Origin of the sequence: Arundinibacter roseus, assembly GCF_004348825.1 — a bacterium.
Lineage (GTDB): Bacteria > Bacteroidota > Bacteroidia > Cytophagales > Spirosomataceae > Arundinibacter > Arundinibacter roseus.
This window is the reverse complement of the sequence record NZ_SMJU01000015.1, coordinates 87,046-129,769: the sequence shown is the minus strand read 5'-3', so window position 1 is coordinate 129,769 and position 42,724 is coordinate 87,046. Positions and strand designations below refer to the sequence as shown.

Here is a 42,724-nt window from a genome sequence, read left to right as displayed (position 1 = left end):
ACCCGCTACCAACGCCTTCGGTCAACAGTCCCGAAATTTGCGTAGGTGAAAGCGCCACACTGACCGTGACCAACTGCGCCGGAACCGTAACCTGGAACGACGCTACGACGGGCCTGATCAAAACCGTCAGCCCAGCCGTAACCACTACCTACACTGCCACCTGTTTGGTGAATGGATGCGAAGGGGAAGCAATTGCAACCGTGACCGTTAAACCGCAACCAGAAATTACCAGCAGCGGAAATCCGGTTTGTGCCAGCGATTTAACCACCTACACCGTCAACTTCACGGCCACTGCCGGAGCTACCGTTACTGCCGACAAAGGAACCGTCAGCGGCAGCAGCGTTACGGGTGTGCCTTCCGGCGAAACCGTCCGAATCATTGCCGAGCTCGACGGATGCTCCGACACACTCACCGTAACTTTCAACTGTGAATGCCCCGTAGTAACGCCCCCCGTACCATCCGCTACACCTGCAACCATTTGCGTGGGTGAAAGCAGCGTGCTTTCGGCAACAGGATGCGCCGCCGGTACGGTTACCTGGTTTACGGATGCAGGTCTGACAACACCCCTGAGCAACCTTACCGTTAGCCCAACTGCGACCACCACTTACTACGCTGTATGTACGATCACGGCCAGCGGCTGTGCCAGTCAGGCGGCACCGGTTACCGTAACGGTCAACCCATTGCCCACACCAACGGTGAACAGTCCCGAAATTTGCGTAGGTGAAAGCGCCACACTGACCGTGACCAACTGCGCCGGAACCGTAACCTGGAACGACGCTACGACGGGCCTGATCAAAACCGTTAGTCCAGCCGTAACCACCACTTACACGGCCACCTGTTTGGTGAATGGATGCGAAGGGGAAACCACCGCAACCGTGACCGTTAAGCCGCAACCAGAAATTACCAGCAGCGGAAATCCGGTTTGCGCCAGCGATTTAACCACCTACACCGTCAACTTCACGGCCACTGCCGGAGCTACCGTTACTTCCGACAAAGGTACCGTCAGCGGCAACAGCGTCACGGGTGTGCCTTCCGGCGAAACCGTCCGAATCATCGCTGAACTCGACGGATGCTCCGACACACTCACGGTTACCTTTAACTGTGAATGCCCCGTGGTAACGCCCCCCGTACCATCCGCTACACCTGCAACCATTTGCGTGGGTGAAAGCAGCGTGCTTTCGGCCACCGGGTGTGCATCAGGTACCGTCAGCTGGTTTACGAATGCAGGTCTGACAACCCCCCTGAGCAACCTCACCGTTAGCCCAACTGCGACCACCACTTACTACGCTGTATGTACAATCACGGCCAGCGGCTGTGCCAGTCAGGCGGCACCGGTTACCGTAACAGTCAACCCGCTACCAACGCCTTCGGTAAACAGTCCCGAAATTTGTGTAGGTGAAAGCGCCACACTGACCGTGACCAACTGCGCCGGAACCGTAACCTGGAACGACGCCACGACGGGCCTGATCAAAACCGTCAGCCCAGCCGTAACGACCACCTACACTGCCACCTGTTTGGTGAATGGATGTGAAGGGGAAGCAATTGCAACCGTGACCGTTAAGCCGCAGCCGAGTATTACGGTAACAGGGACAACCTGTAATGTAGCAGGAACTACGTTTGACGTTACATTTACCGCAACCGCCGGTACGCTGGTGACAGCCGATAAAGGGACGGTCAGTGGAAATAGCGTAACGGGTGTACCATCGGGAGAAACAGTAAAAATCATTGTAACACTTGATGGCTGCAAAGACTCAACCACCACTACGCAAAACTGCCTTGTTCCAACGGGCTCCCTCGGCGACTTCGTCTGGAAAGACCTGAATGACAACGGGCAGCAGGACGCAGGCGAGCCGGGTGTGAATGGTGTGAAGGTAATTCTTTGGTCAGCCGTAGGAGGTGCACCGGGAGCAAAACTCGATTCCACAATTACCGCTGGAAACGGAGCGTATAGCTTTACAAATCTTCTGGCGGGTGATTACATCGTACAAATTGACGTAACAACTTTGCCTGACTCTTGCCTGATTTCACCGAAGCAAAATATCGGTGATGACGCAAGCGATAATGATTTCTCAACCGCAGGTTTGAGTGAAGTGGTCACGCTTGATCCAACGCTGACGGGCTTGAATAAAGACAACCCAACAATTGACGCTGGTTTGATTTCACCCAAAGGCTCCCTCGGCGACTTTGTTTGGAAGGACCTGAACGACAACGGGCAGCAGGACGACGGCGAGCCGGGTGTGAATGGTGTGAAGGTGATTTTGTGGTCAGCCGTAGGCGGCGCACCGGGTGCGAAACTCGACTCTACCACCACCGCTGGAAACGGAGCGTATAGCTTTACTAATCTGGACAAAGGCGACTACATCGTACAGATTGACCTAACCACTTTGCCCGATTCGTGTTTGATTTCATCAAAACAAAATGTTGGTAACGACGCAAGCGATAACGATTTCTCAACCGCTGGACTTTCGCCGGTTATAACACTTGATCCAACGCTGACGGGCTTAAATAAAGACAATCCAACAATCGACGCGGGCTTGATTTCACCCAAAGGCAGCCTGGGCGACTTTGTCTGGAAGGACCTGAATGACAACGGTCAGCAGGATGACGGCGAGCCGGGTGTGAATGGTGTGAAAGTCATTCTGTGGTCAGCCGTGGGAGGTGCACCGGGTGCGAAGCTTGACTCCACCACCACCGCCGGAAACGGAGCGTATAGCTTTACGAATTTGGGTAAAGGCGATTACATCGTGCAGATTGACGTAACCACGCTTCCCGATTCGTGTTTGATTTCATCAAAACAAAATGTTGGTAACGACGCAAGCGATAACGATTTCTCAACCGCTGGACTTTCGCCGGTTGTAACACTTGATCCAACGCTGACGGGCCTGAACAAAAACAACCCAACAATCGACGCTGGTTTGATTTCACCGAAAGGCTCATTAGGCGACTTTGTCTGGAAGGATCTGAACGACAACGGTCAGCAGGACGCTGGTGAGCCGGGTGTGAATGGTGTGAAGGTGATTCTGTGGTCAGCCGTAGGTGGCGCACCGGGTGCAAAACTCGACTCCACCACCACTGCCGGAAATGGTGCGTATAGCTTTACGAATTTGGGTAAAGGCGATTACATCGTGCAAATTGACCTAACAACTTTACCTGATTCGTGCCTGATTTCACCGAAGCAAAATGTTGGTGATGACGCAAGCGACAACGACTTTACCACCGCTGGACTTTCGCCGGTTGTAACGCTTGATCCAACGCTGACGGGCTTGAATAAAGACAATCCAACAATTGACGCTGGTTTGATTTCACCGAAAGGCTCATTAGGCGATTTTGTTTGGAAGGACCTGAACGATAACGGTCAGCAGGACGCTGGTGAGCCGGGTGTGAATGGTGTGAAGGTGATTCTGTGGTCAGCCGTAGGTGGCGCACCGGGTGCAAAGCTTGATTCAACCACAACCGCTGGAAACGGAGCGTATAGCTTTACGAATTTGGGTAAAGGCGATTACATCGTGCAGATTGACGTAACCACGCTTCCTGATTCGTGCCTGATTTCTTCAAAGCAAAATGTTGGTGATGACGCAAGCGACAACGACTTTACCACCGCTGGACTTTCGCCGGTTGTAACGCTTGATCCAACGCTGACGGGCTTGAATAAAGACAATCCGACAATCGACGCAGGCTTGATTTCACCCAAAGGCAGCCTCGGCGATTTTGTCTGGAAGGACCTGAATGATAACGGTCAGCAGGATGCAGGCGAGCCGGGTGTGAATGGTGTGAAGGTGATTTTGTGGAGCGCCAACGCAAGCGGTCAGCCGCTGGCCAAGCTGGATTCCACCACCACTGCCGGAAATGGTGCGTATAGCTTTACTAATTTGGGTAAAGGTGACTACATCGTGCAAATTGACCTAACAACTTTACCTGATTCGTGCCTGATTTCACCGAAGCAAAATATCGGAAACGACGCAAGTGACAACGACTTTACCACCGCTGGACTTTCGCCGGTTGTAACACTTGATCCAACGCTGACCGGATTAAACAAAGACAACCCAACGATTGACGCTGGTTTGATTTCACCGAAAGGCAGCCTCGGCGACTTTGTCTGGAAGGATCTGAACGACAACGGGCAGCAAGATGCTGGCGAGCCGGGTGTGAATGGTGTGAAGGTGATTTTGTGGAGCGCCAACGCAAGCGGTCAGCCGCTGGCCAAGCTGGATTCCACCACCACTGCCGGAAATGGTGCGTATAGCTTTACTAATTTGGGTAAAGGCAATTATATCGTGCAGATTGACGTAACCACACTTCCTGATTCGTGCCTGATTTCACCGAAGCAAAATGTTGGTGATGACGCAAGCGACAACGACTTTACCACCGCTGGACTTTCGCCGGTTGTTACACTTGATCCAACATTGACTGGATTAAACAAAGACAACCCAACAATCGACGCGGGCTTGATTTCACCGAAAGGCAGCCTCGGCGACTTTGTCTGGAAAGACCTGAACGACAACGGGCAGCAGGATGCTGGTGAGCCGGGTGTGAATGGCGTGAAGGTTATTTTGTGGTCAGCCGTGGGCGGTGCACCGGGTGCGAAACTCGACTCCACCATCACCGCTGGAAACGGAGCGTATAGTTTTACGAATTTGGGTAAAGGTGATTACATCGTGCAGATTGACGTAACCACGCTACCCGATTCCTGCCTGATTTCATCTAAACAAAATATTGGTAACGACGCAAGCGACAACGACTTTACTACTGCTGGACTTTCGCCGGTTGTAACACTTGATCCAACCCAGACGGGCTTGAACAAAGACAATCCAACAATTGACGCGGGCTTGATTTCACCCTGCGTAGCGCCAACGTTTGCTGCAACCGATGCCTCTGCGGCTACCTGCGATGGCAAAACGGCTCAAAATGATGCGTCGTTTGTGGTCACCGGAATTAGTGGTGGAAACAAATTCAGCTTTGCGACTTCGGTAGCCGGACTGGCAAACTATGCATCCGCAACGGCGTTAACCGGATCGACTATCACCGTAGCCAACCTGCCAAACCCGGTGCAGACAACCGGTCAAACCTACATCGTCCGCATCTACAACGGCAAGGATGACTGCTTTACGGACGTGAGCATTCTTGTTCCGTATAGCGACTGTTCAAACGTATGTGTCAAGCCCAATGCAGGTTCTGATATTTTCGTCTGCAAACCAACTACTACCGCTGATCTGCCAAATGCAGCAGCAGGTGAACAGTGGATCAGCGCGGCGATGAACCCGGTTGGTGTGAGTATCTCGGCCCAAACGGGAGTCGCTAGCGGCATGAATGAAAATGGCGTGTACATGTTCATTCTACGCGATGCAACGCTTGGAAGTACCTGTTCGGATACCGTATTCGTCTTCCGGGGTGTGCTCGAATTGCCCAACCAAACGACCTGTTTTGACACGTTAACCCTGCCAACCGTGGCGGGTGCTACCTGGACAGCGATGGCTGGAAACCCGGCGACGATTACGTCAAGCGGCAAAATCAGTGGCATGAATAGCGTAGCAACCAACTACTCGTTCATCATCAGCAATGGTCAATGCAGCGATACAATTGTAGTTACTCGTCTGAATTGCAACAAGACCTATGACCTGGCGCTGGACAAAGCAATTGACAAAAAACTGGCGATGCTGGGTGAAACGCTGACTTACACGATCCGGGTTTGGAACGAAGGTGAAGCCACGGCGCATGGCATTGAAGTTACCGACGAATTAAATGCCGGAGTTCAATACCTGAGCAGTACGGCTGACATCGGCAGCTACTCGCAGCTGACCAAAAAGTGGAGCTTCGATAGTCTCGCTGTGGGAGACACAGTAAGTCTGAAAATCAGCGTAAAAATCATCGCTGCCGGCGTATGGTTCAACACGGCTGAGATCACGAAGATGACCGAAGACGACGTAGACAGTACACCCGGCAACGGCGATGAAACGGAAGACGACATTGATCGTGAGTGCTTTACAGTACCCGTTTTACTGTGCCGTGGACAGGGAAGCGCTCTGACGCTGAATGTACCACAGGAATACACGGGTGTGGTTTGGTTCCGCAAGGCACAAAACGGACAGCCGGTACAAGTGGCTATTGGCAACTCCTACACGGCAAGTGAAACCGAACTCGGAACTTACGAGTACACCTTCACATCCACGTCGGGAACATGTCCTGCCGAAGGCTGCTGCCCGGTTATTATCGTGGTGGAAGACTGCTGCCCGGTAGATGTTTGCGTACCGTTTGTGATTACGAAGAAGGTAAAATAGTAATTGATTGATTTCTTGAAAAATGACTGGCAGGATTTTCTGTCAGTCATTTTTTTATATAGGTCAATTACTCCTAAAATCTTTACAGGAGCCATGCCTGTGCAACAGAAAGTTGTTTCGTGCAAACTGCCGAAAAGCAGCATTATTCGTCAGAACCTTATTTTTCCCATTGGTAAATATTCACTTTCATCATTAGTTAAAAGCGTATTGAATATTCCTGTTTCTAAATAAAATTCCGGCTACAATTTTCCAAAAAAAGCTTAAATCTCTACATTTGGCCATTTCTCAAACCAATCTTTCGTCAGGAAGCATCCTATCCCGTATTTTTTCGGACAGCCCCCATACCCGCTTTTGATTTGGAAACCAACACCCTTGTGTATTACTTCGATAAAGACCAAATTCCTACTTCCGACCCTGAGCACTATCAGTATCGCAAGCGGATTCCTCTTGATGAGCACGGGATGGTCCGGGGTGATGTCGTGTATGAGCGCAAACGGAAAGATTCCTGGAAAAACGTGACCTCTACTCCTTACACGAAAAAGGAGATTTGGGCGCATCTTTCCACCGATGCAGGCCCCAACTCGGTGCGGGCTTTTCGGTTGTTAGCCAAAGAGTCGGACTGGGATAGTAATTCTGAAACTGTGACCGCTCAGCCTGACGGCAAGTTTTTGTCGATTCTTACGATCAGCAACCCCGGGAAGAAGCTGTATAGTAGTAAGAATTATTACAAAAGCGGCATGCTAAGGGAAGAAATGAAATTGGTTGATAGCACACAGTTTTTCACCCGATGGCACGACAACGGGCAACTTCATAGCGTTACGGAAGTCAATAAAACCGTTGGTTTACGGATACGGGAGGTGTACGACCGCAGCGGCAAAAAAGCGCTTGAAGAAGGCAATGGATGGGCGGTTCTGATAGCAACGCCCATCAATCATAGAAACGTATACGAGCAGGGGAAGGTAGTAAATACCCAGAAAACGGGCCGTTGGACAGGAAAATTTGCTGATAGCACACTGGTGTATGAAGAGTTTTATGAAGAAGGTATTTTAACCAAAGGAATTACCCATGTGGGTGATCAACGCGTGGAGTATGCGAACGAGTTTATGATTCCGGCAAAATTTCCCGGACCTGATAGCCGGGAAATGCAGCGATTTATGGGTCAGAATATCCGCTACCCCATTGAAGCCCACCGGAACAATATCACGGGTCGAGTGTTGATCACTTTCCTGATTAATCCGGATGGTAGCAGCAGCGATTTTCAAGTAGAATTTAGTGCCGACAAACGTTTGGAGGCCGAAGCGCTGCGCGTAGCAAAACTAATGAATGGCAAGTGGCAGCCGGCAATGTTCAAAGGGCGAGCCATTCAGTCGAGGTATAGCATGCCGGTAGGTTTTAACGTAGAGAGCTCCGGACTGAATGTCATGGGGTTTGGGGTCAAAAATTAGGAAATTGTTTCAAAAACACCCGACCCTACAAGTAACAAGCAACGTGCTGTGTGAAAAAGAATTCAATACATTTTCCTTCACACAGCACTATATTTCAAAATCCTTTCCTGAAAATTTACTTCTTAACTGCTTCCAGGACAGGTTCCCCCACGCTGCCGTTTGGCGGCAGAATGCGGAGAATCCCGGCGAGTGTTGGCGCAATATCGGCAATTGCCGTCCGGCGCAGGGTTTCGCCTTTGTTTACACCCCACCCGTAAAAAAGCAACGGAACGTGCGTATCGTAGTTGTAGGGAGAGCCATGCGTAGTGCCGACCCCACGGCCCGAAATCCAGCCGGGTTGAGTTACGATTTGGAGGTCGCCGCTGCGGGTGGCATGCGTTCCGTTTTTATACAATTCGAGCTGATAACTATTCAGGTGGGTTTCTCCTAAATCTTTCAGATTGACCACATCGGCGATGCCGGGAATTGGCAACAGCACTTCACGAACTACGTCATACAGATCTTCAACTTCTATACCTTTGCTTTTCAAGGTTTTATGATCAAAATAAATTTGATAATTTTCGTTTGCTTTCACAAACTCTCCCTCACCAAATTCCTCCTTGATCGCTGTGGCCATCGCATTTTTGATTTTTGAATTATCCAGCAATCCTGCCGGAAGCCGGTGCTCCGTCCAGAAAGCCGGAATGTCCATGACGCCGTGGTCAGCGGTCAGAAAAACGGTATAATTTCCTTTGCCTGTCCAGCTATCCAGAAAAGCAAAAAACTCGGCAAATTCCTGATCCAGACGAAGGTAAACATCTTCAATTTCAATGGAATTAGGGCCAAAAGCATGTCCTACATAGTCGGGTGAGGAGAAACTTACAGCCAGAAAATCTGTCTGCGATCCTTTGCCCATATTTTCACCTTTGATAGCCGCCATCGCCATTTCCTTCGTCATCGTATTTCCCCAGGGCGTAGAGGCAATAATCCCAAAAGCATCCCCGGAGCGTCCCGCCAGATCGTAGGGAAACGTAGAGGTAGCAGCGCCCGACAATCGGGTTTCGTAGGGCTGATCGTCGCCCGTACTTTCTTCATATTGGTTAATAGGAAGCAGGGTGTTCCAGCCTTTTTTCATGTACTCCGAAGGCAGCTTCCGGGCGTTTACATCCTGCACCCATTGCGGTAATTCTTTGGTATAAAAAGTGCTCGTAATCCAGTTTCCCGTTTTGGAATCAAACCAGTAGGCGCCCGAAGCAGTATGACCGGCAGGTAAAATTGCACCCCGATCTTTAATGGCCACACCCACTGTTTTGGAACGAAAATTAGTTGCGATTTGGAGTTGATCGGTAATGGTTGTACTTAACAAGTTACGAGGTGACATTTTGCCGGCGGTAGCGTTGGTGCTGCCTACGGTTTCGACCGATGGATCTTCGGCGCAGTACATATCTTTTCCCGCCAGATTATCGTACCAGTTGTTTCCAACAATCCCGTTAATGGCCGGAATGGAACCCGTATAGACCGAAGCATGCCCGGCGGCAGTTACCGTCAGGGCGTAGCTGTAATGATTGTTGCGGCAGTTGTAGCCTTCATTCATCAGCCTTTTGAACCCGCCTTCGCCGTACTTATCATAGTAGCGGTACAGATAGTCGTAGCGCATTTGGTCTACCACAATTCCGACCACGAGTTTCGGACGGGCAAGCGGCGACGCCGTACTTTTTTTTGCAGTGGTCTGAGCAAACCCCTCCGTACCAATCAGGGTTGCCATCAGCATTAAACCTGCGATTCTTTTTCGTGTAATGAACATAACAAGAATTATATAAAACAAAACGGTTTAAACTCTTTTAGTATCATAAAGGTAAGGCCTATTTTCTGTTCACTATATTAATTTAATATACCTTACTTTCAGACAAGAAGGGGATTCACTGAATAGGTTTACCTCTAAACTTCCTGTAAATCTACTGCAACCAACGCAGAAAAGACTAACGAAACGGAGTAATACATGAGCAAATTGATGGTCGTACAAACCATTCGCCTGCGGGATGCGTTTGGAATTAGAGAATTAACGTCACTCTTTCATGCATACATTACCCCGCATTGCTCCTGCCCCGATTGGCAACAAAGGTCTTTGGGCCGCTGCTGCAGTTCTTGGGCTGTGGGCCGCATCTTTGATTTACCTGCTCTCCTACCCTTTTTCCCTGACCGACCCGCTGCTCTATGTGTTCGTACTCGTACAAACCCACTTATACACGGGCGTTTTCATTACCGCACACGATGCCATTCACGGCGTCGTGGCCCCCGACCGGCCCCGGCTCAACACGGCGATTGGGTGGGTGGCAACGGCCTTGTTTGCGTTTAACGACTACAAGGTTCTTTCCCGCAAACATCATCTGCATCATCAGCATTCGGGCACGTTTGATGACCCCGATTACCATGAGGGCAACCCCGCGTTTCTGTTTTGGTATTATAGTTTTCTGAAAGAATATATTTCGGTGAAACAGGTGCTGCTGATGGCGGTTACTTACAACCTGCTCAAAATAGTTTTTCCGTGGGAAAATTTGGTAGTATTCTGGATGATTCCGGCGATTTTGAGCACCTTTCAGCTCTTTTTCTTTGGCACTTTTCTGCCCCATCGCGGCGAGCACCACAACCCACCCCTAAACGCCCGCAGCCAAACGCTCAACCACATACGTGCCTTTTTCTCCTGTTATTTTTTTGGATATCACCTCGAACATCACGCCTACCCGTACCTACCGTGGTGGCGGTTGCCCAGGGCACGCGAGCAAACCGCAAAAGTAGTAGCTGACTAGCTCTAAACCACTTATACATGCGTTTGCTTCATGTACATGAAAGAGCACTTATTTGGTGCGCTCGATGGTGAACTGAATGAGCTGTTCGAGAGAATTTCGGTAGATGGTTTCGGGAAATTCGAGGAGAATCTGCCGGGCTTCTTCCACAAATTGCAGCATTGCCTGTTGGGCATATTCAATTCCGCCTGATGCCTTTACAAAAGAAATTACCTCCTGTACTTTGCGGGGTTTGTGGCTTTCGTTGCGGATGATGTTAATGATCTTTCGCTTTTCCAGCCACTGCGCTTTTCCCAGGGCATAAATCAGCGGAAGCGTCATTTTTTTCTCTTTAATATCAATTCCCAAAGGCTTTCCAACTTCGGCATCGCCGTAGTCAAACAGGTCGTCTTTGATCTGAAAGGCAATTCCGACCTTTTCTCCAAAGGCGTGCATACGGCTCACAATGCCCGCTTCGGCCCGTACAGAACTCGCCCCAACGGCACAGCAGGACGCAATGAGCGAGGCCGTTTTTTGCCGGATAATGTCGTAGTACACCTCTTCGGTGATATCTAACCGACGGGCTTTTTCAATTTGAAGGAGCTCGCCTTCACTCAGTTCACGAACGGCCCGGGACACGATTTTGAGCAAATCAAACTCTTCGTGATCCACCGAAAGCAGCAGCCCGCGCGAAAGCAGGTAGTCGCCGACCAACACCGCAATTTTATTTTTCCAAAGCGCATTGACCGAAAAAAAGCTGCGCCGGTAGTTGGAATCATCCACTACATCATCATGTACAAGAGTAGCTGTATGCAGAAGTTCAATCAGCGCCGCACCCCGGTACGTAGACTCGGAAAGTTGCCCACACACACCGGCTGATAAAAAGACAAACATCGGGCGCAGCTGCTTGCCTTTTCGACGTACGATGTAGTTCATAATCTGATCGAGCAGTCGAACGTCACTTTTCATAAAGTCACGAAATTTCTGCTCAAAAGCTTTCATTTCATCCTGAATTGGCGCTTGAATTTCTTGTATTGAAAGGGTCATATTCTTATTGGGAAAGCCTTTTTTAGAAAGAACAGGCCACCGGCACTGTCGATATTTTCACAAAAGGCACGCATGCAGCAGATTGGTAGGTTCCTGAACCCAAAATTGCCATAAAATCTTCTGTTTATACCTATTTATCAGACAAAATGTTTACTATTAAGCTCGAAATCTCGCAGGATTGGGAAATAAGTTCTCGTTATTTCTTTGAAAACAGGTGTAATTATAGATACAGGAAACAGTATTTATATCCAAAAACCACCTAAAAACAGCCCCGAAAGGGCAAAATAAACAAGCACAGGGTAACGCCCTGTGACCCTGTGGCACCGTGACCCAATCAATGGCGCCGTGGCCCTGTGGGATAAATTCAATATCCCGTGGGTTGAATTCAATAATTAATAAAAAGTAACTCAATGAAAGCGTTAGTACTCGGAGGAGGTTCCATGAAAGGTGCATTTCAGGTAGGTGCAGTAAAAGCTGCACTGGAAGAGGGTTTTGAGCCGGAAATGATCTACGGCATTTCCGTAGGCGCCCTCAACGCCACCTACCTGGTAAATGCTGCCGGCAAAAATGCCCACGAAAAAGTCCCCCTCGACTGGCCCGCAATCGGGCATCAGCTCATGTCATTCTGGATTCGGAACATTACACATCCGCATGACGTGGCGCATTTACGCTCGCGAGTTTCGATGGGTTTTAACACGCTGATGAGCCGCTTCGAAGGACTTTTGGATCCTTCGCCGCTGCATAATCTGATTCGGGCCAACGTGGACCCTTTCCTGATTCGCAGCAGTCCGGTAAAAATTAAAGTCGGGGCGGTGAACGTTACCCACGGCAACATCGTGTTTGCCTCGCCGGAAGAAGAGTTTTTTATGGATTATGTCCGGGCAAGCAGTTCGCTGCCGATGCTGATGCCGGCGGTGCCGATTGGCACAAAAAACGATATGTTTCTCGATGGTGGCCTGCGGATTGTGGCGCCCATTCACCGGGCGATTATGGATGGCGCCAAAGAAATAATTCTGGTGGCCTGTCATTCCAAAGATCTGTACACCCGGGAGAATTTCAGCCCGCAAAATCTCATTAGTCTCATTGAGCGGGTAAAAGACGTGACGGTCAATCAGATTGTAAACAACGACATCGAATGGGCCGAAAACTACGCAGAACACTCGGCCCTTCGCGGCAATCCTATCAAACTTACGGTTATTCGCCCGGCTACGCCCCTCTTGCTGGACTTGCAGCGGTTTACTTCCGAAGACATTACCCGGCTCATCCTGGAAGGCTATCAGGTAGGGCTTGAAACCCTTCGGCGGGCAAAGGTAGCTACGGAAAAGTGAGAATTTTGTTCCTGATAATACGACGAAAGACCGCCCTGAGAGCGGTCTTTCGTCGTATTAAGGTTATTCGTTAAGCGAGGCTTAGTTGAAAATGTAACGCAGACCGATTTGGGCTTGCCATACGTCACCGATACCAGCACTTTTTACAAACGTATCCTGAATCAGGACAGTCTGACCATTTTTGTTTTGAGTAGCCATCCGGAACTGAGGCGTTCCATCAGCAGCTGTACCAGCCGAAACAACCGGACGGTTGTTCACGAGGTTATCACCAATTCCCCAATTTGGGTTGATTACATTTCCAACGCGTAGTACGTCCGCACGAATCTGGAAGGTATTGCGCTTACCACCGATCATCAAATAAATTTCCTGCACAACGCTGAAATCAAATGTATGACGGAATGGAGCTACACCACCATTACGCTCAGCATATTGACCACGAATACCGCTCAGGTACGAATCCTGCTCAATGAATGCATCAAAAGCGGCTGCCTGCTGCTCAGGCGAGAAGGTTTGTCCACCCGCTGTCAAAGGCAGGAAGCGCATTTCGCTGGCGTTGTTTGGAACATAAATCAAGTCGTTGTTAAAGATGCCGTCACCGTTCATGTCGTTGGCATATACGAAGTTATAACGTCCCTGATTCCGTCCTTCATAGAACAGGCCAAACTGAGTTGAAGCACCAAACTTACCACCATAGTTGATACGATACGAAAGTGACGCAATGGCGCGGTGCCGCTGATCACTTGCAGAATACGACAGATCAGCAAAGTTGTTACCATTAACAGTAGGATTTCCTTCAAATGAACCGGAAGCAATAGAACCGGCGCTCGTAATATCTTTGGTATTACCAAATGTGTAGGCTCCCATCACATACAAACCTTTGGTCGAAGGTCTTTCCAGCTTCACAGTATACATCGATGTACCACCTTTGTTCGTATTGGTCAAATAGATGTTACGTGTTACGTTGTTGTTCAGACGGTTGGCTGCTGCCGTACCTGCGTAGCGGGGACGGTTGTCCGGTCCGGCGAAGGTTGTACCGGAAACGTCCTTTTGGTTGACGTTGTAGTACATGGTAGCGTTCACATTTTTGTCCAAAATCATTTCCAGTGTACCAATCCAGCCACCAGGTAGTTTTTGGTCAATGGCAAAGTTGGTCCGCCAAATCTGTGGAAACTTATAGTCACGATCGGTAGTGGCAAGGTCAAACGTTGCTCTTGAAATATCGGTCGTAGTTGGGGCGTATGCAGAAGGATTTACAGTAAAAGGATATGCAGTAGTATTTTGAACATCAAGGAAGCCGCTCAATACACCATTGTTACCAATTTGGTTAGAAATCCAGACAAAAGGAGGACGGCCGGAGAATACACCCGTTCCACCACGAATCTGCGTCGTTTTTTCACCTGTTACATCCCAGTTAAAGCCAAATCGTGGCGACCACAACGGACGTGCTTTTGGCAAATCAGCAGTATTCGTCTGAATCAAAGTACCGTCTGGCAAACGGAAATTACTGTTAGCCGTAATAGGGTTTTCAAGAGCAGTGTTTCCAAAAAGAGGAACGTCCACACGCAGGCCTGCGGTTAGTTTTAGATTTGGAGTAGCCTGGAATTCATCCTGAATATAGGCACCGGGATACAGAACTTTCAACGTCTGCAAAGGAGGCTGATCGCCGCCTTGCAACGAGTAGCGATACTGGAAGCGGCGTAATTCTACGTCGGTAGCACCATTAACAGAAGCTTTGAAATCATCAAAAGAATTAAAAATATAAACACCGTTAGCTGCCGAGTAAAAAGAGTTATTGGAAGAAAAACGTTCAATGCTGATACCAGCCGTAATCGTATGCTTTCCGGCATAGTACGAAAGGTTGTCAATAAACTGGAACGTCTTGTAATTCAATAAGTTAAATGGCGTAAATGGATCCATTCCTGCGGTCATGTAGTTGCTTCCATTTTCCAAGATATCAATCGTTGGGAACAGACCGGGAGTCAGGTACGTACGATCTTCGTTGTTGGAAGTAAATCCAACGATGAGGTTATTGGACAACTTGCCGCCAAAATTGGAGCTCAATTCAGCCGTTAACGAAGTAATATCTTCGTTCAGGACATAGCCTGAATTTTTGAAGGACATTGAGTTCGCATTGGTACGACGGTTACCGGCACCGGCCGATGAACTATTTGAGATCAGGTTTTCCGCTCCGCCATCCAGGTACGAGAAACGTACATTGAACTTGTGGTTGCGGTTGATGTTCCAGTCTACACGGGCCAGAAATTTATTTCCGGTAGTGTTTAGGTTCAGGTTTTCATAACCACCAGTTTCGTAGTTAAATTTATCACGCATGATTGAGCTTAGCTCATCCAGGTCACTTGCTTTTACACGAGTCACGTTATCTCCACCTTGACCACGGTCGGCTACCCAGTTATTGTTATCGGCTGGATCCACACGTTTTTCCAATTCTCCGTTAAGGAAAATGAAAAGTTTGTTTTTGATGATTGGTGCTCCTACACGAAAACCGGTTACCTGCTTGGTAAATTCAGGTGAAGAGTAGTTAGCTTCACCAGCTTTTTTACCAACAAATTTTTCATTAGCGAACAAATGGAAAACCGATCCTGAAACTTCGTTATTTCCTGAGCGCGTTACAGCATTAATACCTGCTCCTGTAAAACCAGACTGACGAACGTCAAAAGGCGCTACGTTTACCTGAATTTCTTCAATCGCATCCAGTGAAATAGGTGCTACGCCAGTCCGCGCGCCGGGCTGATCGCCCAAGCCGAAACCGTTGTTAAATACAGAACCGTCAATCGTAATATTATTCAAACGGCTATCCTGTCCACCAAACGAACGACCGTTTCCTTGGGGTGTCAGACGGGTAAAATCAGAAATTGTACGTCCTACGGTTGGCAGAGAGTTCAATTGCTCCGAGGTAATTGTCGTAGCAGCCCCTGTTCTTTCCGAGCTAAACACGTCGCTTCTTGACGAAGAAATCGTTACTTCGCTCAGTTCAGTGCCTTCGTCGAGCATCGCAAAGCTTACGTTTGCAGCAGTACCGAGGTTAGCAAAAATATTTTCTTTAGATTGTTCGGAATACCCAACGTAGGTTACCGATACTTTGTAGGGACCACCCACCCGAACCGAAGGAAGGGTATAACGGCCTGATTCATTGGTTACTGTACCATATTGCGATCCTGAGGGTACGTGGGTAGCTACTACGGTAGCGCCAGGCAGGCCTCCGCCCTTGTTGTCAGTTACCTGACCACTGATAGACGAAGACGTTACCTGAGCCTGCACCTGCACACTCAGAAAAGTCAATACGAACGCGAACAACGCCATAGACGCTGCTTTGAAAAGTAAACCTTTCCTGTTCATAGGATTTGTTGATTTGGTTAGAAATGTTTGTTGTTTCACTGAAAAAGTAATGACACTGAATTTTGTCGCAAAATAAGGCTAATTTTTGTTCACAAACAATGACTGTGTTCCTAGTAAAATACTATATTTTGGAACCTAACCCCTTGATATATTGAAATAATGCAGATTTCTATCTTAATACTTCAATATTTCATATGTTATCATTTTGTTACCTTTTTTTACCTCATTTTGCTCCTCTGTATGAACTTTTGGGAGGAAAAAAGGTTTCATCGCACACAACAAATCCTGATTCTATTGCCCTGAGCTCGAATAGACTTAAAATCTCAAAACTTCATTCCTCTAACTTTTATATACCTTTATGTGTAGTTCATACAGGATAAACCGTGGACTCATCATCAGACAACTATTTTAAGTATCGCTTTACCAGTATTTTACATGACTGACCTTAAAGACCCAATTCTCCTGACCCAATATAGCCACGGGGCGGGCTGTGGGTGTAAAATTTCTCCTCAGATCCTGGATCGGATTTTACACGGCAACGATTCCAGTGTACAGCTTTCGGCCACACCGGCTTTTGATATTTCTACCTTATTGGTCGGCAACAACTCCCGCGACGACGCCGCCGTAATGGACCTCGGCAACGGCGAAGCCATCATCAGCACCACCGATTTCTTTATGCCCATCGTCGACGACGCCTTCGATTTTGGACGCATTGCCTCGGCCAATGCCATTTCGGATGTGTACGCTATGGGCGGCCAGCCGCTGATGGCGATTGCGATTTTGGGATGGCCCATCGACAAGCTTTCGCCGGAAGTAGCCGGGCGGGTCATTGAAGGCAGCCGGGCGATTTGTGCCGAGGCGGGCATTCCGCTTGCCGGAGGCCACAGCATCGATAGCCCCGAGCCCATCTTTGGATTAGCCGTAACCGGCCGCGTGTCCCTCGAACATCTCAAACGCAACGATACCGCCACGGAAGGTTGCTTGTTATATTTGACCAAAAAAATTGGCGTAGGTATTTTGACAACGGCCCAAAAGAAGGGAATTCTTGCGCCCGAACATGCACACCTGGCCCCCGACCAAATGCGGCAGCTCAACAAAGTCGGCGGTGCGCTTGGAGCGCTGACGCATGTGAAGGCACTTACTGACGTAACTGGTTTTGGCTTGTTGGGGCATCTCATCGAAATGGCCGAAGGCAGCGGACTGAGTGCTGTGGTTGAGTTCGATAAAGTCCCGACCCTGCCACATATTGAGAGCTACCTGGTGCAGAAGTCATTTCCGGGCGGAACGGTGCGCAATTGGGCAAGCTATGGCCACAAAGTAAGCGAACTGACCGAGACGCAACGGTACATTCTGGCCGATCCACAAACGAGCGGCGGCCTGCTGATTGCGGTAGAACCTGCCGGACAACCCGAACTTGAAGCCGTGCTGCACAGCTATGGCATCGACGCAAAACCAATTGGCAGGCTCACCAAAGCGGGCGAAAAAGTAATTTCGGTGGAATAGTTTTTTTGGAATCATTCCCTTTGAAATATACCTGCAAGCAGAGATTTTTTCTGCCTGAAACTTAATAACCCATGAAACTAAACTATAAGCATTTTCCAGGCAATGGGCCATCCGTTCTGATTATACACGGTGTTTTTGGTTCGCTCGACAACCTCGCTACGGCAAGTAAGGGCATTGCCGATGCAGGATTTGATGTCTATACGCTCGATCAGCGGAATCACGGACGGTCTCCGCACGACGACCGCTTCGACTACGAGTCCATGGCCGCCGATCTTTACGAATTTATTCAGGATCATCAGTTGCAAAAGCCCGCACTCGTGGGCCATTCGATGGGCGGAAAAACCGTGATGCAGTACGCCATGGAATATCCCGGCACGTTTTCTAAAATCGTCGTGGTAGATATTGGCGTGAAATGGTATCCGCCGCACCACGAATCCATCCTGAACGGCCTGAATGCATTGCCCGTTCACGAAATCGAAAGCCGGCAACAGGCCGACGAGCTTTTCAGCGCCTATGAGCCCATTCCGGCCGTACGGCTATTTTTACTGAAAAACCTGTACCGTACCGAAACAGATGGTTTTGCGTGGCGCCTCAATTTACCCGTCATTACGGCCCAAATCGAAAACGTGGGTGCGGCTATCGAACCCCGGCGAACCGTGGAAGAACCTGCGCTTTTTGTAAAAGGCGCTACGTCGGGCTATATAAAAGATCAGGATTGGGACGAAATTCAGCAGTCATTTCCAGCCGCTCAGCTCGTCACGATTCCCAAAGCCGGGCATTGGGTGCATGCCGAGCAACCTAAGGCATTTGTGCAGGAGGTTTTGGCATTTTTGAACAGCTAAATTAGCCTGCAAACATTGAGCCCGGTATGGTATTCTACTCCTACGTTTGCAATGGGATTTTATTTTTGATGCTTTTTCTGAGTTTTTTATCTCAACGCTGACAGCGTTCAAAAACGCTGTCAGCATTTTCAACTTCATCATTCCTGGAATTAGAGCATCCGCTTGTAACGGATCCTGGAACCGGTGCAGGAGGTCCAGATCATCTCATCCTGATTTATTTCAATCACTACTGACTCGCAACCCATACAATCAATCCGGGTACAGAGTTCATCAAATTCAACCGGACTTTTGGGCACTATTTTGAAAGGTCGCCCTTCCCTAACAAGGGTGCGTGGAGCACAGCACATGCCTTTCCCATTACCGTACAGCGGTACTCCGTCAGGGCGGAAAATTACCGTAGTGTACACACTCGTATCGTTCACCGGTACCCATTCGCGTCCGGTTTCCGTCACCTTTTCGTACCCAACCTGATGCCATTTTCCTACCAGTGGGACTATTTCCTCAGGACTGAGCTCACTGTCGTCTTTGCATCCCAACAGGATCAGCGTCATCAAAATCCAGGTAAAAACTTTCATTTTGTGTGATGTTTTTCTTGAAGGAGCAAAAAACAGCCCGGATCGTTGGAAACTAAGCGCTGACAACATTGCCTGTAATCACTTCCTCACCACAGGCACTTTTGCTGCTGTCCGTACCAAAAACGCATCAAGCTTTTGGCGTAATTCCTGCCGTTTTTGCGGCAATTGATCGGCCACATTTCTGGTTTCGGCAATATCGTCTTTCAGGTTAAAAAGCTCGTCCGTATCGGTTTCATAGTAATGAATCAATTTCCAGTAGCCGCTGCGTACGATACTGTATGGCGTTACATCTTCGTAGCGGTAGTGCGGAAAATGCCAGAACAAATCGCGTAACGGCGAAGGCTGTCCTTTTTGAACGTGCGGCAACAGGTTCACCCCGTCATTTGGAACGCTGCGCACAGGCACGACCCCGGCCGTTGCCAGAACAGTGTTAAAAATATCCATCGTAATGACCGGAGCTTTCGACACCCGCGGCGCAATCTGCCCTTTCCAGCTCATAATCAGCGGCACCCGAATCCCTCCTTCGTACGGATAGCCTTTCCCGCTCCGAAACGGCGGGTTAGCCGTGATCGGATTTTTGGGATTTCCGAGCAGCCCACCGTTGTCCGAGGTAAAGATAATCAGCGTATTTTCCAGCAGATCTTGCGCCCGAAGTTCCTCATAAATTCGTCCAACATTTTCATCCAAACTCTGAATCATCGCCGCATACACCGGATTTTATTGCGTGGTGGGTGTTTTGGCTGTATACTTTTCAATCAGCTCAGGCTTTCCTCCCAACGGCGTATGCACAGCATAGGGCGCATAGTTGATGTAAAAAGGCTTGTTTTTGTGCGTTCGTACCAGATTTATGACCTCATCCGTTTCGCGGTCAGTCAGGTATTCGCCCGTTTTTCGGGGTTTCAGCGTCGGAATCGGCCCGGTGTTTGGTGCCGTGTAGGGGTCAAAGTACGAGGGCGGCTGCCCAAAATCGCTGCCGCCAATATTGACATCAAAGCCCTGTTTTTCCGGGTAAAAATCGTCCGTACCTAAATGCCACTTGCCAATGTATGCCGTAAAATAGCCTTGCTCTTTAAGGTATTCTGCCGTTGTTTTCTCCGCAAGCGGAAGTTCAAAAGGAATAGGCGGACAAGCTAGTTTTTGGGTAAGATCGCGTTCGTATTCTGCTTTATTTTTCCCGCCAAACTCTACCGCCCCGTTCTGAAACCGTGCCCGAATCCAATCGGTAATGCCCGTTCGGGCGGGGTATTTGCCCGTCATGAGCGCCGAGCGGGAAGGCGAACAAATGGCGGCCGCCGCATAGGCATCCGTAAATCGCACACCCGATGCCGCCAATCGATCCAGGTTGGGAGTTTCATAAAACGTGCTGCCATAGCTACTCAAATCCGCCCAGCCAAGATCGTCTACAAAAATGACTAAAACATTTGGTTTTTGAGGAGCAGGCGAGGTTTTTGGGGCAGTGGCTGACAAAAAAATGCTACATCCAACAGCCATTGCCAGCTGATATATCTTTCGATTCCAATTCATTTGTGTATCGTTTTTGGTGTAAAAGAGGTTCTTTTGTAAAAATAATCCTCATTTTTTTTATAAAATGTCTGAATCTACTACCAAAGGCCCGTCTACACTTTTTCTGATCCCGACCGTTTTGGCCGAAGGTACCGCTCAGCAGGTACTTAGTCCGCAGGTGGCGGAAGTCATTGGACAGCTTGACTATTTTTTTGCCGAAGAACTCCGCACCGCACGCCGGTTCATCAGCGGCCTGCGGCTCGGGCGCGTCATACAGGATCTCACGTTTTTTGAACTTACCAAAAAAACTGCCGAGGCCGACACCGCCGCCCGTCTGCGACGCCTTCCGGCGGGAAAAGATATTGGCATTTTGTCCGAAGCGGGCTGTCCGGGCGTGGCCGATCCGGGTGCTGTGGCCGTTCGCATTGCCCATCAGTTGGGTTTTCGGGTCGTGCCGTTGGTGGGGCCGTCGTCTATTTTGCTGGCGCTCATGGCCTCAGGTCTAAATGGACAATCATTTACGTTTAATGGCTACCTGCCTATTGATCAGGCAGATCGCCGCAAGGTAGTGCTGCAACTCGAACGCGACAGCCGCGAAAGTCGGAAAACACAGATTTTCATGGAAACGCCCTTCCGCAACAACCACATGCTCGCCACGATTCTGGAAGCCTGCCAACCTGATACGCTCCTTTGTATTGCCAGTAATTTAACTGCCCCCACCGAATTTATCCGAACCCGAACCGTGCTTCAATGGCGGAAACAAAAGCTTGATTTACACAAAATACCAACCATTTTTTTGCTGGGCTACTGACAATTTTTATAAAAGTTTCAGGACAAAACCTCTGCCTTCGGGTTGAGGTTTTTTTGTGACCGTAAGATATTAATGCTCAATTGCTTCCTGAAAATTTTCATTTTTTCTGTCATTTCCTTCCAACCGTTTCTGGATGGCACGTCTCTTTTAGACAGTTTAATTAACTTTTTTTAACGTAAATTTTTAGTGTAGCATGAAAAAGAATGTGTTGTGGATGAGTCTCGCCGTAGCGGTTGGAATGTCGGCCTGTAATCAGAATGACGATGTGGATGGATTGGTGGTCGTAGACTCCGGCTTCGAGCAAAACGCCGACGGATGGGTCGTTGGTTTTGCCGAGTACGGTGAAGAGCAGGATACAGCGATATTTGAATTTGACCACGAAATCACCCGGCTTCCCAGTCCGCTCGATACCACGCGTAAAGCACTGATGGTACAAAGTCACAACCGTAGTGACGATGTTTTTATGTATCTGAAAAGGAAAGTTACCGGTCTTGATCCAAATGCTACCTATACTGTAGCGTACGATATTGACCTGGGAACCAACTATTTCGCTGGTAGCGTAGGCATTGGCGGCTCGCCCGCCGAATCGGTTTACCTGAAAGCCGGGGCTTCCCCTACTGAACCCGTCACGAAGCTGGAAGACGGTTTTTATGAAGTTTCGATCGACAAAGGCCAACAGGCCACTGGCGGTGATGAAATGGTCGTGATTGGGAATGTCAGCAATGGAATCGACAGTACTGCCTACAAAATTGTGAAACGCACAACCACTACCCCTGTAACGGTGAAGCCAAACGCCAATGGGGAAATATGGCTGTGTGTTGGCACTGACTCAGGCTTTGAGGGGCTAACGGTTTTATACTACGACCGCATTGTGGCTACTATTCGTAAGAAGTAATATTTTCAGAATAGGTTTTTTGGAATCCCTGCCTTCGTGTAAAGGCAGGGATTTTTTGTATCCTACAATATATTTATTTTCATACAACAATCATTCTCATAAAAGTTGGGTAAGGAATCTCGCATGATTGCCAAAAAATCAACAGGTAAAAAGAAAATACCACTTTCAATGAACGAACCTTTTGTCCAACTTTTTATCTACTATGTTTTCAACTGAATTCATCGAAAAAAAGGATTGAAATGATCTTCGCACTGCTTTTTGCATTTATTTCCGATAGTTGATTTGTTACCATCCATCATCAGTAAGTACAAATGAAAGGCTATCCCGAATCAAGGTGGAATGGTTCTTTTTCTTTGCATAACCTGGTTACAAGAATTATATTCAACAACTATAACTATGGAAACGACAAGAGAAGATAATTTCTTTGCGCAAAATCCCGATACTAACGCAACGACTCATTCCGAAGACACAGCCATGATTACGGCAGTATTTTTGAACCGTGAAAATGCCGAAAAAGCGTATGACAATTTGCTTGGACGAGGGTACACCCGCGATGATATTTCGGTCATGATGTCCAAAGAAACACGGGATACCAATTTTGGTGAAGACAACGAAAACGATACGGTAAAAGATTCGGCTCTGGGCGATAAGGCCATGGAAGGTGCCGGCGTGGGCTCTGCCATCGGCGGAACTGCCGGGGCGATTATTGGGGCAATTGCCGCAATTGGTACAAGCGTAGCTTTGCCGGGTCTTGGATTGGTGATTGCCGGGCCCATTGTGGCGGGCCTGACGGGCGCCGGAGCAGGCGGTCTGACGGGCGGTATCATTGGCGCGCTTGTGGGCTCTGGTATTCCCGAAGAACGGGCAAAACACTATAAAACAAGCCTGGAAGATGGGGGGATTCTGGTAGGCGTTCGTCCGCGATCTGCGGAAGAAAGCCGGGCAATTGCCGAAGAGTGGAAGCTCTATGGCGGTCAGAATATTCATACCGACTGGAACCACGATACCTGGGATGAAACCCGCCCAACAACTTACTGAAATCAGTAGTTTTTGATATGAAAAAAGTCTCTGCTTAACTCCATTGATTGGAATAAGCAGAGACTTTTTTATATAACCATTTATAAATCAGGATTTTTCAAAGAGCCATGCCTTGGGTTTTTTGATGGGCTTAATGGTATAATTCCCAAGAATATAGGTTCGGATGTGGGCCACAGCTTCTTCGACATCATCGGTAAATTTGAGCAGTTCGAGATCCTCGGCGGCAATAGTTTTTTCAACCACCATCTTATTCAGCATATCAATCAAGGGTGCATAAAAATCTTTTCCCATCACCACAATCGGAAAGTCGTGAACCGTTGCCGTTTGAATCAAGGTCAATGTTTCAAAGAGTTCGTCCATTGTCCCTACCCCGCCGGGCATTACGACAAATGCGTAGGAATATTTGACCAACAGCACTTTACGCACAAAAAAGAATTTAATAGTAACCCATTTTTGCATAAATGGATTGTGCGATTGTTCGTGCGGCAGTTTGATGTTACAACCTACGGATTTTCCGCCGGCTTCAAAAGCACCCCGATTGGCGGCTTCCATCACACCCGGTCCGCCGCCGGTCATGACCGTAAGGCCTTCGCGGGCGATCCGTGCGCCAAGCTGCCGCGAGAGCTCGTAGTATGTATGTCCTTCTTTAAATCGGGCTGAGCCAAAAACCGTCACACAGGGTCCTACAAAATGCAGCGCCCGAAATCCCTTAATAAACTCCCACAGTACTTCAAAGGCAAAAATCAACTCAAAGCTTCGGCTCTTGGGCCCTTCGAGGTAGTAGTATTGGTCCGGATTCAGCAGCAGTGGCGGAGAGGAGGTTTCTTTGGTAGGCATAGGTAAAAAGGGTTTAGTGTCAGGTATAAAACTCAGGTACTCCAAAAGGCAATAATACAATTCAGAGACAGCGTTTCCAAACAGTTTATTAACTTCGTAGCCGCTAACCTGTCTTTCCTATGATTACCATACATTCGTTTGTATTTAGTCCTTTTGCCGAAAACACCTACCTCCTGTCGGACCCAACCGGCGCCTGCCTCATCATTGATCCGGGCTGTTACGAACCCGAAGAGTTTCAGGAACTGACCGATTTTGTTACCAAACACAACTTAAAGCCGGTAGGTATTGTCAACACGCACGCCCACGTAGATCACGTGCTGGGTGTAGCGCAGCTGAAACGCATCTATGGCATTCCTTTTGCGCTGCATCCATCGGATGAACCCCTCCTGCGGGCCGTCAAAACCTACGCGCCAAACTATGGTTTTGTTCGTTTTGAAGAACCCGAAGTAGAACGTTGGCTCGACGTAAAGGAAACCATTACCTTTGGCGAATCGAGTTTGCGCATGCTGTTTGTGCCTGGCCACGCACCCGGCCACGTGGCATTTGTTAACGACGACCAAAAATTTGTCATTGGTGGCGATACGCTCTTTCGCCAAAGCATCGGGCGTACCGACCTGCCCGGTGGCAACCACCAAACCTTACTGCAAAGCATTCGCAGTCAACTATTTACTTTGCCGGACGACTACACCGTGTACGCCGGACACATGCAGCCAACGACCATTGGTTTTGAGAAAAAACATAATCCATTTTTGAAATCTTAACCCCCACGCAGCGCAATGAAACGCCACATTCCCAACGCCCTCACCTGTGCCAACCTCCTCTGTGGATGCGTGGGTATTGTGGAGGTATTTCATAATAACATGCTGCTGTCCTGCGCACTGATGGGCCTGGCAGCTGTATTCGACTTTTTTGATGGCTTTGCCGCCCGACTCCTGCGCGTGAGCTCCGAGATTGGAAAAGAACTGGATTCGCTCGCCGACATGACTACCTTTGGCGTACTTCCGGCCATCATTATCTACCAATTGCTGATGCGCAGCGTACCCGATCTGGCCGATATCTGGATTCCGAACCTGGCTTTTTTGATTGCAGTTTGTTCGGCCCTGAGGTTGGCTAAATTCAACATTGACCCCCGGCAGAGCGACTCGTTCATTGGCGTACCGACTCCCGCCAACGGGCTGCTGATCGCCTCTTTTCCATTCATCATTGAGTTTTATCCTGCCTGGGAATCGGTCATTGTTAACACTACGAACCTGCTGATTTTTACAGGAGTTATGTCATTTTTGATGATTTCAGAACTACCCCTTTTTGCCCTTAAATTCAAGTCTTTCGGCTGGAAAGGCAATGAAATCCGGTACCTGTTTCTGCTCGTATCGGCGGTACTTGTGCTCTTTCTGAACTTCCTCGCCGTTCCTATGATCATTGGCCTGTACATCCTGTTGAGTGCCGGACTGTGGATCAGTACCCGCAATACAGCAAAATCATCCTGAACCGGGAATTTTCATAGATGGAAAAGGCAACATTCACCAGCCCAACTTTGGGAAAAAGAAGTACCTGAATTGGTAAGCCGTATATTTTGTTGCATTTTTGCACCGAAAAATCATCCAAACATACCCGATCAACTTTTTAGCGCTACCTATCATGCAATTTGTTGCCAACATCAATATAATGCCCATTAAGGAAATTCTTGATCCACAGGGCAAAGCCGTAAAATTAGGACTGCATAACCTGGGAATTGATCAGGTAGATGACGTCAGAATTGGCAAACACATTACCATTCGGCTCGAAGCCGCCGATGCTGCCGAGGCGGAGTCCAAAGTAAAAACTGCCTGCGAAAAGCTGCTCGCCAACCTCATTATGGAGGAGTTTACGTATGATATACAGCCCGCCTAAATCGGGTTTATTCAAATCATTTCCTGCATTTTTATTTTTTTCTGGCCTGAAAACCCCGTCCCATGCCGCATGCACGTATTACCGGAGTTGGGTATTATGTACCCGAAAAGGTAGTAACCAATAACGACCTGACTCAATGGATGGAAACATCTGACGAATGGATTCAGGAGCGCACGGGCATTAAAGAACGTCGCTATTTTACCTACGGAAAAGAGACCAACGCAAGCATGGCTACGGCTGCTTCGCGCATGGCATTGACACATGCCGGACTTACACCAAATGAGGTAGACGTAATTGTGTACGCCACAATCACACCCGATTATTTTTTTCCCGGATCGGCATTCCTGATGCAGCGTGAATTGGGCATGGATGGAAAACCCGTCATTGACATTCGTGAGCAATGCTCGGGTTTTGTCTACGCACTTTCGATCGCCGATCAGTTTATAAAATCGGGCATGTACAAAACGGCCCTCGTGGTTGGGTCTGAAATACAATCTTCCTGGATTAATAAAAGTACCGCCGGGCGCAACGTAGCCGTTATTTTTGGCGATGGCGCAGGTGCTGCCGTCATGCAGGCTACCGACGATCCGACGCACCGGATTTTGTCCACACACCTGCATGCGGACGGTCGGTTTGCCGAGGATTTGTACGTAAAAGATCCCGGAAGCAGTCGCCCGGGCCGCTCAGCTACGAAAGAAATGGTCGACGAAGGTGGCTTTGACGTGGTTATGAACGGAAATGCGGTTTTCAAACATGCCGTACTCCGTTTTGGTGAGGTGATTGAGGAAGCACTCGAAGCAAATCAGTACACGGCAAACGACATCAGCCTGCTGATTCCGCATCAGGCCAACATCCGCATCAGCGACTACGTACGTCAGCAGCTTGGCCTTGCGCCTGAACGCGTGGTCAACAACATCGAGCGATTTGGAAATACCACTGCCGCTTCTATTCCAATTGCTTTGGCTGAGGCCTGTGAACAGGGACGTGTACAGTCCGGCGATCTGCTCTGTCTTGCCGCTTTTGGCAGCGGTTTTACGTGGGCATCGGCGCTGATTCGCTGGTAGTTTTTTTCAACACCTGGATAATCAAAATCATTCTAAACCTGTAAGATTGTTCTGAAACCTTACAGGTTTAGAGATTTAATAGTGTCCCGTAGCCAACATCACGAGCGTACAGGCTTCGAGCGGCTCGATCTCATGCTGTTTCAATAACTCTTCAAAATCCGGATTTTCTGTTCCGGGATTAAAAATTACCCGCTTCGGCGATAAACTAATCACAAAATCGTAGTACTCGGGCTGATTGCGCGGCCCTACGTATAGCGTAACCGTGTCAACATCCGGAAAGGGCAACTTTTGCGTTTCTATGGGCTCACCGGCTACCTCTCCGTCCCGAAGCCCCACCTGAACAATCGGATGCCCATATTGTTTTAATCGGTGAGCGGCAAGATACGCATAGCGACCGGGGTTGGTAGTAGCGCCAATGATCAGTGTCTTTTTCATGTGATTTTGTTTTTACTGATAAACCTTTTCGTTAGTCAAATACTTTTTGTCAGTAGTTCAGGTATCGAGGAAAATAAAGATAAAAATGTATACTAAAAATTCGGGCCCGGCCTATACTGAACTTGCCAATTGGTCTGGTTTAAGTAACCTAAAACTGCTTTAAATAGTGGATAAACAGCGATACTAAGGCATTCGTTATTTTTTTTCATAAATATTCAACATAAATTGACTAACCAATGTTTATAGTGAGTAGACATGCTATTTTGTGGAACTTTTCATAAACTAACTTAGAGAGGCATTCCTTTCTTGCTAGCTGTCAACCATTATTTTATTAAAAATTTACGTAAACAATCTCCTTAACTCCTGGTTTTGTTTAACTTATGTCTTATAAACAGTAAACATAAAAATCAACAGCCATTAACCTAACTGCCAATAACCCGATGAAAGAAACGAAGAATACTAAAAGCTTTTGGAATGAAGTGTGGGTTAGAATAAATTTTGAAGAAATTGAAAATGCGCCTCACTACGAAGTATCAAATTATGGCCGGTTAAAGAGTTTTCAGAGCGATCCGGAAGAAGGTACAATCATCAAGGGATCGGTCATTCAGGGGTATCGTTCGCTGAACATTCGTGTAACCGGAGGTCGCACTATAAATCGGTACGTTCATAAACTTGTAGCGGATTATTTTTTAAAAAAAACCAGTGATGAACAGAAGTACGTCATTCACCTGGATTTTGATAAACAGAACAACTTTCATCAGAACTTGAAGTGGGTTACTAAAACCGAAATGACGGAGCATAACCGCGAAAATCCAGCGTTCATCAATCGGGTGATGCCCCGCCGCACGAGCAATTATAAACTCACCGAAACGAAGGTACGGATGATCAAAAAACTGCTTAAGAATGAGAATAACCGGTTAAAAATGATTGCCAAGCAGTTTGGCATTACGCACACGCAACTCAACCGCATCCGATCGGGCGAGAACTGGAAACACGTAACGCTGGAAGATTAAGCACTTTTGGGGGCTGCGTCCTCCGTTTTTTCAAGCGGGATCGACAGAAAAAACGTAGTGCCTTTATCTACTTCGGTTTCGAACCAGATGCTGCCGCCGGCGTGTTCAATAATCCGCTTGGCCATCGCCAGTCCCAGCCCGCTGCCATCTACCCGGGTGGTGAAGTTTGGAAGAAACACCCGGTTTTTTATGGTTGGGGAAATCCCGCTGCCGTTGTCCTGAATTTCAATCATCACGGCTTCTTTGTGTACATACAATTTCATCCCAATCACAGCCGGGCGACCTTCGGGCACTGACTGCTTGGCGTTGATTATTAGATTTGTAACACTTGCCCCAAATTGCTTCCGATCTCCTTTTACGTATAAAGGTCCGGCCTGTACGTCGCGATTAAACGTAATATTTCGGTCGCTTGCGTAGAGTTCGTACGCCTTGTTTAGTACGGAAGTTACTTCAAAGACTTCTTTTTGGGGCGGTGGCATGCGGGCAATATCTGAGAAAGACTGCGCAATATGACCAATGTTGTCGATTTGGTCGATAATAGAGCCCATCGCTTTACTCACTTTTTCCAGTGCTTCGGGGTCATCGCGCCGGATTGTCCGCTGCAGCTGTTGCAAAGTCAGCTTCATGGGTGTGAGCGGATTTTTAATTTCGTGCGCTACCTGCCGGGCCATTTCACGCCAGGCCGATTGTTTTTCGGTGGTCGAAAGTACCTGCTTATTCTGTTCCAGATTGACCAGCATTTGATTGTATTTTTTGATCAGCGTACCGATTTCGTCGTTCGACTTCCACGGCAGCGGCTCATTCAGTTGATTAAGATTTGTCGTACTGATCCTTCGGGTTAAGACCCGCAGGGGCACAATCAGTAAATGTGCGGCCCAATACGAAACGAGCAGGAAGATCAGCAGCATGCCCGTAAATACAATGAGCAATGACGCCACAATTTCGATTATTTGCCGTTCGAGACTCGGTTTTGAATCAAAAAACGGAATTCCTACCACTCCCAACAACTCCTGATCAAAGGATTTAAGCCCGGCAAAGGCCGTACTGTACGTCATGCTTCCCAACGATTCGTTGAGCAATACCTGCGTTTCTTTTTGCTCAATAATCTGTTTTCGGGCAGAAGGATTAATTAATTCGGACAATAAACCACTTTGATAAATGAGCGGTTTGGACGATAAAAGCAAATAACCTGTGGTGTCGTAAAGATTAATTTCAAGATCCGCATCACGCGCAATTTGGGCGATTTGTTGTTCCAAATATGCCTCACTCATTTTTCCTTCCTTGAAATCTTCCATGTAACTCAGCACATTTGCCGAAATATTCTGACTAACTTTTAGGTATGTATCCTGCTGATTTTCTTCATAGTTGGAGCCAATAACCCGCAGGATCAGGAATAAAATCAGAAGTAACGGCAAAATAAAGGCAGCATTGAGCAACACCTGAATCTTAGTCGAGTATGTCAGCGGAAGAGCCGAAAAGCCGTAACGCAGCGCATGCCCCACGATTGCTACCGTAACCACCAACACCAAAATCAGGAATAGAAAGGAGAAATTGGCCATCATGCCCCGCCATTCCCACGACTTTGACGACACCACAATACTTCGCTGATCGCTGCCTGCCTGCCCAACATGACGAAACCCATGCAGGTCTTTGCCTTTGATGTATAAGGCCGAGTCACTTAGCAATTCGGATGGAAACTTCCGCTCGTAGTTATAGGCACCGCTGCTGTACATCTGTGACTCTTTTTCAAAAATGGCATAGCTATATTCTCGGGTTTCGGGGGCTTGTACAAACTGTTCGTCAAGTAGCAAATCCGGGTATTGTGCATGCGTGTTTTCTCCTCGCTGACACAGGTTCAGCAGAACATAGCCCAGAATTTCATCCTCTTGCCGAAGAGTCACGAAACCTGCGTATTGTTTCAGATTCTCTTTGAGCGTATCTCGAACCAAAAAAACCGAAGCATATTCGGTGGCGTTAGCCGGACTGTTGTATTTTTCCTGATAATAATTCCATGACCGGGCTCCGGCTTGCGAATCGAGCGGGTTTCCGGTTTTGTCAAAAGAAAAAATCTCCACCTCGTAGCGATTTTGATACTGATCGAGGTATTTATTTCGAATTCGCTGCTGAATAATCTCCCGCGCCAACGGTGGATTTTTGGCAAAAACGGATTTTAACTGAGTATCAGCTGCGATGAGATCGCTGCTTTTTTTGAGCAAAAACTCCGTAAAAAGATCATGCTCAGACAGCAACTGCGCCCCAAATTCCTTTTTATTCAACACATCCTTTTTGCTTTCCTGTATTTCTACCACGTAGGTAGTCAGGATGGCACATGCCAACGCACCCACGAAATAGTAAACCGTAGTGGCGTAGCGAAAGCCGAAAAAAGCCCTCGGCAGGCGACTCAGGTAAAGTACAAGGACATACCCGACGTGCACCAGGAAAATCCACTCGAAGGGGATGCGCAGGAGCCACGCCAGCAAAACAGTCAATAGGAAACTACCCGCCAAAATGGCAAGCCCGATTTTCAGTTCAGGATTGAGCCTGATGAAAACGCTCGTGACGAGGTTGATTACCAGAAAATAAATTCCGGAAAGAATAATAAAAATCAGAAGAGAAGTAAATTTCAGGGCACTGAAAGAAATACTCAGGGTGATGTCGAGGGTAAAAAATGATTTTTCATAAATATTAACTAACTCCCTGTAACACATGTAGTAAGCTACATAACCTACCAGCAGAATCAAACAGGAAAAAAATGCCTGAAACCCAATTCCGCTCCGGGTTAGTCGTCGGTAAGTTACGGTCCTGAAATAAACGCTGTTGATGTACACCATCACAAACCCAACACTCAGGCAATTGAGCAGCAGATCGCCGAGAGAAGGTGCCAAAAAAGAGCCTTGATAGTATTGAGGATTAAAAACTTTTCCTTCGTAGAAAGCAAACGGAATGGAAAAGCGCAGCATTAACCCCCGAACCAGCACAATAAAGAAAACCAACAGGCCCAATCCGAGCCCGTAGCGATGCCTGATCCGGAAGTAGCGAACAGATACAAACATATAAATCCCCAAAAACAAAATAGCCAGGGACACCCACAATAGTGTCTGAAAAGGAGCCATTTGATGGCGATACATGGGGTCGGTCGGTGGCTGTGTATAAAACAAAACCTGACCGTCTTTGGCACGAATCGCGCCTTTGCCCGAGGTAGCTTTGAGGCTTATGAGTGCCGGAGAAACCCTGAAAATCTGCGGATTGTAGCCCGAGGGCAAATTGGTCGTCTGATTTTTGAACAGGGAGTAAAGTTTAATAAAAGCAAAAATCCGGTAAGTAGTTTCGCCGATTTTTTTCTGCTCGCTTACCTGAATAAATTTCCCCTGTGAACTTTCAAAAGGGACAAGAGGTGAAAGCGGTTGGTTTTGAAGATAATCTTTGGTAATCAGCCGGTTATCTGACCACATTAAAAGCGTGGAATCCTGATAGACAAAGTACGGATAATTGCTTTTTACCAGCAATGTAGAAAAAGGCTTGTCCGTAGCAGGCAGCAAAGCTGCTACTTGTGCTATACTTTCCTGAGCCTGTTCAATTTCCTTTTGGAGGCGCACCTCCACCCCATGCAGATACGACTCGTCGGTAATTGACTCTTTATCTGCATAATAAAACCCAACCGCCAGCAATAGCGATATTGCGGCGGCGAGTAAAAAAAAGTATCTTTTGAAAAATTTGGACACTTCGCTGGATTTATAAACATAGGTTCAGGACCTAAAATCGTGCCAAAAATTGCATCCGCCGATTACAAAATTTAGATTGTGCTAACCGTAAACCCCCGGCCATTTTCACCCTCCTCATAATCAATGGTTGCCCCCAAAACATACATCAGATGGCGCTTATCAATAAAAACCTGAATTCCTTCGATGATGTATACCTGATCTTTGTCTGTGGCCGTATCAAAACCCAATAGAAAAGTGGCGCTGCACCCGCCGCCCCGCAGGCCTACCCGCAGGCCGTAGCTGTCGGGAATTTTGTTTGCCGTGAGTGTTTCTGAAATCTCCATTTTGGCCCGGGCCGAAATCTGAACCGGGGCTTCCAAAACGGTGTTGGTCTGTTGCAAATGATTTGTCATGCGTACCTGTTGTTTTTTTACGGAAAAGCAAAAGCGTTACAATCCTACAACCTTTCCTCGTAATTTTGCGTTTCGATTGGTGCAATGCCCCAAACGGACGCGTTGTTGACTCACGTGCTGGCTCAGGACAACATTCACGTATCTCATTTCCTGATTTTTGTAATTTACTATGGAACTTTATGCAATGATTACGCTTGTGATTCTCACGGGCATCGTCGTTTTTGGCCTTTATCTGATTCTGACTACGCTGGCTGAAAAGATTTTTGAAAAGCAAAGATGGGATATTCGCAGCAAAAATACGGAGATTATCCTGCCGCTCCGCATTCAGGCCTACGAGCGAATGTGCCTTTTTCTGGAACGCATCACGCCTAATCAGCTGTTGCTTCGTACGGTAGGTTCGGCTTCCAACGCTCTCGAATTTCAGCAAATTCTGTTGCAGGAAATCCGCGAGGAACTCAACCATAATCTGGCGCAGCAGCTGTACATGAGCCACGACACCTGGGAACAGATCATCAAGGCCGTCAACGAAGTACAGGCGCTGATTAATCAGGCATCCGAAGAAGTACAACCCGAAGCACCGGCCAACGACCTGGCACGTAAAATTTTTGAGCGTGTCATTCAGCAGGAAGTGCAGCCCTGTACACAGGCACTAAAAGTTGTGAAAGAAGAGATTCAACGTATTTTTTAATTCATGAAAGCCGTTCCCTGAACGGAAATTTTCGTTTACCCCTTTACATAATACATGCTTTATCCCAAAAATCTGGAACAAAAACTTGGTTTTGACCGCCTGCGCGAATGGCTGCGTGAGGCCTGCGTAAGCTCGCTAGGCCGTGCTTTTGTGGACAAAATCCGTTTTTCAGATAACTTCGGACTAGTTGATAAACTCGTCCGACAAACCGCCGAAATGCGCCAAATCATGCAAATCGGGCAGGATTTCCCTTCTCAAAATTACCTGGATGCAACTCCGTACGTTCAGCGTGCGGCCATAGAAGGCACAATGCTGATGCTGGACGAGTTTTTTGACCTGAAAGTTTCGCTGGCAACCATCCGCCAATGCCTGCGTTTTTTTGAAGATCAGGAAGCTGACGCCTATCCGCTCCTGGGCGAATACGCCAAAACGATTCGGGTGGAGCGCACCGTTACGGATGCCATCGACCGGATCATTGACGAACGGGGGCATATTCGTGACAACGCTTCGCCAGAGCTGATTCAGATCCGACGGCGGCTTATTTCCGAGCAGGTGTCAGTTCGTAAGCGCCTCGACAGCATGCTGCGCATGGCCAAAAACAGCGGCTGGATCAGTGAAGATGTGTCGCTAACGGTCCGAAACGGACGCATGGTAATTCCGATTGCGGCCGAGCATAAGCGAAAATTTAAAGGGTTTGTCCACGACGAATCGGCTACGGGCCAAACGGTTTTTATTGAACCAACCGACGTTCTGGAAGCCAATAATGCCATTCGTGAGCTCGAATACGAAGAGCGCCGCGAGATCAACCGCATCCTGACGCGTCTCACCGATCAGCTGCGGCCGTATGTTCCCGAACTTTTGAAAGCGTATCAGTTTTTGGGTTTGATGGATTTTCTGCGAGCCAAAGCCAAATTAGCCGCCGAAATGGACGCAATTAACCCGCCTTTTGAAAATAAACCCGCCGTAGTCTGGCACAACGCCCGGCATCCGCTGCTGCATCTGACGTTTCGTAAAGCCAATAAAAGCGTCGTACCGCTCAGCATTGAGCTACATCCCAAACAGCGAATTCTGATTATTTCGGGACCGAATGCGGGAGGTAAATCCGTGGCCCTCAAAACCGTTGGTCTGATTCAGTACATGTATCAATGCGGTTTGCTGGTGCCGATGCGGGAAGATTCGACAATGGGTTTTTTCCAAAATATTTTTATTGATATTGGTGATGAACAATCGCTTGAAAATGATCTGAGTACGTACAGCTCGCACCTGACTAACATGCGGCAGTTCGTGACTCTGGCCACGAAAAAGACATTGTTTCTGATTGATGAATTTGGCACCGGAACGGAACCCGGTTTGGGCGGCGCTATTGCCGAAGCAATTCTGGAAGACCTGACGCAGTCGGGAGCCTATGGCGTGATTAATACCCACTACACCAATCTGAAAGTGCTGGCCGACAAAACCGATGGGCTTGTCAACGGGGCAATGCGCTTTGATGGCGAACACTTGGAACCGCTCTATCAACTCGAAATTGGCCGTCCGGGAAGTTCGTTTGCGTTTGAAATTGCTACCAAAATCGGTTTGCCGAAAGCTATCATCGAAAAAGCCAAACAAAAACTGGGAACGCAGCAGGTTAATTTTGAAAAATTGCTGAAAGAACTGGACATTGAACGGCGGGTGTTTACTGAAAAAAACCTGGAAGTAGGAATCAAAGAGCGCAAACTGGCGCAGCAACTTGCCGAATATACCGCGCTGAAAACAACGCTGGAAAACAACGAAAAACGGATTGTCAATGAGGCTAAACAAAAAGCCAAATTGCTGGTCAGTGAAGCCAATCAGCGTATTGAAACCACGATTCGGGAAATCAAGGAAAGTAAAGCCGACCGCGAGATTACGCGCGAAGCCCGCCAAACGCTCGAACAGTTTAACAAAAAAGAACTCAAACCCGAGCTCGTAGAAGAAATCCTGCCCGATGAGGTCGAGTTTGAACCCGAAACCGGCGCAATTGTGGCAGGAAGCTACGTCCGGATAATCGGCCAAACGGCCGTAGCCGAAGTACTTTCGCTCAAAGGGAAAGATGCCGAAGTCAGAATTGGCGATCTTAAATCGACCATGAAGCTGAATCGTCTGGAAAAAGTTTCTAACAAAACCTATCGGGAAGTTACGGGCGAAAAGAAAATCCGTACCGCCACCGGCGGCGTAGACCTGAACGAACGTCACCTGAATTTTAGCTTTAATCTGGATATTCGGGGCAAGCGTGGCGAAGAAGCTTTGGGAGTACTGGATCAGTTTATGGACAACGCCCTGATGCTCGGCTACGACGAACTACGTGTGGTACACGGCAAAGGCGACGGTATTTTGCGGACGCTCGTTCGCAATCATTTGCGAAGCTACAAACAAGTGACCTCCATGCAGGATGAACACGCCGACCGCGGTGGGGCCGGCGTTACAATTGTGAAACTACGGTAGCAACTGCGATTAATTCAAAAATAGCTCATCAACCAACAGCAACGCTTTGTTGCCTTTGCTCCGGTGCCACGCCGGAATTGCGGTCAATGGCCTTGCCACAATTTTAAGATATTTGACCGAAACAGGTACACAACTGCCCTGCGCTATTTTTAGCGTGGGGCTGTCGCCTTTCGCGGGCATTGGTGGTTTTAGTTTCATCAAAAGCTTCACGTGTTCGGGGTCGTTGCCGCCCCAAACTTCCACCCACTCGGGCGGAAAAATCCCGGTATCCTCTTCAATCATGTAGTGCAGGCCAAAGGATGAAATCGTGACCGGGTTGTCAAACCGGGCTTCTACGCCCATATCCTGCGCCCGGGCACCGGCCCAGAAATTGGCCCAAGCCGGATTGTTCGCACCGATTGCCCCGAGTTTTCCATCAAAAAATGTATGCGCACCCTCTGCAAGGTGAACGCGGTTGAGCGGATAGAGCAGCCGCAGGCTGTCGGGCTGAAAAGAATTTTTCAAAAAATCAAACGAAACGGACGAACTGCCATACCACCCTTTTTTGAAGGCACGAGCCACGAGCTTCGTGTTTTCTGTAATGATTAAACTTTTGAAAACCGGGCTTGTCAGGCTATCGGGTTCGCTGCCGTCGGTGGTGTATCGAATCTCCACATCCCGAATCGGGTGCATGAGTTTGACTGGTAGTTTTTGGTTAAAAACCAGCGTTTGATTCTGAACCTGCGGCGGATTGAGCTGCAATGGTGCGGCACTCTCTTCCTGAAAACCCAAAGCAAACGAGATACCGGGAAACAATTTTTGGAGTTTGGTCTGCTCCTGCGGCGTCAGATCAGTATCCCACACACTCACCTGTTTGAGCGATTTGAGTTGGGGTAAATTCTTAGCCAACTGTCCGAACGTAACCTTCGTACCGGTCAGTGTAAGCGTGTGCAAAGAAGGCAGCGCGCTTAGTTTGGGAAGCGTGGTTCCGGCTATTTCCGTAAAATTCAGGTTTAGTTTCCGAAGGTTTTTGAAAGAAGCTATCAGATCCAAATCGGCATCGGTGACCGGCATTTTGGCCAGCGTAAGCGACACCACCTGCTCCTGAATTTCCAGCAATTCTTCCAGAGTTTTGCGGGAAAATTGCGCCTGATTGTACACATTGACCGCCACCGCGGGTGAGCCAACGGCCAATGGCGCTATGGTTCGGTAGTCGGTTTGCAGGCGTGCGAGGGTTTGGGCGTCGGCTGGTTCAAACGCATACCGTTCCTCGGGCAGCGTAGCCGGACTCAACAGGCGGGACGCTACAAGTCGCAGGGAATCAGTAGCGGGCAGATCGGTTATTTTTAGTTTAAAATTTGCTTTTGCCTGTATCCACAGCGCAAGCAGTGTTTTTTCTTCCTCGGTTAGCTGCACTTTTCCCGTTGGCGGCATGTGCTTTTTTTCATTCATGGGCAAATGAATGCGTTGCAGCAGCAAACTAATTTCCGGATTTCCCGCCACAAAAAGCTTTCCTGATTTTCCCCCTTTCAAAAGTGCCTCCTGACTTACGAGCAGCAGCTCCCCTTTCTGTTTATCTTCGTTGTGACAGCTGATGCATTTCTGTTCCAAAATAGGCTGAATGACGTGCTCAAACACAATAGCATCTTCCAGGGCGACGGTCGTTGTCAGAGTTTTTGTTTGGAAAGGTGCCAGTACGTAACCTTCGCCGTGGGTAAGCGTAGCCCCTAAATGCCCCGTGACGATCAGCCCGACTACTACAAAAACGGACGCCACCCGGGCGAACGTTTGACTGATGGGTCGAATATAAATCAAAAAATAGGTACCAATCCCCGCAAAATACAACCCTGAGCCTGTCCATTTGTGTCCCTGCAACGGTTCTGCCGCATAGCCGCCTTCCTGAGAAAGAAAAATACCAAATACTACGGTAACTCCTGCCAAAAAAACGCCTGTCAAATAGATGGTTCGACTTAACTGCTGCACCACCAAACGCCCTGCGGCATCAAACTGATTTTCAAAAAAACTCATCAGCAACGCCACCACAAGCAACACAATCGGGAAATGAAGCAGCAGCGGGTGCAGCCTTCCCGCCGATTGCAGCCACAGTGGCAGCATCAGTTTGGATTCAAAGAGCAGTAAAAACGCAATGAAAATGCCCATTGCGACCAGGATTTGCTCTGCCAGTATCCGAATTTTTTGATTCATCAAAAATAAAATTGAATTGAAAAAAGGAGGTAAATAGCTGTTAGGCCACTAGCTATTAATTTTTTATCTATTTGATTGTCAATTATTTACAAACAATATTAGCCAATCATTTAATGAAACCAAATTATGTACTGAAAATAATTAAGCAGAATTGAAATAAACTATTTTACAATAAGAATTTATTCTAATAACCTGAAAATCAATAATATGAAAGAGCTACTCGCTAAATGATCATAGCTAGTCAACCCGGCAGATTTTCAGCTAATAATATCGCGCACGACTTTGCCCGAAATATCCGTCAGGCGGTAGCGACGACCCAGATGTTTAAAAGTAAGTTTTTCATGATTCAGACCCAGCTGATGCAGGACAGTTGCCTGAAAGTCATGCACATGCACCGGATTTTTAGCAATATTATAGCCCAGTTCATCCGTTTCGCCATAGACCATTCCCGGTTTTATACCGCCTCCGGCCATCCAGATCGTGAAGCATCTCGGGTGGTGGTCGCGGCCATAGTTTTCGGGTGTCAGCTTCCCCTGAGTATAGCTCGTCCGGCCAAACTCCCCGCCCCAAATCACCAGCGTTTCGTCCAGCAGTCCCCGCTGTTTCAGGTCGGTCACAAGCGCTGCCGACGCCTGATCTACGTCCATGGCCTGTTTGGTAATTTCAAAGGGCAGATTGCCGTGCTGATCCCACCCCTGATGATACAACTGCACAAAACGAACACCATTTTCCGAAAGTTTTCGAGCCAGCAGGCAGTTGGCAGCAAAGGTCCCCGGCACCAGGCAATCAGGGCCGTAAAGTTTGATAATCGCATCCGATTCTTTGGATAAATCCATCACTTCCGGTACGGCGGTTTGCATACGGTAGGCCATTTCGTACTGCTTCACTTTGGCAGCAATTTCGGGATCGCCAAATTCCTTGTACGACAAATCGTTCAGCTCAGCCAACTGATCCAGCATGTCCCGACGTTCGTGGCGGTTCATGCCTTCGGGATCGCGCAGGTACAGCACGGGATCTTCGCCTTTGCTAAACTGCACGCCCTGATGCACCGAATCCAGAAAACCATTGGACCAAAGCTTGGAATAGACACCCTGACCGTTGCCCACGCCGCGCGAAAGCAACACCGTAAAGTTGGGCAAATTCTTATTTTCATTCCCCAATCCATAGCTCAGCCACGAACCCATACTCGGGCGGTTGCCCTGCTGCGAGCCCGTTTGCAGGAACGTCAGCGCCGGATCGTGGTTGATCGCTTCGGTGTACATAGAGCGAACAATGCACAGATCATCGACAATTTTGGAAGTATAGGGCAACAAATCGCTGATCCAGGCACCTGCCTGCCCGTATTGTTTAAAATCCACAAAAGAGCCAACAAGCGGAAAGGACTCCTGATTGGCAGTCATGCCCGTGAGCCGTTGCGTGCCCCGAACAGAAGGCGGAATCTCCTGCCCTACCATTTCCCGCAGTTTTGGCTTGTAGTCAAACAACTCCTGCTGCGAAGGTGCGCCATTTTGAAACAGGTAAATTACCCGCTTTGCTTTGGGTGCAAAATGCGGGATTCCGGCGCTGAGTGGATCATCATCGCCTGTGTTTTTAAATAAATCGGGCATCAGCAGCGAGCCCAGCGCCACACTACCCAGGCCCAGGCTCATGGTGGATAAAAACCGGCGGCGGTTGAAACTGAATCCGTGTTCGAGTATTTCCTTTTCCATCGTACATATTTTTACCAAAACCCTTCCTTACGTTCGGGTAATGGTTTCTTCCAGGTTATAAAGTGTTGAAATCACCCGCATGAGGGCGGCCACCTGCCGGCTGTTTAGTTTTTCGGGTAGTGGATACTCTCCTACCGAAAGCGCCTTTTGGGCGGCAGTTTCGGTCATCGTTTGAAGTTGTTTCTGGTAAAAAGCGTCCAGAATTTCCGTTTCTTTATCCGTAGGTTTCCGACACACGATGCGTCGAAAAGCCTGCACAATTTTTTCTTTATCTGTCGATTTTTCCTGCAACAACCGGGCGGCCAACACCCGCGAGGCTTCCAGAACGGCGGGGTCATTCATCATAACCAATGCCTGCAAAGGCGTGTTGGTTTTCAGTCGTTTGACTTCGCACAAATCGCGGTTGCTGGCATCAAAAATACTCATAACCGGAGGCGGAACGGTTCGTTTGATGAGCGTGTACATGCCCCGGCGATACAGCCGTGATCCGTGATCCTGCACATAAATTGACAGCAATCCGCGTCCGGACGTAGCTCCTTCCCACAAGCCCGGCGGCTGATAAGGCTTGACACTCGGCCCGCCAATTGTTCGAACGAGCAGCCCGCTACTTGCCATAACCAAATCTTTAATATGTTCTGCATCAATGTGATACCTTGACGAACGGGAAAGGTAAATATTCTCAGGATCTTTTTTGAGTTGCTGTTCCGATACCACCGCCGATTGCCGATAGGTCGCCGACATCACGAGTTGTTTGACCAGACGTTTGATATTCCATTGATTTTCCATAAAATCCACCGAAAGCCAATCGAGCAGAGCCGGATGCGTGGGCAGGTCGCCCTGCATGCCAAAATCGCCCGACGTCTTGACCAGCCCGCGTCCAAAAAATTCCTGCCAAATTTGATTAACAAAAACCCGGGCGGTCAACGGATTTTGGGGGTCAAACAGCCACTGCGAAAGCCCCAGCCGGTTTTTGGGATAGCGTGGACTGAAAGGCAAAATAGCTTTGGGCGTGCCGGGTTGCACTTCTTCGCCGGGCGCGTCGTATACTCCCCGCAGCAGGACGTGCGTTTTGCGGGTGCTGTCGAGATCGCCCATGACAGAGACAATCAGACGGTTGGTATCGGGCTTGTTCACAAACCGCAGCACCGACTGAATGTCTTCGTCACTGATTTCCATCAGAGGTTTTTTGGCGTAGGTTTCCGGCCCGCCAATGACGGACTCAATCCCGACTTCCTGCACATTGTTAAAAAACGCAAAGAGTTGGTAGTATTCTTTTTGGGAAAATGGATCGTACTTATGATCGTGGCAATGCGCGCATTCCATCGTCACGCCGAGCAGGGCTTTGCCAAAAAGATCGCTGCGGTCTGTTACGTACGACAATCGGTACTCTTCCTGAATGACGCCACCTTCTTCGGTAATCTTATGGTTTCGATTAAAGCCCGTGGCCAGCAATTGCTCTTTGGCAGCATTGGGCAGCAAATCTCCGGCGAGTTGCCAGGTTACAAACTTTTTATACGAATAATTTTTATTGAACGCATGAATCACCCAATCGCGCCAGGGCCACTGCGTGCGGTAGCCGTCGTCCTGATATCCGTGTGAATCGGCATAGCGGGCTACGTCGAGCCAATGCACGGCCATTCGTTCGCCGTAAGCAGGATTATTTAAGAGTTCGTCGACTACTTTTTCGTAGGCCTTTGGGGAATTATCCGCCAAAAAACGATCCATTAGTTCGACGGTAGGCGGCAGTCCGGTCAAATCGAGCGATACACGTTTCAGGAGGCGTTCGCGATCAGCTTCCTGGTTGGGCTTCAAGCCTTTTTCTTCCAGTTTGGCCTGCACAAAAAAATCTATTTCATTGATCGCCCGAGACTCGTCTGCCACTTTGGGGAGAGTTGGTCTTTTTGGTGGCACAAAAGCCCAGTGTTTTTCGTAGTTCGCACCCTGTTTTATCCATTTTTCGAGCAGCGCAATTTCCTCAGATGAAAGCCGAAGGTTGGATTCTACGGGCGGCATTAGTTTGGTAGAGTCAGTCGTAGAAATGCGAAGGTACAGCTGCGATAGCTCCGGCTTACCCGCCACAAGCGCATGCGCCGAAGGGTTTTCTTTTAAAGCCTTAAAGGCCTCTTCGGCTACATCCAGCCGAAGGCCCGCTTCCCGTTTATTTTCGTCGGGACCGTGGCAGGCAAAACATTTATCTGAAAGAATAGGACGAATATCGTAGGTATAGCTAACGGTTTCGGGCAGCTTTTTTCCATTGGTAAAAGTCGCTGAACCGGACCGACAGGCAGCGAACCAGCAGGAAACCAAAAAACCCAGCAAGACAACGATTTGTAAACGTTTTTGCCACATACCCATAAAATCCATGAAGAGTGAAGAGAATTCGCAGGAGAATTTTCCTGATTTTTTTGAAATAAAAAGTCGGAATTATGCTATTCTACTACAATTTATGCGAATCAGGCTATGAAAGCCCTGTTTTCTATATTTCCTGAATTTTATATACTTCTGCTACAAATATTTCGCCCGGCGTGGAATGCCTCTCCGAGGCTTGGATGTACGTTCGCTAAAACTCTACGAACAAGCCTCGGAGAGGCGTAACATTTGTAGAAAAATAAATCACCCAAACGAACAAGCCTCGGAGAGGCGTAATATTTGTAGAAAATAAATCACCCAAACGAACAAGCCTCGGAGAGGCGTAACATTTGTAGAAAAGTAAATCAACCAAACGAACAGCCTCGGAGAGGCGTAATATTTGTAGGAAAACAAATCAACCAAACGAACAAGCCTCGGAGAGGCGTAACATTTGTAGAAAAATAAATCAACCAAACGAACAAGCCTCGGAGAGGCGTAACATTTGTAGGAAAATAAATCACCCAAACGAACAGCCTCGGAGAGGCGTAATATTTGTAGAAAAATAAATCAACCAAACGAACAGCCTCGGAGAGGCGT

The 42,724-nt window shown here is 48.2% G+C and carries 27 protein-coding genes and 1 pseudogene; 16 read left to right on the top strand and 12 right to left on the bottom strand.

Translation table 11 applies throughout. The features are described 5' to 3' along the window. Positions 1-65 precede the first annotated feature (65 nt). Both EZE20_RS20230 and EZE20_RS20225 read left to right on the top strand, forming a co-directional pair. Entirely contained in the window at positions 66-6,275 is a 6,210-nt protein-coding gene (locus EZE20_RS20230) for an SdrD B-like domain-containing protein (protein ID WP_207104709.1), read from the top strand. Positions 6,276-6,631: 356 nt separating this feature from the next. Next, a complete protein-coding gene (locus EZE20_RS20225) occupies positions 6,632-7,720 on the top strand; it encodes an energy transducer TonB (protein ID WP_132121124.1) in 1,089 nt (362 codons plus the stop codon). A 115-nt stretch (positions 7,721-7,835) separates the two neighbouring features. Here the strand turns inward: EZE20_RS20225 and pafA are convergent, their stop codons facing one another. Next, entirely contained in the window at positions 7,836-9,464 is a 1,629-nt protein-coding gene (gene pafA, locus EZE20_RS20220; RefSeq protein ID WP_132121148.1) for an alkaline phosphatase PafA, read from the bottom strand. A 310-nt stretch (positions 9,465-9,774) separates the two neighbouring features. On the opposite strand from pafA, the gene EZE20_RS20215 reads away from it, so the two are divergent. Next, on the top strand, positions 9,775-10,506 hold the full coding sequence (locus EZE20_RS20215) for a fatty acid desaturase (protein WP_132121122.1): 732 nt from the start codon (positions 9,775-9,777) through the stop codon (positions 10,504-10,506). A gap of 48 nt (positions 10,507-10,554) precedes the next feature. Here the strand turns inward: EZE20_RS20215 and EZE20_RS20210 are convergent, their stop codons facing one another. Continuing rightward, on the bottom strand, positions 10,555-11,529 hold the full coding sequence (locus EZE20_RS20210) for a polyprenyl synthetase family protein (protein ID WP_132121120.1): 975 nt from the start codon (positions 11,527-11,529) through the stop codon (positions 10,555-10,557). Between the two features lie 410 nt (positions 11,530-11,939). On the opposite strand from EZE20_RS20210, the gene EZE20_RS20205 reads away from it, so the two are divergent. Further along, positions 11,940-12,857, top strand: coding sequence for a patatin-like phospholipase family protein (locus EZE20_RS20205; RefSeq protein WP_132121118.1), 918 nt, complete (start codon positions 11,940-11,942; stop codon positions 12,855-12,857). Between the two features lie 81 nt (positions 12,858-12,938). Here EZE20_RS20205 and EZE20_RS20200 read toward each other — a convergent pair whose 3' ends face one another. Continuing rightward, positions 12,939-16,214 (bottom strand): TonB-dependent receptor, encoded by a 3,276-nt coding sequence (locus tag EZE20_RS20200; RefSeq protein ID WP_132121116.1) that lies wholly within the window; start codon positions 16,212-16,214, stop codon positions 12,939-12,941. Positions 16,215-16,649: 435 nt separating this feature from the next. Between EZE20_RS20200 and selD the strand changes: the two genes are divergently transcribed. Continuing rightward, positions 16,650-17,717: a selenide, water dikinase SelD gene (gene selD, locus EZE20_RS20195; RefSeq protein WP_132121114.1), complete on the top strand. Its 1,068-nt coding sequence runs from the start codon at positions 16,650-16,652 to the stop codon at positions 17,715-17,717. A 71-nt stretch (positions 17,718-17,788) separates the two neighbouring features. Beyond that, complete coding sequence (locus tag EZE20_RS20190) at positions 17,789-18,559, top strand: alpha/beta fold hydrolase (protein WP_132121112.1); 771 nt, start codon at positions 17,789-17,791, stop codon at positions 18,557-18,559. 149 nt (positions 18,560-18,708) lie between these two features. Here the strand turns inward: EZE20_RS20190 and EZE20_RS20185 are convergent, their stop codons facing one another. Beyond that, entirely contained in the window at positions 18,709-19,134 is a 426-nt protein-coding gene (locus EZE20_RS20185; RefSeq protein WP_132121110.1) for a hypothetical protein, read from the bottom strand. A gap of 78 nt (positions 19,135-19,212) precedes the next feature. Continuing rightward, a pseudogene (locus EZE20_RS20175) lies at positions 19,213-20,625 on the bottom strand (sulfatase). A gap of 97 nt (positions 20,626-20,722) precedes the next feature. Here EZE20_RS20175 and EZE20_RS20170 point away from each other — a divergent pair. From EZE20_RS20170 to EZE20_RS20160, 3 genes are all read left to right on the top strand, one after another. Next, on the top strand, positions 20,723-21,448 hold the full coding sequence (locus EZE20_RS20170; protein ID WP_132121105.1) for an SAM-dependent methyltransferase: 726 nt from the start codon (positions 20,723-20,725) through the stop codon (positions 21,446-21,448). A gap of 193 nt (positions 21,449-21,641) precedes the next feature. Beyond that, complete coding sequence (locus tag EZE20_RS20165; protein WP_132121103.1) at positions 21,642-22,343, top strand: hypothetical protein; 702 nt, start codon at positions 21,642-21,644, stop codon at positions 22,341-22,343. Positions 22,344-22,739: 396 nt separating this feature from the next. After that, entirely contained in the window at positions 22,740-23,381 is a 642-nt protein-coding gene (locus EZE20_RS20160; protein ID WP_317129187.1) for a hypothetical protein, read from the top strand. Between the two features lie 87 nt (positions 23,382-23,468). On the opposite strand, the gene EZE20_RS20155 is transcribed toward EZE20_RS20160, so the two are convergent. Then, positions 23,469-24,218, bottom strand: coding sequence for an LOG family protein (locus EZE20_RS20155; RefSeq protein WP_132121101.1), 750 nt, complete (start codon positions 24,216-24,218; stop codon positions 23,469-23,471). Between the two features lie 119 nt (positions 24,219-24,337). Between EZE20_RS20155 and EZE20_RS20150 the strand changes: the two genes are divergently transcribed. From EZE20_RS20150 to EZE20_RS20135, 4 genes are all read left to right on the top strand, one after another. Beyond that, on the top strand, positions 24,338-24,979 hold the full coding sequence (locus EZE20_RS20150) for an MBL fold metallo-hydrolase (RefSeq protein WP_132121099.1): 642 nt from the start codon (positions 24,338-24,340) through the stop codon (positions 24,977-24,979). Positions 24,980-24,994: 15 nt separating this feature from the next. Then, on the top strand, positions 24,995-25,705 hold the full coding sequence (pssA, locus tag EZE20_RS20145; protein WP_132121097.1) for a CDP-diacylglycerol--serine O-phosphatidyltransferase: 711 nt from the start codon (positions 24,995-24,997) through the stop codon (positions 25,703-25,705). 151 nt (positions 25,706-25,856) lie between these two features. Then, entirely contained in the window at positions 25,857-26,108 is a 252-nt protein-coding gene (gene purS / locus EZE20_RS20140) for a phosphoribosylformylglycinamidine synthase subunit PurS (protein ID WP_132121095.1), read from the top strand. A 62-nt stretch (positions 26,109-26,170) separates the two neighbouring features. Beyond that, positions 26,171-27,172, top strand: a complete 1,002-nt coding sequence (locus EZE20_RS20135) for a 3-oxoacyl-ACP synthase III family protein (protein WP_132121094.1) — start codon at positions 26,171-26,173, stop codon at positions 27,170-27,172. A gap of 75 nt (positions 27,173-27,247) precedes the next feature. Here EZE20_RS20135 and EZE20_RS20130 read toward each other — a convergent pair whose 3' ends face one another. Further along, complete coding sequence (locus EZE20_RS20130) at positions 27,248-27,607, bottom strand: CoA-binding protein (protein WP_132121092.1); 360 nt, start codon at positions 27,605-27,607, stop codon at positions 27,248-27,250. A 440-nt stretch (positions 27,608-28,047) separates the two neighbouring features. Between EZE20_RS20130 and EZE20_RS20125 the strand changes: the two genes are divergently transcribed. Beyond that, on the top strand, positions 28,048-28,620 hold the full coding sequence (locus EZE20_RS20125) for an NUMOD4 domain-containing protein (RefSeq protein WP_132121090.1): 573 nt from the start codon (positions 28,048-28,050) through the stop codon (positions 28,618-28,620). On the opposite strand, the gene EZE20_RS20120 is transcribed toward EZE20_RS20125, so the two are convergent. Both EZE20_RS20120 and EZE20_RS20115 read right to left on the bottom strand, forming a co-directional pair. Next, positions 28,617-32,342: a sensor histidine kinase gene (locus EZE20_RS20120; RefSeq protein ID WP_132121088.1), complete on the bottom strand. Its 3,726-nt coding sequence runs from the start codon at positions 32,340-32,342 to the stop codon at positions 28,617-28,619. The genes EZE20_RS20125 and EZE20_RS20120 overlap by 4 nt on opposite strands. Positions 32,343-32,413: 71 nt before the next feature. Then, a complete protein-coding gene (locus EZE20_RS20115) occupies positions 32,414-32,734 on the bottom strand; it encodes a HesB/IscA family protein (protein WP_165933538.1) in 321 nt (106 codons plus the stop codon). A 169-nt stretch (positions 32,735-32,903) separates the two neighbouring features. Between EZE20_RS20115 and EZE20_RS20110 the strand changes: the two genes are divergently transcribed. Beyond that, positions 32,904-33,422, top strand: coding sequence for a DUF7935 family protein (locus tag EZE20_RS20110; RefSeq protein ID WP_132121086.1), 519 nt, complete (start codon positions 32,904-32,906; stop codon positions 33,420-33,422). A gap of 54 nt (positions 33,423-33,476) precedes the next feature. Beyond that, positions 33,477-35,885: an endonuclease MutS2 gene (locus EZE20_RS20105; RefSeq protein ID WP_132121084.1), complete on the top strand. Its 2,409-nt coding sequence runs from the start codon at positions 33,477-33,479 to the stop codon at positions 35,883-35,885. Between the two features lie 9 nt (positions 35,886-35,894). On the opposite strand, the gene EZE20_RS20100 is transcribed toward EZE20_RS20105, so the two are convergent. From EZE20_RS20100 to EZE20_RS20090, 3 genes are all read right to left on the bottom strand, one after another. Further along, on the bottom strand, positions 35,895-38,069 hold the full coding sequence (locus tag EZE20_RS20100) for a c-type cytochrome domain-containing protein (RefSeq protein ID WP_132121081.1): 2,175 nt from the start codon (positions 38,067-38,069) through the stop codon (positions 35,895-35,897). A 257-nt stretch (positions 38,070-38,326) separates the two neighbouring features. Then, on the bottom strand, positions 38,327-39,778 hold the full coding sequence (locus EZE20_RS20095) for a DUF1501 domain-containing protein (protein ID WP_132121079.1): 1,452 nt from the start codon (positions 39,776-39,778) through the stop codon (positions 38,327-38,329). Positions 39,779-39,805: 27 nt separating this feature from the next. Further along, positions 39,806-42,127: a PSD1 and planctomycete cytochrome C domain-containing protein gene (locus tag EZE20_RS20090; RefSeq protein ID WP_132121142.1), complete on the bottom strand. Its 2,322-nt coding sequence runs from the start codon at positions 42,125-42,127 to the stop codon at positions 39,806-39,808. Positions 42,128-42,724: the final 597 nt, after the last annotated feature.

Excerpts from the sequence above, each read along its gene's own strand:
- EZE20_RS20185 (WP_132121110.1), bottom strand. The coding sequence starts at position 19,134 with ATGAAAGTTTTTACCTGGATTTTGATGACGCTGATCCTGTTGGGATGC.
- pafA (WP_132121148.1), bottom strand. The coding sequence starts at position 9,464 with ATGGCAACCCTGATTGGTACGGAGGGGTTTGCTCAGACCACTGCAAAA.
- purS (WP_132121095.1), top strand. The coding sequence starts at position 25,857 with ATGCAATTTGTTGCCAACATCAATATAATGCCCATTAAGGAAATTCTT.
- EZE20_RS20170 (WP_132121105.1), top strand. The coding sequence starts at position 20,723 with ATGTCTGAATCTACTACCAAAGGCCCGTCTACACTTTTTCTGATCCCG.
- EZE20_RS20155 (WP_132121101.1), bottom strand. The coding sequence starts at position 24,218 with ATGCCTACCAAAGAAACCTCCTCTCCGCCACTGCTGCTGAATCCGGAC.
- EZE20_RS20105 (WP_132121084.1), top strand. The coding sequence starts at position 33,477 with ATGCTTTATCCCAAAAATCTGGAACAAAAACTTGGTTTTGACCGCCTG.
- EZE20_RS20150 (WP_132121099.1), top strand. The coding sequence starts at position 24,338 with ATGATTACCATACATTCGTTTGTATTTAGTCCTTTTGCCGAAAACACC.
- EZE20_RS20200 (WP_132121116.1), bottom strand. The coding sequence starts at position 16,214 with ATGAACAGGAAAGGTTTACTTTTCAAAGCAGCGTCTATGGCGTTGTTC.
- EZE20_RS20165 (WP_132121103.1), top strand. The coding sequence starts at position 21,642 with ATGAAAAAGAATGTGTTGTGGATGAGTCTCGCCGTAGCGGTTGGAATG.
- EZE20_RS20205 (WP_132121118.1), top strand. The coding sequence starts at position 11,940 with ATGAAAGCGTTAGTACTCGGAGGAGGTTCCATGAAAGGTGCATTTCAG.
- EZE20_RS20215 (WP_132121122.1), top strand. The coding sequence starts at position 9,775 with ATGCATACATTACCCCGCATTGCTCCTGCCCCGATTGGCAACAAAGGT.
- EZE20_RS20115 (WP_165933538.1), bottom strand. The coding sequence starts at position 32,734 with ATGACAAATCATTTGCAACAGACCAACACCGTTTTGGAAGCCCCGGTT.
- EZE20_RS20095 (WP_132121079.1), bottom strand. The coding sequence starts at position 39,778 with ATGGAAAAGGAAATACTCGAACACGGATTCAGTTTCAACCGCCGCCGG.
- EZE20_RS20125 (WP_132121090.1), top strand. The coding sequence starts at position 28,048 with ATGAAAGAAACGAAGAATACTAAAAGCTTTTGGAATGAAGTGTGGGTT.
- EZE20_RS20190 (WP_132121112.1), top strand. The coding sequence starts at position 17,789 with ATGAAACTAAACTATAAGCATTTTCCAGGCAATGGGCCATCCGTTCTG.
- selD (WP_132121114.1), top strand. The coding sequence starts at position 16,650 with ATGACTGACCTTAAAGACCCAATTCTCCTGACCCAATATAGCCACGGG.
- EZE20_RS20210 (WP_132121120.1), bottom strand. The coding sequence starts at position 11,529 with ATGACCCTTTCAATACAAGAAATTCAAGCGCCAATTCAGGATGAAATG.
- EZE20_RS20100 (WP_132121081.1), bottom strand. The coding sequence starts at position 38,069 with ATGAATCAAAAAATTCGGATACTGGCAGAGCAAATCCTGGTCGCAATG.
- EZE20_RS20160 (WP_317129187.1), top strand. The coding sequence starts at position 22,740 with ATGGAAACGACAAGAGAAGATAATTTCTTTGCGCAAAATCCCGATACT.
- EZE20_RS20090 (WP_132121142.1), bottom strand. The coding sequence starts at position 42,127 with ATGTGGCAAAAACGTTTACAAATCGTTGTCTTGCTGGGTTTTTTGGTT.
- EZE20_RS20135 (WP_132121094.1), top strand. The coding sequence starts at position 26,171 with ATGCCGCATGCACGTATTACCGGAGTTGGGTATTATGTACCCGAAAAG.
- EZE20_RS20110 (WP_132121086.1), top strand. The coding sequence starts at position 32,904 with ATGGAACTTTATGCAATGATTACGCTTGTGATTCTCACGGGCATCGTC.
- EZE20_RS20130 (WP_132121092.1), bottom strand. The coding sequence starts at position 27,607 with ATGAAAAAGACACTGATCATTGGCGCTACTACCAACCCCGGTCGCTAT.
- pssA (WP_132121097.1), top strand. The coding sequence starts at position 24,995 with ATGAAACGCCACATTCCCAACGCCCTCACCTGTGCCAACCTCCTCTGT.